Genomic DNA, 44462 nt, shown 5'->3' with positions numbered 1-44462 from the left:
ACCAGTGGGAGCTTGAGAAGTTTAAGAAAAGGATGGATGCTGAACAGAAGCATGATAAAGCCCCAAGGTTATAATGGCTGATTATAACCTTGCAGGGTTATTACTACAAAAGCTCCGGACTGGTACCGGGGCTTTTTTTATTGCACCACCACATGTGGCACCGCTTGCACCTTGAGGTATTGCTTGGCAGCGTAGGCATCATAGATGGCAGTGGTGTAGGTCATATTAAAAACCCGCAGGCCATCGGCGCGGCGTTCGGTGTTGAAGGCCGTGCGCATGAGCTTGCCAAAATGCACGTCCAGATACCCACCGTTACCATCCTCCAGCACGTGGCCGCCAAAGGTATGCAGGGCGGCGTGTACCTGGTTTAGCAGCTTTAGCTGTTGTGCGGCATCGGCCAGGGTAGGGCTGCCGGCGTGGAAGTCGGCATAAATGTCGAGAGCCAGGCGTATGCCTATTGTTATTTCGCCCTGCTGGTGTCCCTGCCCCAGGTTGTTCCACTGGCAGTTGGCCAGGTCGATGAAGATGGCAGGGAACTGCACGGGGTAGTTCTCGTCCAGGCTGTCTATCTGCCCTGCTTCGAGGTCTATCCACAGGGGTTCTGCAATTTTGCTTTGCAGGCGCGTTACGATTGATTGATACAGGATGTCCATTGTATTGATATTGTTATGTTGAGACGCACGGCCGTGCGTCTTTACGTTCCTGGTTGAGGCGCACGGCCGTGCGTCTTTACGTTCCGAGAATGCGGTTGATGTCTTTGATGAGTTCGTGTTTTATTTTTGCTTTGAGCTTTATGCTGTCGCCGATGAACTGGCGACGTGGCATGGTGGTGTTTTTGCGGCCAAACACTTTGGCTTGTCCACCACTGTTATGGATGTCGGCATAGGGCTGGTCGCTGAATATGATGGCGCGCCCCGGTTCGAGCCGGTACTGTATGCTGTCTTTCAGGTCTCCGGTGCGTCCGTTAAGGGCTTTGCGTTTGGTGGCAGCGGGGCTGTAGTTGGTTACAGGGTTGGCCTTGCGGGGCTTGTACTTGCCTTTAGCCTTCCAGCGGCGCGGGTGGTTATCGGGTGTGGCCACGCGCGAACCGTACTCGAAGCCATACCAGTAGCTGTTGCTCACGGTTCGCTTTGCGGGTTTCCAGGGCACCAGGCTGCTGTCGGTGAAACCGCCATCCAAAAAACTTTTTTTGAAGTGGTTCACCGCCTCAATGCCCATGATACGCGGGGCATCGCGCTCGATGTAATGTTTGACCTGCGCGGCATGTTGTGTTAATTTTTGCGAAAATTGTTGCGGTGTCATGTTTTGTATTATCTTTGTGCGTGAAACGACATCCAGACCGGCCACAGTTACGGTAAGTGGTACCGCACCCTGGATGTCTTTTTTATTTTATCACTTTAATATTGTAAAGTGTTATCTGTCCATCCCATCTCTCTTCAATATCAAACTGATAACCTCCGTCTATTTCAAAAAAATGATAATTCTTTATTTTCCTTTTTTTCACCCATTGAGCATTTGTGTAATCACTTTTGATTACTTTTTTTGAACCAATATAATTACATTTATTTATTAGTTCAGGCAGGTTTATCAATGATTGGCATCTTGTATCAAACCATTTATCCCACCGCAAGTTTTTTTCAACTGAATTTTTAGTTATCCTCACATCTAATGTTGATGTTTTTGTTTCAAGTTTAAACACATTACCAATAAAATCCGTAGCAATATCAAGAACACTTCTGGTTTCGTGTTTGAATTTCAAAAAACTGGTTTCATTTTCAATAAGTACAGATGTTGCTTTACTTACCTTACTAATCATCGGATGTTTATCGGTAAATATCTGCCCATCCTTACCTGGATTGTTGCGCATTGCCTGGGGCGGCTGTTTTATCTCCTCCGGTGGTTGGGTAGTACCTTTATCGCTGCGGCGTTGCTGCACGCTGCACTTGCATCCCCAGTCTGCAGGCGGCAGCCAGGTATCCCAAAATGGGTCATCCAAAGCCTTTATTACGCCATACAATTTCATATGCTCGCTGCGGGGAGTTCCGGCGGTGCTGGGCATGTACTCCAGGTAGGGGTAAAGGTCGGCATCGGCGGCAAAGTTTTGCCAGTTTTTGGCGGCACGGGTACTGCGCACGGTATGTTCGTACTCGCTTCGCATGTAGTTCGTGTTGTATTTTTTATTGATGCTGTTTATGGCATCTGTATCATCTACATCCATAAGCTCGGCGGTTTGCCAGGCAGTTTTGTATCCGGCAAAGCGGCTGGCATTGTTGCGTAGTTTCATGGCCATATCAAAATCGGGGTGGTCGTACTTTAAGCCCGGATACACCTTGTCGATGGCCGCCGTGAGATTGTCGCGGGTGTATCGGTAGAGGTCGGGGTTGATGTGCAGGGACGCACGTCCGTGCGTCTTTACATGCCCCTGTACATCCACATATATTTCGAGCATTGTTTTTTCGTCGATGCCGGTGGCGGGCGGTTGCGGCAGTTCCACGTTAACAAAGGCCGTGGAGCCATGCACAGGGCAGCCGCTTTGGTTTTGGTATAGGGCTGCTATTTCAGCCCCGGTAAAGTTAAGGCGCACGTTTGTGCGACCCCTACCGCCGGGGCTTATGCGAAAAAATTGAAAAAGCGTTTGAAAAGATTTTCGGTTTCGTTCTTGTCATCTTTAGAGACGGACGTCCGTCCGTCTTTACTTGCCGCACTTGCCGCCGTGAGTGCTTTGCGCTGCTCATCCTGTTCGGCTTTTAGCTTTTTGTAATTTTTTGGCTTGGGTACGTCATAAGTTTCATACCAGTAGTCGTCATCAATTGGTACACGGCTGGCCAGTTGCATGTCGATGATTACGCGCTGCGAGAGGTCAACCTGTGTTTTTTCTTCAAAGACAAACTCGCCATTTGTGGTATTGATGCCCAGGCTGGATAAGATGTCGGTCAGTTCATAGTTGAGCGTGTCGAGCACAAATCGGCGGTCGCTGTGGGCAATCTTATCTTCCACATCCTGGTGCACGGTTCCCAGTGCCTGGGTACCCTTGTCGCCCTGGTCGGTGGTGAGGGTGTTGCCAAGGATGAGTTTGCTCACCTCGGCATTGCACAGGTCTATCAGGTCGGTGTATAAATCGCTGTTTCCGGATTTATCCGGGGCGTCGATAAGATTGATCTGTGTATTTTCCGGATGAATAAAAATACCACTCGATCCCATGTTTTCGAGGTCTTCGCGCAGTTTTTGGCGTGCCACTTCATCGTAGCCATCGTATATACCTTCGCGCATGGGCTGTCCAAATATTTCGGCAAACTGTGCAAAGTCGCCCATGCCGTTGCGCTTGTAGATGATGTGCGGGGCCGCCTTGCAGAGCAAACCCAGGTCGCGGGGATTGCCTACCTCCAATAGGTTTTGGTAAGCTCCATCGCGGTATGGCAGGCCGGTGGTATCGGTTTGCGTGCGTAGCAGGGTGCCATGCACAGGGTTGATATGCTTGCGCGGAATCAGGTCGTAGGCGATCCAATTACCCAGTCGGTAAAACTGAAACACGCTGTGTCCCCAGAGTATGGTGTCGATCAGATCGGCAATGAAGGAGCGAAACCAGGGACTGTCGATTTGCATCGTTACATTTTCGTCCGCCGTGCCGTTTTTAACAAATTGTATGTTGCCGGTAAGTACTGCTGTTTTGCGTTTTTGTATCACCGCCGAGAGGTGTGCATCTATCAGCACATCGTTGTAGATGTCGTAGAGGTCGTGCCGGCGTGGCAGGTTGATGCTCTCTGCGCTTTTGATTGCGTTGCGCCATTTAGCAATGTCGAGGTTGTCGCGCTTAGGCTGCGAAAATATGACCTGCTGTATGACCAGGTTTTTGGATTCTGCTTTTTTTACTGCCATGATTATTAGTAATGGTTATTTCGTTTTGGGTTTGATGCAATAGCATAGTTGATAGCTCCGCCCTGGTCGCCGCCTGTTCCGGTAGCCAGTGGCAGGCCGGTCGGGTTTATCTGGCCATCCTGCACTTGCTTTAGCCAGTCGATAGCGCGTTCGTACCTGTCCTTGCGCACCATAGGGAACTTTACGGGGTTGTGTATGGCATGCAGGTGGTACAGCGTTATGTCGATGGCAAACATAAGCAGCAGGCTGTGGCGGTCGGAGCCTGTTTTATTGAATATTTTCGTAGTGTCGTATCGTGATGCCAGGTATCCGGCTATCTCCTCCACGGCCTGGGCTTCTATTATCTCGAGCAGCCCACTCTCGGTTCGTGTGATGGCGTTGAGTATCTCGGTATGGATGGCGGCATCGTAGTCGGTTTCGGTGATGAATGTGTTCATGTGGTCTGTTTTGTATATGTTGACGAAACGCACGTCCGTGCGTCTTTACATTCCTAAAATCTTTTTGGGTTGGTGAATGGATTACGGCGGATGTGTACCGGCGGCGTTGATTCGCGGAGCTTGTTGTTTATAATCCACACGGCACCTTCTACGGCATCGGGTCCGTCGTCGTGTGCGCGGCTTCCTTTTTCAAAGCTCAAGAGCTGGTCGATAAGGCGCTCGGTGTCGGGGCAGGTTTTAAGGCGTTCATCGAAGAGCACCAGGTTGCGTTCAAACAGGGGGCTGATGGCTTCGATGCGGGCAAACTTATCTGGTTTTTTGCGTGCATCGGCTCTTACAGGGAACTGCCAGCCCCGGGTAATGCCTTCTTTCTGAAACTCGTCGAGGATTAAATCCTGCAAAAAGTTGGCCTCCATGTAGTAGCCCACCAGTGCTGTTTGTGGCAGGTTCTGGTGGAAGTCGAGCCAGTAGCGCACCATTTCACCTATACTGCATTTGCGCACAAAGCTGTTGATGATGTAGTAGTTCTTATCCTTTCTGCCTATGGTGATGATGGCTTTGTAGTCGCTGGTGCGGCTGTTTTTAAAGCTTGGGTCGCAGTAGCTGACAATCGTATTATAGGTGTTGATGCGTGGAGCCGGCGCATAGATGATCCAGTCGCGCTTAAACACGGCACCCTCGGTAATAGGGTTGTTAAAGAGTTCCTGCTGCGAGGCACGGTAGCCCAGCTTATCGGCCACAGCTTGTATCTCCTCTTTGCTGTATTTTTCGGGCCACGCCGGATCGCCTTTATCGTCGAGTGCATTCACACGGTCGTGATAAACCCCGTGCATATCGGCCAGTCGAGCCACCAGGCTGTTGTGGCTTATGCGGTTTCCTACCACGATAAATCTGCCCCTGCCCATGTCCATGGCAAAGTATAGGGCTTTTAAAGCCCAGTCGGTAATCTGTGTCACGCGGTCGGGGTTGCGGCACAGCTCGTCATCGTCCACATCGTCAAGCACGATGTAATCGGGGCGGTGCTGGCGGTAGCGCAATCCCCTGGGGCTTTGGCCACGTCCCAGGGCAAAAAAGCCACAGCCGTCCTGGGTAGCAAAGCGGCCCTCCTCCCAGTTGCCCCACAGCAGTTGTTCGCCAAAGTCGGCAATGTAGCGGCGGTTGTTTTGCAATTCGGCTTGCAGGTCGCTAAGCAGGGTCTGGGCGTTCTTTTCATTTTTGCCTACCAGTACCATTACATGCAGCATTTTTTTTGCTTTCAGCCACAGGGGTATCATAATATCAAAATGGGTGGATTTGGCATGGCCTCGCGCCCACTCAAAGACAGCCATCAGTTTGCCTTCGCGGGCGGTTCGGTTTGCGGCAGCTACATGAAATTTGCCACTACCCGAGGTAGCCCATGCCGGGAAGTAATACGAAACAAAAGCAGCATAGTCTTTTAAAAGCAAGGCTATGCGTTTCTGTTTGTCCTCTTCTGATTCCTGCAGGAAGTTTTGCCAGGTACTTTCGTAAATTTCCTGCGAACGGGCGGCGAAGCGGCTGCGTATTTCTTTAACGCTATCCATCCAGCACCTCCTTATTTACTTTGTCCATCACCTTGTCCATGTGTCGGCGCACGCTTTTCAGTTCCTCATAAAGCCGCTGCTTGCCCTTTTCGCTTTTGGTGCGCTGCACCTCGGCCAGGTAGCTGTCGGCCAACTGGTCGAAACCCTCTGCCACCCAGGCCAGGGATTTATTGACCGGCGAGAGTTTTTCGAGCGAAGAGGTGAGCTTAACGATCTGGTCTGGCGAGAAGGTGGGTTTTTCGCCGCGCGACATCTGGTCGTAAGTGTTCAGGATGGCGTTGCGAATTTCGGCCAGGCTAATGAGCGATGCGCGCCGTGCTGTTTCAAAATCGCGCTCTTGCGACCACCGGCTTACCGTTAGCTCCGACACACCAAGCATGTCGGCGATGGTGTGGTAGTCGAAGCCTTTTACATAGAGCTTTTTGGCATAGCTGATTTTGTTTTCGCGTTCTGCCTTGCTAAATTGTGCCATTTTGTTTTTTAAATTTTCCACAAACATAGACACACGCGGGTTTGCGCACAAATAGTTAGTTTGTCATTTCGGGATTTAACTAAACCATTTCGGGATTTAACTAAATGGAAAACTAAGGATTTGCAATTAAAGCTCAATGTATATCATATTTGCAGCAGAAAATGGAGGCGAAATAAGACGATTTGCCGCAATAATTAAAAAAGGTTGACACATGCACGTAAACAAAAAGATAATCAATTGCGAAGGTTGCGAAGCCGCTTGCGAAGGAAATTAAACGATGGCAAGATACTATAACATACATGCTACCTCGGCAGACACCTGCAAGATATTGCTTTACGGCATAATAAGCTCGTACAGCGAGGACGTGAATAGCAGGGGCTTTGCCAACGATTTTGCCGATGCCGAGAATCGTTACAAAAACATTAACGTACACATCAACTCCAACGGGGGCGAGGTGTTCGAGGGTATTGCCATTTTTAACATCATCCGCAACAGCGCAGCCAACATCACTATTTACATCGACGGAGTAGCTGCGAGCATGGCCGCAATAATCGCACTCTGTGGCAAACCGGTAAAGATGAACCGCTATGCAATGCTGATGCTTCACCGGGCATCGGGAGGCGGTTATGGCAATGCTACAGATATGGCACGCGCTGCTGCCGATATGGAAAAGGTAGAAAACATCCTTGTAGATATACTTGCCGAGGGCATGGCTATTGAGCCTGATGAGGTGAAAGCACTGTACATGGACGGGCAGGATCATTGGATCACCGCTGATGAGGCATTAAAAGCCGGAATAATTACAGAGATATTCGACGGCGTAAAGGTAAAGCTGCCAGCGCAACTTGACGGGCAAAATAAAGCAGCCGTAATTTTTAATCAATTCAATAATTTACTAAGTAAACCGAACATGAAAAACCTATTTCAAAAACTGGGTTTGAAAAACGAAGCCAACGAGGACGAGGCTGTGAAGGTGGTAGAAAGCATGCAGGATGCTGCCGATACCGAAAAAAGCCGTGCCGATGCCCTGGAAGCCGAAAACAAAGCCCTGAAAGCTAAGGTGGCCGACTACGAGAACAAAGAAAAAGAGGCGCACACAGTAGCTATCGAGAGTATGCTTACCAGCGCCATAGGCACCGGACGCATCAAAGCGGAGCATAAAGACACCTACAAAGCCATTTTGGAAAAAGACTTCGACAATGGCAAGACCATCATCGAGAGCCTACCGGCCATGCGCCGCATGGTGAACGAGTTTGGCGAACCTTCCAATGATCAACGCAAAGATTGGACATTTAACGACTACCAGCGCAAGGCGCCAAAAGAGCTTGTTGCTATGAAAGCTAACGACCCGGAGCGCTTTAAGGCGCTGTACAAAAACGAGTATGGAAACGAAATAAAACTTTAAAGAAATGGGACTGAATCAAGAAATCTGGAGGAAATACATCCTCGACCAACTGGCCAGCAGCAGCGAGTTCCTTGCACACGCCTATCGCGTGGACGAAGACAACATTGTGAACGGCAAAATAGTACACATGCCCAACGCCGGCACGGATCCGGTGGTAACCAAAAACCGCTCAGTACTTCCAGCAACGGTAGTTACCCGCACCGACATTGACGTGATCTATCTGCTGGATGAGTTCACCACCGCACCGATAAATATTACCGACGTGGAAAAGGTGGAGTTGAGTTACGATAAAATCGAAAGCGTACTGGGCGCCCACGTGCGTTCACTGCGCGAGGCTATCAGCGACTGGACGATATTCGACTGGCTGAGTAAAAACGTTAACGCCTCTGCCAACACAGCAGTAGCGTGGGGGGGTGGTAAGTTTATAAGCACCAGTGGCGTTGCCGGCACCGGCAACGGGCCCAACAGTCAGGCGTTGAAGAAATTCTCATCCGCCGATCTGGCCGCAGCCCGGCTGATGATGAACAAACTGAACGTGCCTAAAGAGAACCGCTTCTGCTTGTTGCCGTCGATAATGTATGACGAGCTGATGGCCGAGATGGCCGGCAGCACTGTGGCTAACCTGGAGCTGCTCAAGAGCGCCAACCTGCCCGACGGTGTGCTGACACGCCTTTATGGTTTCAACATAATGGAGCGCAGCAGCGTGGCACTGATGACCAAAGCTACCCCCACGGTAGTAGCTCCCGCAACTGCCGAGGCCAACACGCATGGCTATGCCGCAATATGCTGGCAAAAAGACATGGTAGAATCGGCCATTGGTGAGATAAAGATGTTTGAAAACGTGAACGACCCCACCTACTACGGCGACATCTACAGCGCCCTGGTGCGTGCCGGTGGCCGTGCCCGATGGGCTGATGCCAAAGGGGTGATCCCCATTGTGCAAACAGCATAAACGTAAAAACCCATAACTGAAAGGGTGAAAGCGCAGTTGAAAGCGTGCGAGTAGCCCGAGAATAAGAAGACCCACAGCCACAAGGGCTGTGGAGACAAAATCCCCGCCCCGGTGGGCGGGGGTTTATTAACAACAAAAAAATGTGCTGAAACGGATGAAGGAAATGATAATAACAGCAGTGTTTAGCGCTATAACCGGACTGGCAGGATGGATTGCCGGGAGGCGGAAAAGCATGGCACAAACGCGCACTATCGAGATTGAGAACGTAGAGCGTGCGGTTAAAATCTGGCAGGAGCTGGCAGAGAACTACGCCAAAAAGCTGATGGACGTGCAGAACGACATCGACCGCGTGAGTGCCGACAACCGGCTGCTGCGTGCAGAAGTTGACGAGTTGCGCAAAAAAGTCGCAACGCTTACATGCAACAACAAGAAACTGAATAAGAAGATAGAAGTATTAACAAAAACAGAAAACGACAATGAAACAGTTTAAATTGCTAATTTTATTTGCATTTATTGCACTCTTCTCCTGTGCGCTAACAGCGCAGGAGCTTCCAATGCGTCCACAAGGCGTAGAGCACGTAACCGGGCTAATTTTGAGACAAACACAGGGTTTACAAACCGGTGACTGGGTGTTTACCTATTATGAGCAAGGGAAAACAAAATACATGACAGGAAAACAAGAGGTTTCAGAAATTCACAAGGACAACGGCATGGTGATTTCTGCTCTTAACAGCAATCAACCGGAACACCCAAACGGGAATCCAATTGGTGTTGTCGTCAAAGCAGGGCTTTGGCGAGATGGAGATATGTTTGAACTCAACCCCCTTGCTATTTATCAATATACCGGCAAACCTAATATGCAGGACGAGCGACAGGTAAAACAGGCAACCGCAGGGGCGTTAACTATTTATTATTTCTATCAAAGTCAAATTGGCAACGCTATTTCAGACTTAAAAGAAGTGCCTTATTTTACGTGGTATTACAGTCAATGCCCGGCACTTAAACAGTCAACTATTGACGCCGGCGAGGTCATAATTACAGATAAGGTATCAATTAGCGCTTTTAATCCATCTTTTTGTAAGTCGTTTACAAGACAAATTATCAAAGGCACCGGCAAAATAGTGATGGTGAATACTTATATCCCTTATTATGTAATCGGCACTGGTGATCAGGAGGAGGTGATCATCCGGATTAAAACAATTCCTTTTGACAACTGCAATGAAGATCAGGTTATCTTCGACTGCAAAATAAAGCTGAAAAAGCCTGCTGTTGTTGTCACTGATTTATCTAAGCGTAAGTTTAACCTATTGATGAAATATTGTTTTGATGTTTCAAAAGAAAATGGCAAAATAAAAGCCTGCTGGACGGACAAAAGGTGGGACGAGGAGCTGCCAAAATTCAAAATAGAGGTATGGACACACAGACCAGGGTTCTGGAAGTCTGAAATAGTAGAAACACGCTACACCAACGATCCGCGACCATGCGAAACCTTCACGATTCCGCCTAACTTTACGTATTTAAAAGTCACCGCTGTAGATTACGGCTATACAAAAATATACCGGTAAAAATGCGCCTTAAGGACAACTCAGTTATAATACAAGGCATCCGGCCTGAATTGTTATTTGCAATGCAGGTAGTAGATGGGGTGTACGATACTCACGGACAGGAGCTTGTGATAACAAGCGTTGTAGATGGCGGGCATGATTTTACCTCTTTACACTATTCCGGCGGCGCTTTCGACGCACGCACATTTTACTTTACAGTCAAGGTGCTTCATAGTGTGCATCGCGAAATCAAAAAAAGGCTGGGCGTCGATTTCGACGTAGTGCTCGAGAGCAATCACATGCATATCGAATACCAGCCAAAGAGGAGGAGCTAATTAATGAAATACAAAAAGAGATTATGAAACCATACGATGTTCTTGACGACTTAGCCGCTAACCTGGACGAAAAAATAGTTGCGCGCGGCATAGTAGAAATGCTCGACGGTCCGGTGCTAAAGCTTGCGCTTCGGCGTGGCTACGATTCGTTGCACAGATTGAAGCCAGAGCTTGCAGATGAGGCAATAGAGCTTGCCAAGGCATATCTCGATGCAGATGCAAATGCAATGATCGACGAAGCCGCCGACCTGGGTGCAGCAGTTTTAAAACTCATCATCTTTAAAAGGAAGTAGCAATGAGCAAAAAAATAAAACCAGCAAAGCAAGCAGCTCCTGAATTTATCAACGAAGCAGCCAGAGAACTCTTTGCAACACATACGTGCGACGCTTTCTACTTCACCGCCGATGGTACCGCATTCAGCAAGTTGCATCATGCAGAGCTGCATGCACATTCGCTTAAGCAAACAGAGATACAAACCATAACCCGTAAGGAGGTAAACGATGCTCCCGAAGATAAAAATTAACTATCAAAATGGCGCTCTTGGAAGAGTGATCCCCTCGCCCGATGGCGTGTATGGCCTGATGACCACAGGTGTGGCAGTGCCCGACACCTTTGCGCTAAAAACCACCTACACGGTGCGAAGCATAGACGATGTACAGGATGTGCTTGGAATTACATTCGAGAATAACCCGGGTCTGCACAAGGTGCTGCGTGAGTTTTATGAAACCGCCGGCGACGGAACGGAGCTATGGCTGCGTGCTTACGCCGATACGGTAACGATGACACAAATGCTCGACCTCGCCATAGCCGACAACGTAAAGTCGTTGCTGCACGAAGCCAATGGCCGCTTGCGTGGATTGTTTGTGCACCGCACACCCGATGTCAGCTACGAATCTGTGACCACTGGCGGCATGGATGCTGATGTGTTTACAGCACTCAGTGCAGCCATGCTGGTGCGCAACTATACCGACGACACCATGAAGGCACCGGTGTTTGTGGTTGTAGCAGGCCTTGCCTATACAGGCGCCTCACTTACCGACCTTACTGAACGCACCGATAACGCTGCTGCCGTATTTGTCGGCGATACCGAATCGGGCACCGGTTGCGCTATTGGCTTGTTGGCCGGCAGGCTGGCAATGATGCCTGTGCAACGCAATGCCGGGCGTGTAAAAAATGGGGCAATTTATTCAGCAGGTTACGCTTACATAGGCGACAAGAAAGTAGAGAATGCCGACATTGAGATGCTGCACGACAAAGGCTACATCACCCTGCGGCAGCACGTAGGCCGTGCCGGGTACTTCATTACCGACGACCCACTTGCCACTTTACCTACCGACGACTACAACGGTATAGCCGTGCGCCGGGTTATCGATAAGGCTTACCGCCTGGCTTACGAAACTATGACTACCGAGCTGCTCGACGAGGTGAGCGTAAACGACCAGGGGCAGGTTAGTGTGTCGTATGCCAAAAGCATCGAGAACAAGGTGGAGAATGCCATCATCAATGCCATGACGGTGAATGGTGAGCTGGGCAACGACCCCGCCGACCAAAACGACACCGGAGTGGTGTGCCTGGTTGACCCTACCCTGAACGTACTTGCTACGGGCAAGATAGTAGTAAGTCTGCGCGTAAAGCCCTTTGGGTATGCAAAATACATCGAGGTAAACCTCGGATTTAAAATCATAACACAATAAATATCATGTTCGACAGCAGACAATATGAATATGCCGACATCACCCTCGAACTGGGTGGGCGGATAGTAACCGGAGCGCGTGGCGTAAAGTACAGCAGCAAGCAGGAAAAAGAAGCCGTGTATGGCAAAGGCAATGAGCCGCAGCACATACAGCGAGGCAACCTTAGCTACGAAGGAGAGTTTTCGATGTTGCAAAGCGAGCTTGAAACCCTGCGAGCCCTGGGCAAAGGCAGTGTGCTAAACCTGCGCATGGATGCCGTAGTAGTGTATGGCAACCCCAGCAACGGCGATGTGGCCGTTACCGACAAAATCCGTGGTATCGAATTTACCGAGGATGCCAAAGAGATGAAGCAGGGCGATAAATTTATGGAGGTAAGCCTGCCCTGGATAGCCTTGCGCGTACAGAATCAGAAACCGTAAAAACAAACAAGAGCATGGACGAACAAAAATTGACAGGCCAGGTAGGCCAGGAGCAAATAGACGCCTGGAAAAAGCAGTACGGCAAGGTGTCGGCAATAAAAGTGGACGGGCATATCGGGTATTTGAAAAAGCCTGACAGGCAATCGCTGGCCTATTCTGCTACCGTAGCGCAAACCAACCCCATGAAAAGTAATGAGCTGCTGCTAAATGCGTGTTGGCTTGGTGGTAGCGAGGCGATAAAAACGGATGATGAATTGTTTTTTGGCGCGTCGGCAAAACTGGCCGACCTGATTGCGGTAAAGGAGGCTGAGCTGGTAAATTTATAGAAGGCGTTTCCGGTAGTTTAGAAAAAAACTGGATCGGTTACCTCAACACCATGATGCGCTATTATTTGCACATCAACCCGGAAACGCTCAACGATTACCAGTGGTCAGAGACATACGCACAACTGGCCGACATACGGGAAAAGGAGCGCCGGAGCAACAGCTAAAGATTGTTACGCTTTCTGTACGCATCAATCCATGATTGGCTGTCGTTTTTGGTTCTTGCGTCTCCTCCTTTGAGCCAGGTAATGAATGAGATTACAGCAGCCTCGATAAGTGCGTAGGCGATGTAAAAAAAACAGGCGCCTACAGCCAAAACAAGTATTACAGCAAGAATATTCATAGCCCCAAAGATAGAAAATAAATGGACAGCAGTGTAAATTATATTATTTCTGTTTCAGGTAACGCCGCTACCGGCATTACCGCAGTAGCTGCTGCGAGCAATACTGCCACGCAAAAGGTGACGCGGCTGGGGTCTGTATTAAGACGTTTAGGCGATCAGGCATTCGCGCTCAATAATATCAGCCAGGCGCTTACATCAGTAAAGCAAAGTATTGATGCTGCTATCCAGCCTGGCATCGAATACGACAGTCAGTTGAGCGAGCTTTCAGCTATTGCCGGTATTACCGGGAAAAACCTGAAAGAGATAGGGGGATATGCACGTCAGAATGCTAAGGAGTTTGGTGGCGGAGCAGCTAAGAGCGTAGAAAGCTATAAGCTAATACTGTCGCAACTGGGGCCAGAAATAGCCAAAACACCGGCAGCATTGAAAGCGATGGGCAAATCGGTAAGCATACTGAGTAAAACGCTTGGTAACGATCCTGCTGCTGCAACAGAGGTACTCACCTCGGCTATGAATCAGTATCAGGTATCGCTTGACGATCCTATTGAGGCAAGCAAAAGGATGGCTGATATGATGAATGTGATGGCTGCTGCTGCCCGTGAAGGATCGGCAGAGCTCCCACAGATAAAAGCAGCCCTCGACACCTCCGGCATGGCCGCAAAGATGGCAGGCGTATCCTTTGAGGAATTAAATGCAACCATTCAGGTACTCGACAAGGCTGGTAAACGTGGTGCAGAGGGTGGCACCGCAATCCGCAATACGCTATCTATCCTGTCGCAGGGCAGGTTTATGAAGTCGGTGGTAGGTGATGAGATGGACGCTTATGGAATAAGCATAGATGCCCTGGGCGATAAGAGCCTTTCGCTTGCCGAACGGTTAAAATTGCTGAAGCCTGCCATCAATGACACAGCGTTGATCACTAAGATGTTTGGGCGCGAAAACCAAAATGCCGCCCTGGCACTCATTAGTGGCACAGAAGAGATAGAGCGCTATACCACTGCAGTTGCAGGCACCAATGCAGCACAGGAGCAGGCGGGCATCATCATGGGCAGCTTTGCCGAAAAAATGAGCCGTATCAAATCCCGCTTTGACGATTTTAAAATTAGCTTATTCAGCATCGTACAAGGTGCTTTACCGGCAGTAACAGCCGGAGTTACCGTTTTACAAGGGGCAGTATCCACACTTACGCTTGTAAATGCAATGGCAAGCATTGGCGAGACTGCACTTGGAGCCGCAATTAGCCGTCGTGCTAAGAAGATGCGAAGTGCCGTTGCAGATACCTGGGCGCTGGTATATGCCGATGGCACCTGGATGGGAATGTCGTTTCTGGCTGCCGGTGCTACCTATGTGCTTACCGCTGCTGTCAAAGCTTTGAGTACAGCAATCTACAACATCCCTATAATCGGCTGGGTTGTACTTGGAATATCGCTATTGATAGGAATGTTCAAATTATTATGGGAAAAATCCGAGAAATTCAGGCAAATACTTTTTGGCGTATGGGAGGCTGTGAAGGCAGTGTTTAGCAATATTGGTGTGGTAATTTCTACAATTTGGAATAATATCATAAAACCCGTTTTCATGGCTTACATTAATGTTTGGAAGTGGGTAATTGGTGGAATATGGCAAGGCATTCAATGGCTATGGAACATTATCACATCGGCAGCATCTGCTGTTGCAGATTTCTTTACATCGATATGGACGTGGATAACCGGTACATTTTCTGGCATAGCTAACTGGCTCAACGATAATCTGCTGCAACCAATCAAAGATGTTTTTAGCAAGCTCTGGGGATTCGTCGGGGCTATTCTCAACAAGATAATAAACGCTTTGGCTAAGCCAATTGCGTGGATTAAAGGATTGTGGAATAAAATCTTCCCGGAAGATAAGTTCAAAGATGTTGGCGAGGCTTACGGTGAGGGTGTGGTGAAAGGAACTAAGAGCTGGGCTGATTCGCAGAAAAAGAAAAAGGGTGAAGCAATACCAGGTATTGATTCAGCAATATCCGGACAGCCTGCCGGCGTTGCACCAGGCAATCAGTTAGCTGGCAGCGATGCTGCGGGCAAAGGTACCGAAACGATTGTGCAAGGCGGCACCCGCAACACCGAGATCAATATCAACTTCCGCAACATGGTAGAAACCATAACCTTTAGCGGCACCCTGAAAGAAAATGCAAACAACCTGCGCCGCGAGGTGGAGGTAATAATGCAACAGGTACTTAACCAGGCGAGGGCAACAGCATGACAAGCGTAAGAGCCACCGGTTTTAATGTACCACCTTATTGGCTTAACAATAAGGTGGTGGTGATAAACCCCGACCGCATCGATGACCAGGCGATGGATGTGTCGGTGATAAACTATGACCGTAACTCGGGCAATGTTGCTATCGCCGATGACTTTTCGGCTATCAGGCACCAGTACCCGCTTGTGTTTGACAGCCCGCTGCTCAATCAGTTTCAATTTCCTATTGACCCTTTTATCTCATTATCGTTCAAAAACAGCATTACACGGCGTCAGGTAGCAAAAGGAACCACGCGCGGCACAGTAAAGGAGCGATGGACAGAGGACGATGTGGAGATTACTATCACAGGTATTTTTATGAGCGATACACTTGACGAGCCAGAGGAGGTGGGGCGGTTGCACGATTATTTTGAGCTGCACGAATCTATCAAGGTAATTTGCCCGCTATTGAATAACCGCAGCATAAACATGATAGTAATAGAAACTCTCGATCTTCCACATACCAAAGGGGCGGGCAATCAAGCTTATCAAATCAAAGCTTATTCTGACGATGTATTTGAACTCTTAAAACAAACCAACAATGTTGCATAATCTAAGCTGGCATATTACCCTGGGTACCTGGCAACTGCTGATGATCGACAGCGTGGAGATAACGCGCTCTGTGGAGCAGTTGAGTGATACGGCCACCATCACCCTGCCGGGGAGCGTATTTAATAAGGCTTTGGAGATTGAAAGCAAGATAAAGCGCGGCGACACGGTAAAGATAATGTTAGGCTACAACGAGGTGCTGGTAAAAGAGTTTGAAGGCTTTATTGAAGCCATCGAAACCAACGACGGCAGCATCAGCATCAAGTGCGAGGATGCCATCTACAATCTGCGAAAGCCGGTGGGCAACATCGAATTTACAAACCCTGATGTGGCCGATGTGCTGGCTTATGTGCTAAAACAGGCCGGAGATTTCGCCCTGGTGTGCGATTACCAGTTTAAGTACGACAAGTTCACCTGTATCAATACCACCGCCTATAAGGTGGTAAAGCAAATACAGGAGGAGACCAAGGCCAATATTTACATGAAAGGCGATGTGCTGCACGTGCATCCGCAATACAAAGAGATATTCGGGGAAGCAGCCTACAGCTTCCAGCAAAACATCGAAAGCAGCGAGCTGGAGTACCGCAATGCCGAAGACCGCAAAACAGAGGTGGTGGTAGAAGGTAAGAGTAAGGATGGTAAGGTAATACGTGAAACCGCCGGAGAAAAGGGCGGCGACACCATCACGATAAAAATGGATGGTGTTAGCGACCCGGCAAGCCTCAAAAGCATGGCCGGGGAGCAGCTCAAAACCAAAAGCTATACTGGCTACTCAGGCAGTTTTACGGGTTGGCTCGTGCCCTGGTGCGATGCTGGCTACAAGGTGAGTATTACCGACCGCGACTACGAAATAAAAGATGGCACCTACTACGTGCTGGAGGTGGTAACCACATTCAGCAAGTCTGGTGGTGTAAGAGAGGTGAAAATAGGAATGAAGCTATGAGCACAACACTGAACGACATAAAAGATTCGCTACAGCATATAGCCGGCAACTCGCAAAGGCAGGTTGTCTTTGTGGGACAGGTGGTAAAAGCTACCGATGCCACAGCCGACGTGCGCTATAACGACATGACTTTCACAGGCGTGAAGCTCTTTAGTATTGAAGCAGCAGGCGGCCTGTTGGTAAAACCTGCTATTGGCAGCATGGTAACGCTGATGGATATGAGCCGTGGCCAGCTTCGCGACCTGGCTATAATAAAGGTGGATACGCCGGAATTGGTGAAGATGGAATTTAACACCCTGAAAATTGAAGCCGACGGCAAAACCGGTAAGGTGGCCATCAGTGCATCCGGAGTGAGCCTGCTGGATTTGTTTAACAGCCTGGTATCCATCATCAAAACTTTAACGGTAAGCACACCGGCGGGGCCATCAGGAACGCCATTACCGCCCACCATGCAGGCAGTGGCTAAGTTAGAAACGGATTTGAAACAGGTTTTAAAATAGATTGAAATGCTGGTTAAAGAAACATTAAAGACTGAAATTGGAGCAATGCTCCTGGCTATGACCAAGGAAACCGACCAGGCTGCGGCTATGGATAAGTTTGCTGATAAGCTGACAACAGCTATCGACAACTACATCAAGTCGGCAACCGTAACGGTAGCCGCCGCAATACCGGTATCGGTTGATCCGGTAACGCATATTGGAGGAACCACGGCACCAGGCACAGGAACTATATCATAGGAAAATAAAGATGCACGGCCCGCGCGTCTCAACATGCCACGGCCACGCGTCATCAGAAATATGGCAACACACAACGACATACTATTGGATGATAATGCCGACCTGCTGATCGAAAAAGGAGACTTGGTGGTTGCCGACAGTCTCAATCAGCAGGTAGGCTTTCTGCTCCTCTTTAACAAAGGCGAGGTGAAGCAACACCCGCTTACAGGGGTAGGTCTTGCCGGGATGATAAACGACGAAAGCATGAATGAGGTAACCCGCGAGGTACGCAAGCAGCTTAAAGACGATGGCATAAAGCTGGAAAAAATAAAAATGGAAAACGGCAAATTATACCTTAAAGCAAATTATGAATAGGGTAAAAGTACAGGTGGGGCAGTGCCTGCTCGATGTGGTGATACAATGCACAGGTAGTATTGAAGGGGCTTTTGATATGCTTGCAGCCAATCCTGTGCTCACCGACATCACTGACCAGCCAGAAGCCGGAACTGTACTCAATACCTCCGCAATCATCAATAAATATGTGGCCGACGAATATCGCAATAACGCCATCACCCCGGCTACAGGCCTGGCAGAAGCGGTAACCGCCGGCGATGGCATAGGATACTGGATTATTAACCAAGACTTTATTGTACAATAAAATGGCACAACGCACACGACAAATATTAAAAGGCTACTTCGAGACCGGCGACAAGCCTAACCAGGATGAGTTTGCCGACCTGATCGACAGCCTCTTTAACCTCGCTGATGATGGCGGGGCAAAGGTGAAGCTATTGCTCGAAGCGCTCAACGGGCTTGCAAAGCTCAAGAAGTCGGCAGTGCTCGGTGCTGAGAGCGCTCTGAACCTGCGCGCAATCGGCGACGTGATGAGCGGAAACTTCGTTAGCGGTATGACCAACATACTCAAGGGCGACTTTTGGATTCACAATCCGGAAGACCCCAACACACCTGCAGAGGGTGGGGTTGCCGTTGGCGACTGGGTGATAGCCAGGCGCGACAATGTAACAGATTATAATTATGAAAACGATGCAAACTGGCGCATTCAGCATTTTGGCGATACTACCGTAAACCAGCAGGTGTACGACCTGAAGCAGCTGCGTATGTCGCCAACCGTAGGCGGCGACACAATAACGATGACCGGCATAGATGCCAGGGTGATTAATATTGTGATTAACAAACTCACCTACATGGGTAAGCCCGACGACGGCGAGTTTGGCAACTATGATTATGTTTATCGTACATCGATGCTCAATGGCAGCACAGATATTCAACTTAATGAAGACATGCTGGGCTTCAGGTTTATGCCCGGCATGGTGGTAGATATAACTTATCAACTTAACAATTAACAAATGGCAAAACCAAGAAAAATTCAGATTCACAGCACTAACCTACAAGCCTGGAATGTGCGTGAGGTAAGCGATTTTGCTGCTTTCGATCCAACCGATGTGCTTGCCGGCGATGCCTGGCATTGCAATGCGGGCGGGAACGTATCAGTAAACGATCTTATTATTCGTCCGCAGGATACTGTGCTGGCCTTGATCGACAACCCGGGTTTGCTCAACAGAGCGAATATTGCAGCCGGAAAGTGGAAAGTGCTGCGCAATCTTAGCGACGAAATCCTCGCGTGGATAGAGCAGCAACTCTATACTGCCCCTTCGGCAAGCCTCAACGGTGGCATCACGCTCGAGAAGAATTATGCATTATTACCGTACGCTGCAACCTTTACCTGGAGCGTAACGGCAGGAACCAACCCCATAATCGCACGCGAGCTGTGGAAGCGCGAAGGTGCAGGAGCGTGGGCGAAGGTGAAAGACCTTACCGGCAATTCCGGTTCAGAAACCATCAACGTAGCTATTAATAGCGACACACAGCTGCGTGTGCAGGTATCGAGTAAAGCGGGTGAAAACATTTACTCGCCAACGCGGGAGGTAAAGTTTCAGTACAAAACAGGGTTTCGTACTGCAGCAGGAAATGCGCCGCTCAACGATGCATTTCTCAAAGCCGGCAATATGGTTTTCGACACAGATGCTTACCGCAGCTTTACGGCTAATGCAGCCGCAGGCGAACACATCTACTACTATGTGCCAAAGGCCATGGTGTCAGGTGGATATATCAATCCTCCTTACTTCTACGTAGGCGGTTTTGAGGGCGGTTTTAATATCGCTTCGCAAACAGCAGAATACGAATTGGGCGACGGAACCACAGCCGACTATGTGGTTTACAAATCAGCAAATAGCGGCCTGGGCTCGACGAATGTAACTGTTCAATCTAATTAAAAGGAGGAAAAATGGCTATTTCATTAATAGATAAAATAAAACAAAAGAACGGGCTGACATTCCCTCTCGTCGATTATATCGACATATATGGCCGCATAACAGGCTGGCAGAATCCGGTAAAACAGATATTTGCCGACATAGCCGCTATCGCCGGTTTGGCACCTGGCGACAGCTTCATTGTTCGCAACACAGCAGCCGAATGGCCGCAATTTACCGGCAAAGACATCTATGCGCGCGATGTAACTGCCGCTGCAAACGGTATCTACATACTTGGTGAGGCTACCGACAGCGAAGCCGAACCCATCTATTTGGTTACTGCCCCCGAACCGGGCATGATACTACTTGCCGGCACCGAACTTAAGCGGTATGGCGGCCTGCCTGCGCAGTGGAACGATTTGACCACCGGTGGTGGTTCGGTAGAGGGTAAAACACTGAGGCATGAGGCTGTAATTCTGATCGACACAAGCGAAACGGTAAGCCAGAACTATGACACAATCACGAAACAACTCGCCATAAGCTTTGAGATACAACCTGGCGAACTGGTGAAGGTATATGTTAACGGGCTTAAATATACCGATGCCGGAACTAATCCGGTGTACAGCTACACTGCAGGAAACGATTACCTGACGTGGAGCAACGATAATGCAGGCTTCGACCTGGAGAGTAATGACGAAGTGATCATCGAGACATTTAAATAATCGACACTAAAAATCAAAACCTAAGATGTTAAATTTAAAGCAAATAAAGAATTACATAGCCGAGCTGGCTGCGGACTTCTTAAAGAAATCGAACAACCTGTCGGATGTTAATGCCAATGCGGCAAAAACAAATCTGGGCCTTGGCAATGTGGACAATACGGCTGACAGCACAAAATCTGTTGCAAGTGCTGCTAAGCTCAGTACTGCCCGCAAAATCAACGGAGTAGCCTTTGATGGTACGGCTAATATTACCGTAGCTGATGCTACCAAGGAACCTGCCTTTACAAAAAATACAGCCTTCAACAAAAACTTTGGCACAACCTCCAGTTCGGTTTGCCAGGGCAACGATGCACGGCTGAGTGATGCACGAACTCCTACAGCGCACACGCACCCTTATGAACCTGAATTCACTACCCTCGCTGTTAACAAGGGGGGTACCGGAAAATCAACCCTGGGCAGCGGCAAATACCTATTGGGAAATGGTACTGGCGGAGTGTCGGAATTGAGTTCTGCTGAAGTTAAATCCGATCTGGGAGTATCTGCCGTTACTGATGCCGCCCTGGCTGCCAAAGCCGCTAAAGTGGGTGCAGGCAAAACAGGACAAATATTCGTTGCAGATGCTGCCGGCGATCTGGTAGCGAGCGGAAAATCATTCGACAACAACAATGCAACTGCTAACGATGTATGGGATGCCGCTAAGATAACCGCAGCCATTGCTGCAGGAATATCAGGAGTGGCCGTTACGGGATTCCAGGTCATCAAGCCGGGGCCAACCAAACCATCGGCTGCTAATGCAATTACCGTTATTGCCGATGTTTTTGCCCCCGGAAAATTGCCCCATCCTGCCGTGAAGCCCATCGTGGCAGTGAACGGGCTTATGATTCCGGAAGATAACAACGAAACAGTAGGTGCCCTGGACTCAAACCGGTGGGAACGCGATGGCAACGACCTGAAGATAAAGGTGGGCTATCCGCTCAATGATGATGACGAGATTGTTGTAACCTATTCTTATTAAACTTTGAAACCAAAGAGCCTCCAAAGAGGAGGTTCTTTGGTTAAATACCCGATATGAAACACAAGCAAATAACAGAGGTAAGCATCGATGACGAAGACCTGGATGTTGAATTTTATAGACGTATAGTTATAAAACCTGTTAACGTAATAGAATGGGATGCCGGGGCTATCTTTACAAAAACACTTACAGCCAATACAACATTATCTTTCAGCAATCTTACGCATGCACAGAATAAGGTTGTAACGCTGCTAATCACAGGCGACTATGCGCTTGCCCTGCCTGACGGTGTCAGAATCATATCAGGCGAATACAAAGGCTCTGTGATGAATTACATACAGATACATTGCGTGAATAATACTATGCACAGCGAAGAATATTGGGCAACATTTAGCCAGGATACTTTAACAGATCAAAGAGTATAATGCTATTAGCAAAAATGCAAATACCAGCAGATGTAGTTCCGCCACCAGTTTCAAAATTACCGGTGATGTACCTGAATTATTTTTACCACGACACACTTTACTATTCGCAAGACCTCGGGAACTCATGGAAAGGTAAAATTTTGCCTGGAGATTACCGTTGGGGACCCATGGATGCTAAAGGTGATGGGAAGTACCTTGCGTTGGGCACTTATAGCGATAATCAGCAGTCGTATTATTCGCTTAACGCAGGAACTACTATCCACGCAGATGGCCAGGTTGCCAATTATGGCACAGGAGCTAAAGTATCAGCTGATGGTAATGTATTTGCATTCGTCAACGGATTGTCTACATCAGGGTTGCGGGTGTCGACCAATCAGGGTGCCAGCTGGATAACCCGCAACACACAATACAATACCAACGACGTATGTTTGTCGCAGGACGGGCGCCTGATGTATGTTTCTGACTATGTGCAAGGGCTTTACAAGTCGGATGACTATGGGGCCACATTGACAAAAATACTTGCTAATGCATCACTTGCGGCTGCTACATCTGCCGATGGCAGATGTGTGTATTCTAAATCGCATGTTAATAAAAACCGAATTTATATTTCCGCTGATGCGGGAGCAGCCTTTAGCTACACAGCACTGAGTAGGAATGTAAATAGTGCAATTTTGTGCACCGACACCACTGGCAGATATGTTTTGTTAGCAGGAGGTGCCGATGTATTTTATAGCGACGACTTTGGTGCATCATTCACAGATATTGCTTACCGGCTTACGGCCGGTATAAAGATGACCGCAATCTCCAACAGCTATATTAGTCCCACGGGGCAACACATTGCATTTGCAAGCTTCTCGCCAGGCAGTTACGTCGTTTATGTTTCTACAGATTACGGAGCAACATTTAGTGCTAAACCGTTGCCACTGACAAATGGAACTCCTGCAGGTTTTGCCATTAATTAAAAATAAAAGCATGTACGCAAAAAACGAAAACGGAATAATTACAGTTTACAGCGCATTACCGAGCAGGTATGTAAGCGAAAACATGAATGTAGCAGGCGGCTTCCACTTGCTTGATGCAGCTACGCACCAGGTAGAGGGATTTTATCCGGTAGTAATGGTGGAGTACGACCCCGATACCGAGCGCCTCGGGCCAATGTATTTCGACGAGCAGAATGGGGTTTTTACTTACAATATCGAAGACATTCCCGATCTGGAGATAGCGCTGCGCGGGTGGCACCATCCCGAATATTGCAAACGTATTATTGCCCCCTCATCGCTCATCGACGACTATCCCAATATTGCCATCTGGATGCAGTTAAACCAGCTGCCGATTGTGTTGAGCGACGACACATCAGTATGTTATCTCTATATGAACACCGTGCGGGCGCAACACCAGGCACTGGCAGACAGCCTGCAAGGGATGCTTACTATTGAAAATATTCCAACTTAAAAACAAATAACATGGCCAGAAAGATAACAGAGATATATGATGAGATGATTGCCGGCAAGGCGGCCATGGTCGCGCTGCACAACCTGCAGCCTGACATCGACAGCGCCCAGACGCTGCTTACCGAGCTATCAAGCAAAAGCCGCGTAGCCGTGTGGCGCCTGATGTTATTTGTAACCGCCGTTGCAATCTGGACGCACGAAAAACTATGGGATGTCTTCCGCGCCGAGGTAGATGCCATAGTGGCCGCAGCAGTGCCGGGTACGGCGCAGTGGTATCGCAACCAGAGCCTGCAGTTTCAGCTTGGCGATGAGATGAAGTATGCTGACTATAAGTACAGCTACGACCCGGTGGATACAACCAAGCAAATCATAAAGCGTGCGTCGGCCACCGAACGTGGTGGCGATGTGGTGCTTAAAGTTGCCAGGGAGGCTGGCGGAGTGCCGGCCAAGCTCGCACCTGATGAGTTGTTAGCGTTCACAGCATATATCGCTAAGATAAAGTTTGCAGGCACCTTTTGCAGCATCATCAGCGACGACGCCGACCTGATCAACGTGTCGATGCGCGTTTATACCGACGCATCAATCATCAACGCCGACGGGGAGGCACTGAATCAGACATCGTCCAAGCCCGTTGAAGATGCCATTAATAACTATCTCGCTACACTGCCATGGGATGGTGTAGTGATAAACAGCGCGTTGACGGATGCCGTGCAGGCTGTGCCGGGCGTGTCGGACGTAGTGCTTTTGGCAACAGCAGCAAAAGCCGCACAGGCTGCCAACTACCAGTCGATAAGCCGTACATACCGCACCGTGGCGGGTTACATAGTTGCTAACGAACTAAATATATTGTACACCAGTGTTTAACGTCGATTTCCATAAACTCCTGCAGCTTCTGCTGCCCGTAGCGCTCCGCCAGCCGCGACTGATAGCCTATTTAAAGGTGCTTGCAAAGCCGCTGATTACACTATTCAACAGCTTCACTACACACCGGCTGTACGTGCTCGACGCCATCACGCACACAGGGCAGGTGATCTATCTTGAGCATCTGCTCAACAAGCTCTACGATCCTTTTAATCACATAAAGATCATCGACAGCACCGACCCACGACCCGACGTGTTTATCTTTAACGAGGCAGAGGGGCAGCAGGCTATTTTTCTTTTTAATAAAATAGAAAACGCGCCGATATTGATATATAATCGTCACGAATTCGACAATAACAACGACTTTATCGTGAAAGTGCCCAACGGCTTATTTTTGCTCGTGGAACAGATAACAGCCACGGTGCACAGATACCGGCAGGCAGGCAAACGATTTATCATTCAAACCTACAATGTAATTCCTTAGAATATGAAAAAGCTAATAATGACCCATGAGGGCGGCATGCCCCTCAACCTCGACCAACTGCGCTGGCTGGACAACGGCATCAACGAAGCGCTGCACGCTATCTGCCGCTCGCTGTTGCCTCCTGGAGCCACGAGCCTGGTGCTTGAAGGTTGCGATATAACGCCTGTGCAGAACACCGATCAGTTCAACGTATCAGATGGCTGGCTTTATCGACACGAGGGCGGCGGCAATATATGTCGCGTGCAGGCACATACGTTCAGCTACCAGGGCGCCTACCCATTTCCTGACACCGGATTGACGCCGCGATGGATGGACACCACGAGCTTCGACGCGTCAGGCAGCGTCACGTTTCATGACGGCAGCAACAAGCAGGTGCATGCCGTGCAGGAGGCTACTGTAGTAGTCGACGATGATCCCAGCAGCCCGGCGGTGGTGAGTGTGCCTGGGCGGGAGGGAAATTGGGTGCCAGGGACATCAATAAGTACAAGAAGACAAGGAGATTTACTTCAAATTAAAGGAGGGTATTATGGCATAAACGGCCTGTTCAATGAGACAATCCCGGCAGGTCATCGGCCAACAAATGACATTAGAGTTCCGATTGCAGCATTCTATCAGGACAACGGCGATAATTACACGCCATTATTATGGATTAAGGCGTCCGGTCAAGTTACGATTATAGACACAACTCATCCAAGTCAGTCAGACGTCGGCTACTTTATTAACCTATCAATACCAATATAAAATTAAAGCCAGGCGAGATGCAAGTTACAAAAAAACTACGTAGGTTACTCGCCTGGCGAATATCGTACTACGTGGCATAATGAAGTGTGACGGAGCAAAAGTACTTTTAAGATAACCGCAGCCATTGCTGCAGGAATATCAGGAGTGGCCGTTACGGGATTCCAGGTCATCAAGCCGGGGGCAACATTTTCTCACATTTCGTTTTGAAATAAATTACATTTCGATTTTGCGATTATACAACAAAAAAGTAGCGGTAGTCCGAATAGAAAAACAAATAGCCGTTCTTAAAAAAACCTTCGGCATCGAAACTCATTATCTGGAAACGCTGCTTGCGGAAGAAAAAGCCGAGGAAGTTAATTGATCCTGCAAGAATAATCCATACTGCATTGATTTTTCCTGGCATCTGGATGCTGTGAAATATCCAAATCTTGATCTTGAATTATCAACATTTTGTTAATAGCGCTTTCGCTAAATATTTGCTCTGTGATCGACTGTGAAAAGCCTATCGGCGTTATCAACGATTGTTGAAAAACCTGGTTGAAAACCGGTGAATTAAAAAGAAAGAAAAAGCTTGGCTGGTATTGGTTTCCCGCTGTATATTTGTCGCATCAGGCCAGAGATAAAAAGTTAGCTTGGCGTGAATGGGGACAAAGGACGAAAGCCCTGAAATCCCTGGGAAAACGAAACGCAGGCATTCATTTGCCGGTTCTGTCAATCACCAGTTCTTTAAAAATCCTATAGCCCGACTAACCCACAGCCATCTTCTGATGGCGGTGCCGGCTTGCAAAAGCCGGGATGCTTTCACAAGCATTGTTGCTACGGACATCAATACTACAAAGCACCCCGTGTGCCGCGCACTACTGATGAGGAAATGGAACTAGGACACCATACGCGGAGGATTCCGTAACAGGAACTTACTTCAGATGGTGTCAGATCGCAGCCTCGTTCTACGGAACACCAGGGCAGCGGTCTTCACAAAATGCTCAGGTTGGCACCACTTCTTGTCTTCACCGACAGCAAGCCGCCAGCCAGGCTCACCAAGAGGCACCCTCACTGAATGCCTCGCGAGGAGCAACTATAATAACAGTAACCTGACGCGAAACATACTGCTACGGCAGCATGCGTAGCGAACGGGAATCCATTCGACCAGAATAGATTCCCGTTTTGTTTTTTTAGCCAGGATCATCAATGATTTCCTTCCACCTTCTTTATCTCATTTCAATCCTTTCTAAATTTTATCTTCATCGGCTTTCGCCAAAAGAATGCGTGTACTTTTGTGGCACTGATTACAAAAAAGATGCTACTATGATATTAAAAAAGGTTTGGCGTTTCGATCGAAGAAAATCTGCTCGCAGACCTGGATCAGCTTGTATAAAATCGGAAATTCCCCAACCGCTCCCAGGCCATCCGATTTTTGATATCACAATCCAAAACCGAAAATTTATGGCTCGACGATCAACTGATTGCTCTCAAAGGAATAGAGCATAGCAAGCTGGTGATGATCAGCACTTAAAATAAAGCTCCAAAAGTCAAAAAAAAACAAATTCCAAACAAATTTCAAAATAGAAAGACATCGATAATATTCATTTGTCATTCTGAATTTGGTTTTGGTTTTTTTATTATAAAAACATCCAAGATTACAGACAAAACTAATGAATGCTTAAACAAAAAATATTGTTATGAGCCTACAAACACCCTACATCGGGAAAGTAAAAAGCCATTATGCCGAGCCTACCAATCCCGGCATTATGCGTGAAGCGCAAAGTGAAATTGAGATTTTTGAAAAGTACACCGACGGGTTATTCAAAATAGAGTTGTCGGATTATCTGGAGGTCTATTTTCATTTTGATAAAGCCGACCCCTGCGTTCTTCAAACCTACACCTACACCGGCGATTACAAAGGCGTTTTTGCCACGCGCAGTCCGCGGCGTCCGTCAAAAATAGGAAGTACGCTTGTAAAATTGCTCGAACGTCGCGGCAATACTTTGCTGGTGCAAGGCCTCGACGCGCTCGATGGAACGCCGGTGCTCGACATTAAACCAATGCATATCCCGCTCACCGAGGAGCAGGTGGATGAGGCCGAAATCCACAGCCGGAAAAATAATCCGCGTAAGCAGGTCTTTTCGAATATCTGGGCCAACCGCACTGATCGACTAATGCTGGATGCCGCCCGTATGCACGGCCACTTCTGCCCCGGACTGGCCATGGGCGTAATGATGGCCGCCCGCGCCATGCAACTGATGCGCGCCAACTCCGACGGCCTCGAAGATTTGCTTGCCATTGTGGAAACCAACAATTGCATCAGCGATGGCATCCAATACGTGACGGGTTGCAGCTTTGGCAACAATGGATTGATTTTTATGGATATTGGTAAAACCGCTTTTACACTTGCGCGCCGCGATGGAAAAGGCTACCGCATTGCCTCTCGCGCCAACGTCAAAGAATACATGCGACAGACTTCTCCCCTATTTAGCGAAAGCTACCAAAAAGTGGTGACCGAGAATGACCGCAGCGAAGAGGAGGTGGTGAAATTTAAAACCACCGGCATCGAAAAAGCCTTTGCCACACTCGCGCTCGATTTTGATAAACTTTTCACCACAGAAGAAGTCACCGTCGAAATTCCAGCCTATGCCCCTGTGCACGAAAGCATCATTTGCGACCTTTGCGGCGAACCGATAATGGCTTCGCGCATCATTCATCAGCATAATAAAAACTTGTGTATGCCCTGTGCCGGCCATCGGGCTGCCGGGCTTACCGGTCATGGAATTTCTATCAAAACCAGTCCTGGTCCCGCCAAATAATAATTGAACAGGCAAAGGCTGTGGAAGGAAATAGACTTCGGTCAGAAGTTGATTTTTAGAAAGCTTTCGTAACGGGTCTTAAGATCGTTCAGATCATTTTTTACGGTGATGCCCGCCTCGCCGGCTTCCAAAACCATAGCAGCATGGCGCTGTATAGCCTCCAGCTGTTCGTCGGTGCGGGCAAAAGTCAGAAGCGTATCCAGCGCCTCCATCAGCCGGATGAGCACCGCCGGACTTTCCTGTCCGTATTGTCGAATCTGATTAAAAGCTGCATCCATGATTCCGGCAAAATTTAAAGGATGTATCTCCACCCGCGGCGTATCTTCGTGGTCGCAGCGGTATTTTTCAGGAAAATGTGCCCGCGTGAGATGTGAAACGGTAGCGGTAAGTTTATCGATACAGGTTATGGCTGTGAAAGGATCGTTGATGCCGGGAGAAAGCGCCCGCGCCGCTACCTCCACCATCTGATGGATAGCAAATTCCACATCCTGCAGCGGCGTTCGTTGGCCACCAATAATCATGGCTCCGCGGAGATGCTCCAGCAAATCTTCTTCCGTTTGCTTTCGCGCATGTACTTTGGCCATTGGCTGCTCCTTCACCACAAAATTGCCTGGCCGTTTGAGAAGCGTAATAAGCAAATCATGCTTTTGCGCCAGCACCAACAAACTGTCATAATCGATCATTTGCAAATAACCATCCTCATGCGCTTTTACCACATCCATTACTATCATTGCGTTAAGCATCTCCTGCACACGCCCGGCAAGCTGCTGCGAATCGACTTCCATGTCGTCATCTGGAAAAAGTTTGTCGATGCTTTTATTCAAATTATTATGGCTATCCGACAACACATTATCGGCCTGGATACCAATGGAGATATGATGAATAAAAATGATCAGCAGGAAGATATTGGCCACAGCTACCGCAATGGCAAACAAGATGGAGAAGTTGGGAATAAAGTCCAGATCGTTGTCAGATTTGACGGTACGCAACACCAACAAACAGTATATGAAAGTGGCTATGTAGGCACCCAGCACCGTTTGGTTGAGACGGTCGTGCATAAAGTTGCGCATGAGGCGCGGCCCAAACTGCGACGAAGCGAGCGTGAGCGCCACCAGTGTAATCGAAAACACAGTTCCCGCCACCGAAAGCATTGCGCCGGCAATGGTCGAAAGGATGCTTCGGGCTGCTTCGGCTCCACCCGAAAACAGATATCCCATAGCTCCCGAAGGCTTGTATTCGGTGGTGCTGTCGAGAAAAATCAGCCCGATGGCCGAACCGATGGCGGCGAGCACCAGGAGCAGTGGCACAAACCAAAAGCTCGTTTGGATTCTCTCCCACAAATAAATAAGTTTTGCTTTCATAATGCTGAAGAATTATTGATGAGGCTAAAATAGTTTTTTCTGTGCAAAAAAGCGGGGATTTCAACATCCTGCTTCTTCGTAAGAGAAGAAGAGACGAATAGACGAAGAGAGGAAGGGACGAAGGGACGAAGGACGATTAACAATTAACGAACAACGATTAACACCTGCCCTGAGCGTAGTCGAAGGGAACAATTTTCTCAACAATCCTAAAACAGTATTTTTGCGCCAGCATTTTAAAAACTTATTTCTATGAACTGGTTGTTGCCGGCAATTCTTACGGCCATATTTTATGGCACTTACAACGTCTTTATCAAACTCTCCTCCGGGCACATTCATCAGATTGCCGGAGCGCTGATCCTGCAAATTGTGGCCGCACTTCTGGGAACGGGCGTCTTATTATTTTTGAAAATAAGACAAGTTCCCCTCGAAATCTCATCGCGCGGAATCTGGTATGCTGTGCTGGCTGGGGTTTTCGTAGGCCTGGCCGAGATTTTTTCGTTTGTGGTTTTTTCCAAAGGTGTGGGCGTCTCCACCGGCATTTCCATCATCATTGGAGGCTCAGTGGTGGTGGGTGCTGCAATAGGGTTTCTGTTTCTTAAAGAATCGATGCCCCCGTTGCAACTGCTGGGATTATTATTCATTGTGGCTGGAATAGCATTGGTGTCGCGCTAAAAACTGAAAACTGATGCAGCACGTCCTAAACCAATAGCACATCTTTTTGTTACATGCAAATATTTACGCTTAATTTCTGCTTTTTAAAAATATTTTTGCCGACGAATTTCAAAACTCATAAAACGAAGTCCAAATAAACCGCATACCAATAACCTGACAATTTGTTTTTTAAAAACTCCATCACGATAATGCCATTCATTCCTATAAAAATTAAAACTTTGACAAATAGAAAATCAGGATTTATCCTCCTCATCATCTTCGGGGTACTTCTGTTTACCTCTTGCCGCAATTCTGAAAATCAGAATCCAGGACGAGGTGGCAGCAACCAACCCCAGCCGTATCCGGTGATTGAAATTCCGCGCATGACGCTTACCAACTGGCGCGCCTATCCGGCCAACATCGAAGGCACCAACACCAGTGAAGTACGCGCGAAAGTGCCCGGGTACATCAATAGGGTTTTGGTAGAAGAAGGCCAACAGGTGCGAAAAGGACAAGTGCTCTTTGAGCTGGAGACCCAGTCGCTATCGGCGGAAGCTGATGCACTGCAAGCCAATGTGGACGCAGCACAACTCGAGGTTGACAAGCTCGGCCCGCTGGTAGAACAAAACATCGTAAGTGCCGTGCAGCTCCGCACCGCTGAAGCGCGGCTGGCACAAGCGCGCAGCAGCTATCAGAGCGCCGTGGCGAGCATCGGCTATGCCAGCATCAAAAGCCCGGTGGACGGCGTGATGGGTACCATCAATTACCGCAAAGGTGCGCTTGTAAATGCCCAGGACCGTTTGCCGCTCACCCGTGTCTCCTCCATCGGAAAAGTGTATGCACGCTTTGCCATGAACGAGAAAGATTTTATCCATTTTATGAATTCTGTCGAGGGCAGGACGCTCGACGAAAAAATTAAAAACAACCCCGGCGTAAAACTGCTGCTCGCCAATGGCCAATCCTACAGCCACGAAGGCGTCATCGAATCAGTATCGGGCGACGTAGACCCGCGTACGGGAACAGTTTCTTTCCGCGCCACCTTCGACAATCCGGAAGGCCTGCTGCGCGATGGAAGCAGCGGCACTGTGATGCTGCCGGAGTCGTTTGAGAATGCTCCTGTAGTGCCGGCGCTCTCTACTTTCGAACAACAAAACAAAACGCTGGTCTATATAGTGCAGGGCGACACGCTGGTGGCTGCCTCCATTGATATTCTTGCTGAGGTAGATAAACTTTATGTGATCGGCAAAGGCAGAGTGGATGCCGGCACTACCATCCTGGCCAAAGGTGCCAACAAGCTGCGTCCAGGCACCCGCATCATCCCGCAGCAAGTGCCAATCGACAGCATTACCCAATCTTTTAAAATCGTTTTTTAAAATATTTCTATGTTAAAATTTTTTATCGACAGGCCGGTTTTCTCTAGCGTCATCAGCATTCTGCTGGTCATTTTAGGATTTTTGGGTCTGGAGCGGCTGCCGGTTACACAATATCCTGACATTGCTCCGCCAACCGTGCAGGTTTCGGCAAGTTATCCAGGAGCCAATGCTGAAACCATCCTCGAAAGTGTAATCGTTCCCATCGAAGAACAGATCAATGGCGTGGAAGGCATGACCTACATAACCTCCAGCGCCAGCAACACCGGACGCGCCAACATACAGGTCTTTTTCGAACAGGGATATGATGCCGACATCGCTGCCGTCAACGTTCAAAACCGCGTAGCAGCGGCCAACTCAGTACTGCCCGCCGAAGTGATCCGCGCAGGAATCAACACCTCTAAACGCCTTAATACTTCTTTGCTCTATGCCGCTTTTTATTCGACCAATCCTGATTACGACGATACGTTTATCCAGAATTATCTGAATATCCATATTAAGCCGGAGCTGCAGCGTATCAATGGCGTGGGTGAAGTAGGCGCCTTTGGTGGTAAAGATTACGCCATGCGGGTGTGGCTCGACCCGACAAAAATGGCCAACTACGGGCTTGTCCCCACCGACGTAATCAACGCCATCGGCGAGCAAAGCCTCGAGGCTGCTGCGGGCGCGCTGGGTCAAAATGCCGGCGAGTCGTTCGAGTATGTCATCAAATACAAAGGGCGTTACAAAACTTCAGAGGAATACGAAGATATCATCATTCGCGCTTTGGGCGATGGCCGTTATCTGCACGTAAAAGATGTTGCCACCGTACAACTCGATGCCTTTAGCTACAGCACCCTATCCCAGACGCTTGGTTATCCGTCGATCAGCTTTGGCGTGAACCAGACACCCGGCTCCAACGCTCAGGAAATCATCGAAAACATTCATGAAAAACTGCTGGAGCTACGCAAAGATTTCCCGGAAGGGATAGATTATGTTATCAATTACGACACCAACCGCTTTTTGACGGCTTCCATCGACAAAGTTCGCAACACACTCATCGAAGCCTTTTTGTTGGTGTTTCTGGTGGTATTTCTGTTTCTGCAGGATTTCCGTTCCACGCTCATTCCCGCCATTGCCGTTCCCGTGTCCATCATCGGGACGTTCTTTTTCCTGGGGCTTTTTGGTTATTCAATCAATCTACTCACCCTTTTTGCTTTGGTGTTGGCAATTGGCATTGTGGTAGATGATGCCATTGTGGTGGTGGAAGCTGTGCACGCCAAGCTCGAAGGCGGTGCCACAAATTCCCGCGACGCTAGCGTTACCGCCATGAATGAAATCGCAGGCGCCATCGTCTCCATCACTTTGGTAATGGCCGCAGTGTTTATTCCCATCACTTTTATAAAGGGACCTACCGGGGTTTTTTACGAGCAGTTTGGCGTCACACTCATCATTGCAATTCTAATTTCGGCTGTCAACGCGCTTACTTTGAGTCCGGCGCTTAGCGCAATATTTCTAAAGCCACAGCATGAGTTACGACAGAAGAAAAAGTTCCTTCGCCGTTTTTATGAAGGTTTTAATGCGGGTTTTAATGCAGGGAAAGATAAATATGCACGCACACTTGGTTTTATTACGCGCCACCGATGGATTGTGCCTGCCGTGCTGATTATCGCAATCGGTTCCGTGGTACTATTCGACCGCGCGCTTCCCAAAGGATTTGTCCCTACGGAAGATCGGGGCATCATTTTTATGAATGGTGAACTTCCCCTGGCAGCGTCGCTCGATCGTTCTTATGAGGCAACACAACAACTTTATGATCAAATCAAAGATATCGAAGGCATCAACACCCTCTCACTTATTGCCGGACGTAATTTCTTTTCGGGTGCCGGTAGCTCCTACATCATGGGTTTTATTAACCTGAAAAATTGGGATGAACGTGGAACAAAAGCAACCTCCGCAGAAGCTATCCAGGGGCAACTGTTTCGTGCCGCCTCCTCAATTAGCGACGCCAAAATCATCTTCTTTACCCCTTCCAGCATTCCGGGCTTTGGCAGTGTGGATGGCTTTGAAATGCAGCTCCTCGACCGCACTTCGGGCAGCCTGAAGAATCTCGACGCCACCGCCACCGCGTTCACACAAGAGCTGATGCAACAACCCGAAATTGGTTTTGCATCCGATCCTTTCAGCACCGACTATCCACAACTACAAATGGAGATAGATGTGGCACGCGCCAAAGAATCAGGCGTGTCGGTGAGCGATATCCTGCGTACGCTGCAAGGCTATGTTGGCGGGTATTACACCACCAACTTCAGCCGGTTTGGGAAACAATACCGTGTGCAGGTGCAAGCACTGCCCGAAAACAGAATGAACACCGAAAGCCTCAGCAGTATGTTTGTAAAAACCCGCGACGGAAGCATGACGCCGGTTTCAGCATTTGTGACGCTACAGCGCATTTATGGACCACAAACCGTAACACGTTTCAACCTTTTCAATTCGGTAGCTATTAATGGAACCTCCGCCCCGGGTTACAGCTCCGGCGACGCCATCAATGCCATCCGGCGCGTAGCGAAGCAATCGCTTCCCAACGATTATCAGGTGGCCTTTTCAGGACTTACCCGCGAAGAGATCGCTGCCCAGGGGCAGGCCATCCTCATCTTTTTCCTGAGCATCGTGTTCGTGTATTTCCTGTTGGCGGCACAGTATGAAAGCTATCTCCTACCGTTTTCGGTAATCCTCTCGCTTCCCATTGGTGTGGCCGGCGCCTACGCAAGTACATGGGTTGCCGGACTCGAAAACAATATTTATTTTCAAATAGGATTGATCATGCTGGTGGGCTTATTAGCTAAAAACGCAATCCTTATTGTGGAATTTGCGCTTCAGCGACGGCGCCATGGCATGGGTATCGTTGAAGCAGCCATCGAAGGCGCCACCGTACGACTGCGCCCGATCCTAATGACTTCATTTGCTTTTATTTTTGGAATGCTTCCGTTGGTATTGGCCAGTGGTGTAGGCGCCCAGGGTAACCGTTCCATTGGAACCGGCGCTGCAGGCGGATTACTTGTAGGAACGGTGATTGGAATTTTGGTGGTGCCAACGCTATTTGTAGCCTTCCAATGGCTGCACGAGAAACTGGCGAAGAAACCTGTAGTAGAATCTGTAAAAAATAGTGCTAACTAATGAAACGACGGATAATTTTTGGAATAGCAATTTTGATATTAATAACGCAGCAGGCTTGTTTTGTGGCACGGGATTATACACGCCCCGCAATGTTCGACGAAATCGGTTTTCGCAACGACACCGCCAGCATGGATACGCTCACGATGGCCACCATTGCCTGGCGCGACTTCTTTACCGATCCGCTCTTACAATCTTACATAGATGAAGGTTTGCAAAACAATCTGGATATACGCATTGCGCTTACGCGAATAGATGCTGCCGAAGCCTGGCTAAAGCAAGGAAAAGCTGGCCAACTGCCCACGCTCAACACACATCTTTCGGCCTCACATTTTGAACTTTCGAAAAATGGACAATCGCGCGGCGTCGGATCGGGAAATATTTTTGAATTAGGCGCAGGACTTTCGTGGGAAGCCGACATCTGGGGCAAGATCCGCAGCACCCGCCGCGCTTATCAGGCGAGTTATCTGCAAAGTCAGGCTGCCCATCAGGCCGTAAAAACCCGCCTTATCGCCGGTATCGCCACTCTTTATTATAATCTGCTCTCCATCGACGAACAGATGGAGATCACCAGGGAAACCATTGAAAACCGGAAAAGAAGCCTTCAGACAGCCATCGCACTTAAAAATGCCGGCAACGGAACAGAAGCCGACGTAAAGCAAACCGAAGCTCAGCTTTACACCGCTCAAGCCATCCTCATCGATCTGCAAACGCTGGCACGTCTTTATGAAAATGCATTGTCACTGCTGCTGGGAAGCCCGCCACGCCCGCTGGCACGCAATACATTCGACGACCAAATTGTAGATACTGTTTTGCTCACGGGTGTGCCGCTGCAACTGCTTGGCAACCGCCCTGATATCCTCGCCGCCGAATATAACCTTATCAATGCTTTTGAGCTTACCAATGTGGCGCGCAGCAATTTCTACCCTTCGCTTACCTTGTCAGCATCAGCAGGGTTGCAAAGTCTGGAACTTCAAAACCTCTTCAGCCTCAACTCGCTATTTGCAACTGTTGTGGGCGGATTGACGCAGCCCCTCCTAAACGGGCGTCGCATACGCACGCAATATGAAGTGTCGCAGGCCGAACAGGAACAGGCGCGACTGCAATATCTGCAAACGTTCCTTACCGCTACCGCCGAGGTGTCGGATGCACTTTATTCGTTTGAAGCAACCACAGAAAAGATAGCGGTAAAGCAGAAGGAATATGAAGCTTATAATGATGCCGTGCGATATTCGGAAGCGCTCGTCAACAATGGCCTGGCCAATTATCTGCAGGTACTCATTGCGCGCGAACGTTCACTGGCCAGCAGCCTTACACTGGCCGAGAACAAAGCCACCCGCCTGAAATATCTGGTGCAGCTTTACGAAGCCCTGGGCGGAGGATGGAAATAGAGCCGATAAATCTCAATTCTGTTAAATATCCCGTCGGGATGCAATATGGGTAGAAATAATGTTACAACCAGGCATTCCGTCCCATACGGGACGGCATTCTATCATCATCCACTTTTCTACCCATATCTTGTACCTAAAGGCACAGGTGATATTCTGAGCTTCATTTATGTAGCCAAAAAGTTACATTAAATTTCAATTTTAAAAACCTGAAAATAATCTACATCTAAACCCGCTGCCCAATCATCACGGGGTCGTCGCTATCTTCTATAGACATTAATTGCACATCCACGAAAGTGTTGGGCTGCGCCTGATGCGCGGGAAACCGCACCGGAACGTATAGTTCGCCATATCCCTGCGCCATTCCATCTTCAACTTTTTCTATCAACACCCGTTGTTGTTTCCCAATGAGTGATTCGCGAAAGCGCCGCTTTTCTATTTCAGAAACTTGCCGCAATAGCTCGCTGCGATGGGTTTTTTCTTTTTCACTCACATGATCGGGCATCCGCTCGGCGCGGGTATTTTTACGTATGGAATATTTAAAAGTATGGACGTGACCAATGTTTAGCTCTTTTATTAGTTGGGTTGTCTCCTCAAACTCCTGCTCCGTTTCGCCCGGAAACCCTACGATGATGTCGGTGGTAAAATTAAAAAGCGGATAACGCGCACGCACCTTCTCAACTATTTGGCGAAAGCCTGCAACGGAATACATGCGGCGCATGGCAAGCAAAATTTTGTCGGAACCACTTTGCAGACATAGGTGCATGTGAGGCGTAAGTTTGGGATGATCGAAAAGATCGAACAACTTGTCGCCAAAGCCGTCGGGCTCAATGGAGCCAATGCGCAAGCGGAAATCGCCCGGAAGCGCCAGTATCCCAACCACAAGATCTTCAAAACGTAAACCTTCGGAATCATACCTCCCGATATTGACGCCGGTGAGCACGATTTCTTTATACCCAAATTCCACCACCTGGCGGATGTTGTCGTAGATTTCCTGCGGCTTACGGCTGATGGCCCGACCGCGCACATGTGGGATGATACAAAAAGTGCAGAAGTTGTCGCAGCCGTCCTGAATTTTTATCCAGCTTCGTGTATGGAAAGTTTCGCGCGCCGGTTCATAACTGAATAGCGCCGGATCGAAGCTATCGGGATGCACCACTTCGCCTTTGTAATGACCGTCGATAAGCTCGAAGATGGAACTTTTGTGTTCATTATCCACAAACCAGGTAACGTTGGGTTGCTGCTGTTCGAGCTGTTCGCGGTGGTTGTTTACCATGCAGCCCGTCACCACGAGCATGGCATTTGCGTGTTTTTTGGCCGCCTGCCTGATCACCTGGTTTGATTTGCTGTCGCTTTGGTTGGTAACGGTGCAGGTGTTGACCACCACTACGTCCGCGGTATCTTCAAAATCGACCACCTGATAGCCGTTGCTGCTAAAGCGTGAAGCCAGCGAATCGGTTTCAAACTGATTGAGGCGGCAGCCAAGTGTTTTGAATGCTATCTTTTTCATGAGACTTTATTGTTATCCACAATCGTGTCCAACCAATCAATCAAATCATCTAAATAGCTCTCAATAATTTCCCAAACTATTTCATAATCTACCCCAAAATATTCATGAATTATTCTATTACGAAATCCACGAATCCTATTCCATTCAATCTCCGGGTTTTTATCTCTGAAATCCTCGTCAATTCGATTTGCTGCTTCTCCAATTATTTCAAAATTGCGAACAACCGCATCCATCGTTTTGTCATCGAGCAAAAACCTATGAAAATCAAGGTCTTTTGTGTATCGTTTTATTTTTTGTGCAGATTGAAACATATCGTCCAATAGCAGGAGGGTATCACGTTTAGACATAAATTAAGTCTGAATTGATGGCCTTTAAGTATTTTTCTTTAATTCCGTTTTTAGAAACTAAATCAACTTTAAGACCTGTAATTTTTTCTAAATCATCAGCCAAATCAACAAATCTTATTCCTATCCTGTCTGAAAACTCTACCAAAATATCCAAATCACTGGAGTCTTTTTGTGCTTTTTGTGAATATGAACCGAAAATTGCCATTGATTTTATCGGATAGTCACTAAACAATCTGGTTTTATGGCTACTCAAAGTGTTTTTTATTTCTTGCAATGTTTTCATTGTCCAAAAATATCAAATTTTGATCAACCAAATAAATGACTGATAGACATTAAAGCAGCGCCTATTTCCCTGTTGCTAATTCGGCCACGGCCACGCGCTCGCCCTCTACCGAGAAGTCGGTGGCGCTGGTGATTTTAATGTCGGTGAAGTTACCAATGAGTGTTTCATCCAGAGCGGCAAAGCGACACACGATTTTTCCTTCGGTCAGCGCCGAAAGGAATCCTGGTTTGCGGTCGTGACCAACCACCAGCACACGGTAACTTTTCCCGACCATATTTTTGTTGTGCACCAATGCATGCTTTCGCAAATCGCTGCTCAGCTCGTGGTAGCGACGGCGTTTGATGTCTGGCTCGATATCGTCGGCCCAACGGGAGCTTGCCGCACCCGGCCGGGGCGAATATTGCGCAATGTAAGCCATGTTGTATTTGAACTCCTCCATGATGCGGCGTGTGCTTTCATGCTGCTCTTCCGTTTCGCCGGAAAAGCCGGTGATGATGTCGGTGAAAATGGTGGCTTCGGGAATTATCCGATGGATCGAATGAATGATCTGGCGGTATTTTTCAACGGTATGCTTGCGGTTCATGTGGATGAGCACTTTGTCGTCGCCACTCTGTACCGGAAGGTGAAACTGCTTTGCCAGACAGCGGTAGCGCGAAACCATCTCCACCACTTCGTCGCTCATGTCGCGCGGATGCGGTGAAGTGAAATAGACCCAGAACTCGCGGCCCGACTCCGCCCCCATTTTGCCCACCGCTTCGAGCAGTTGTGGAAACGAAAGCTCTTCACCTTTTTTATCCAAGCCATACGAATTTACATTTTGCCCCAGCAAAGTAATGGATTTATAACCCTGCTCCACCAGTTGCTGCACCTCCTGGATTATCTCGTCGGAAGGGCGCGACACCTCACGTCCACGGGTGTAGGGCACCGCGCAAAATGTGCAAAACTTATCGCATCCGTTTTGTATGGGAACAAAAGCTTCGAAGTCGGAGCTATAGTGTGGCGTGATGCGCCAAAACTCGTCGATGCTATCGTTGGAAGGCATTCGTTTCAGGTCGCCAAAAAGGGAGGCGGGCGTCACTACGCCATAGTGACGAATCATCTCGGGCAATTTTTCCAGTTCACTCATCCTGAAAACGATGTCGAAAAGTTTCAGGAATTTCTCCATATCGGCGGGCAGGATACACCCAGATATAAAAGTGATCAGGTTGCGATGGCTCTTCCATTTGTTCCAACGTGTGATGCGCGAGTACACCTTGTCGATGGCCTTCTGGCGCACTGAGCAAGCTAAAATTCCCACCAGATTGGCTTCTTCTTCGTTGTCGGTCCACTGATAGCCGGTTTGCGTTTCGATGATGGTGCGCACCCGTTCGCTGTCCGACATATTCATTTGGCATCCGAGGGTGATCAGATGATATTTCATCTTACAAAAGTTTTAAATTTTAAAAGGATTTCAATGAAATCCGTAAGCATGATCTAAAAAATTATCACAACGAATTTCGTCATCCTGTTGCTGCTTATTTATTTATTAAAAAAGAAATCGATAGCGCACAGGCCATTAAAAATAGACCTCGGCGTGCATGTTTTCGGTAGCCACACCTTTTTGCGCAAGAATCTCAAAAGCTTCATGGATCATCTTTACGTTGCCACAAAGGTAATAATGTGTGGAAGTATCGATGGTGGCATGGCGCAGGTAATCCGTCACACGTCCGTGGAATTTTCCCGTGGTATCGCCTGTAGTGCACAGAATATAGCGATCGGGATTGTATTGCTCTCGTTCGTACGCTTCATTACTAAATCTAACGCCATGCAGAAGCGTGTAGTCGAGCTGCGGATAGCTGCGCACAAAGCTGCGGAAGGGTGCAATGCCCGTTCCGCTGGCGATAAACATAAAGCGTGTTGTATCGATTTCTTCGGGTTTTAATGTAAAAAAACCGAGAGGTCCATCCATCTGCAATTGCGAGCCGGGCTTGAGTTTTTTCAGGCGGCGGCTCACATCACCTTCCAGGACCTCCTTGACGAGTACTTCAAAATATGGGTCGTTCTCGCCGCTGTAAACGGAATATTCGCGGGCGTTGTTTTCGTCTTTAATGCCAAGAATTACATGCTGACCGGCAAGGAAGTCTCGCTGATGCCGGTCGAACCGCAGCACGTAGGCGGCGGGCGTAAGGTTTCTGATTTCCTGAAGGGTAATGGCTTTGGTGGCTGTTGGTATTTTGGTTGTCAGTTGTGTCATGTCTAAAATTAAGTTCACAAAATTATCACTCCGGAAAGACGGAGCTTTTTATTAAAAAGCAATAACAGACGCCTGGCGGGGATGTTCAACCCGGCTTTTGGAGATGAGGCAAAAGGATGAGGTTAATAAAAAGTGGCTATTTGAAGCATTTGATAACATCTAAATCATCCACCACCAACTCCTGCTGTGACCATAATATCTAAAATTTAGAATTCCAAATGAAATAGTGAGATTGTCACGCACCTTGCTCAATTGCGCCATGCGCCACGCAGTTTATGAGAGATTATCATGCACCTTGCTCCATTGCTCCTTGCGCCATGCGCCACGCAATTTATAATCATTCCAGATGAAATAGTAGTACATTTACCGCGCAATTAAATTAAAAAGTCAAATGAGGAATCCTGTCATCACATTGGCTAACCACACCCACCACGGCAAACCTGTGGTAAGCCTGCGTTTTGAGAAGGATTACGGCCTCATCAGCAAAGTAAAAACGCTCAAAGGAGCTGCCTGGAGCCAGAGCCAAGGGTTTTGGTACATTCCCCGTGAAGGATTTAGTTTGAATGAAGTTTTTGAGGCTCTAAAGGATGTGGCTTGGGTGGACTATTCAGCCATCGAAAATGATAAAATTCTTTCTGACAAGGGCGCAATGGAGATCACCAGTAATAGTAGCAGCAATGCATCCACAAAAAGTGATGAGGATAAGTATGTTGATGTTTTGTGTAATGAAAAGGAAAAAACATTCTATTTGGCCTTGCCCTTTGCATTAAAAGAACAATTTAAAAAACTGGAGGGAGCCTGGTGGCATCCTAAACTAAAGCAATGGTCGGCAATCGACACAGAAGAAAATCGTGAGCAACTTAGGGCATTATTGCAGGAATCAGGGTTAAAGCTCGAATTTAAAATTGCAGAGGGGAAGAAACGGACACAAGTTAAAACGCCAAAACTTGTAAATCCTGTAATGCCAAATAAAAAATTTATCAGGCACATGCAGCTCGAAAACAAGGCTGCGAGCACCATGAAACAATATGCTTGGTACGTAAAATGGTTTTTAACTGTAAACCGCGGTGCAGAGATCGATAATAATCCTGGCGAAATGGTAAAGCGTTTTTTACACGAAGAAGTGTTGAACAGAGGATACGGAAAAACTTCACAGAATCTGGCATTATCAGCATTACAAAATTATTATCGCATTGTTTACAACATCGATTTACATGCTGAGGCCATTCCACGACCTAAGCAAAAACGGCCATTACCCAAAGTACTATCCGAAGAAGAATTTATCAAAATCTACAAGCAGTGCCACAATCAAAAACATCAAATCGTTTTGAAACTCATGTATGGCTGTGGCCTGCGCAGAAATGAGGTATGTACTTTAAAAACCGAAGATGTGAACATCGACCGGGAGTTGATTTTCGTAAAAGGCAAGGGAGGTAAATACCGACCCATTAATCCCGGCAAAAGATTGATTGAAGACATGAAAGAGTACCAGAAAAATTATTCACCGGGCGAATATCTTATTGAGGGACAAGGCGGGGGAACATATTCCGGAACCAGCATTGCCAAAATTATAGAACGACTATCTGAAAAAGCAGGCCTCAAGCGCAAAGTTACGCCCCACATGTTAAGGCACACTTTTGCCACCCATCACATGGAAAAGGGAACCGAGCTACGTCTGATACAGGAAGCTCTGGGTCACGCCTCCAGCAAAACTACTGAGATTTACACCCGGGTAAGCCGTAATAGTATAAAAAAAATGCGTAATCTTTTGGACGATTTGGAAATTTAATTAATTTTGACGAATGAAACAAAAACAAATAATAAAGGGCACCTTCAGTAAAAAGACAAAATGTCTTCATACTGTACCAATTAAGCAACAGTTAAAAGACAGGAAGGGGTCATAAAAACAAGTTGTGCCTAATTAAAAAAAACTAAATGATAACATCAATATTTCTAAGACATTTCAAAATTTATAAGGGAATTACCTTTATTCCAATTTCAGAAGGAGTTGGATTTTCTAGTTTAATAGGAGAAAATGGTGTTGGAAAAAGTTCTGTTTTAGAAGCAATTGATTGTATCTTAAACAAAAAGAATAACGATTGGCCTATTAACAATGAAGCTAAGAATGAAGGCGTTGGTGGCGATAACTTCCCTTATATCGCACCAGTATTTTTGATTAAAAAAAGCAAATTAAAAAACACAAAAACAGCAGACCAAGAACTTTATGAGAAAGCTGAAAAGCTTTCAAATTTTATTTGGAATAATAACTTAAAAACCAAGTCTAAAAGTTCCTCTGAATTTAATAGCCATAAGTCAGAGTTAAAAAAATCTTACAATAAAGAAGATTACTTTTTACTAATTGTAGGTAAAAAACATAACGACAACTCAATATACTTTGGTGGTTATCAAAATTATATAGATTTTGTTGGGGAAAGCCCCGCTATTAAATCTAGTGACGAAGAAATTCAGAATTACTTCAAAGGATTTTATGACTACTTAATTTCTCATTATTCTTATTTATATATACCTGTTGAAACGGATGTCTTTACTTATACCAAATTAGAAACTGTAGAAATGCAGAAACTAATGGATAAAAACATACAAGATGAAATTGTAAAAGCTATTAGACCTGGCACCCTAAGACAGATTAATAAGGATTTAAATAGTTTTGTTAAAGATGTGGAAAGTATTTTGGAAGAGTATGAATATAAAGGTTATCATAAAAATAGCCTTACAATGCCCGACCTAGTCTCTAAAATAATAGAAGCTTATTTTTCTATAAAAGTTCTAAATAAAAAGCCGAAAACTGGGACAAAATTAATTCCTGTAAGTGAATTGAGCTCAGGCGAAAAAAGAAAAGCTCTTATAGATGTTGCATATTCTTTTCTTTTCAATAATCAAAACACTGATTCTAATATAATTTTGGCAGTAGACGAGCCCGAAGCTTCTTTACATATTTCAGCTTGTTATGACCAATTTGAGAAATTATTTAGTTTAAGCAAGAACAAACATCAAATTATTGTATCAACACATTGGTATGGATTCTTACCTATTGTTTTAAATGGAAGTGCTACTTCGATCAGAAAAAACACTTCAAATGAAACGTCAGCAGATTTTTTCAATCTATACAATTACAGAGAAACAATTACTCAAGATAAGAAAAAATCTAAAGGACCTTTACCTATTGATTATAATATAAAGAGTTACAACGACCTAGTCCAATCAATCTTATTTTCCATTCTAAAAGAAGAGCCATATAATTGGTTAGTATGTGAAGGTCTTTCAGAAAAAATATATTTTGAGATAATTTTTAAAAATGAGATTGAAAACAACAAGCTTAGAATACTTCCTTTAGGTTCTTTTAAAGAAGTTCGAAAATTATACAACAATCTTTTATCACCAATAAAAGACCCTGATTATTAAATTTATTTTTTACCTTTGTCGTACTATGCGGCAGTAAATAATATAATTAGAAATACAAATTCAAGTTCTTGTGGTAAATCTTACTATCAAGGATGTATTTTTTATGCGATGCATTTCTACAAAGCATCCA

Annotated in this window: 48 protein-coding genes; 34 read left to right on the top strand and 14 right to left on the bottom strand. The window is 47.4% G+C overall.

Annotated elements, in window-relative coordinates:
• Nucleotides 1–137 precede the first annotated feature (137 nt).
• The 7 genes from VFC92_06650 to VFC92_06620 all read right to left on the bottom strand — a co-directional run bounded on the left by VFC92_06650 (nt 138) and on the right by VFC92_06620 (nt 6347).
• Nucleotides 138–653 (bottom strand): hypothetical protein, encoded by a 516-nt coding sequence (locus tag VFC92_06650; protein HZK07864.1) that lies wholly within the window; start codon nt 651–653, stop codon nt 138–140.
• Nucleotides 654–729: 76 nt separating this feature from the next.
• Complete coding sequence (locus tag VFC92_06645; GenBank protein HZK07863.1) at nt 730–1302, bottom strand: phage virion morphogenesis protein; 573 nt, start codon at nt 1300–1302, stop codon at nt 730–732.
• An 82-nt stretch (nt 1303–1384) separates the two neighbouring features.
• The gene (locus VFC92_06640) at nt 1385–2584 is read right to left on the bottom strand and encodes a phage minor head protein (protein HZK07862.1); all 1200 of its coding nucleotides are present in this window, start codon (nt 2582–2584) and stop codon (nt 1385–1387) included.
• A 26-nt stretch (nt 2585–2610) separates the two neighbouring features.
• Nucleotides 2611–3876, bottom strand: coding sequence for a DUF935 family protein (locus tag VFC92_06635; GenBank protein HZK07861.1), 1266 nt, complete (start codon nt 3874–3876; stop codon nt 2611–2613).
• A gap of 5 nt (nt 3877–3881) precedes the next feature.
• Nucleotides 3882–4313 carry a phage protein Gp36 family protein gene (locus tag VFC92_06630; GenBank protein ID HZK07860.1) on the bottom strand — a complete coding sequence of 144 codons (432 nt, stop codon included), beginning with the start codon at nt 4311–4313 and terminating at the stop codon, nt 3882–3884.
• Between the two features lie 53 nt (nt 4314–4366).
• A complete protein-coding gene (terL, locus tag VFC92_06625; protein ID HZK07859.1) occupies nt 4367–5875 on the bottom strand; it encodes a phage terminase large subunit in 1509 nt (502 codons plus the stop codon).
• Nucleotides 5868–6347 (bottom strand): hypothetical protein, encoded by a 480-nt coding sequence (locus VFC92_06620; protein HZK07858.1) that lies wholly within the window; start codon nt 6345–6347, stop codon nt 5868–5870. The genes terL and VFC92_06620 overlap by 8 nt, the downstream gene beginning before the upstream one ends.
• Nucleotides 6348–6624: 277 nt before the next feature.
• Between VFC92_06620 and VFC92_06615 the strand changes: the two genes are divergently transcribed.
• The 10 genes from VFC92_06615 to VFC92_06570 all read left to right on the top strand — a co-directional run bounded on the left by VFC92_06615 (nt 6625) and on the right by VFC92_06570 (nt 13022).
• Nucleotides 6625–7752 carry a head maturation protease, ClpP-related gene (locus VFC92_06615; GenBank protein HZK07857.1) on the top strand — a complete coding sequence of 376 codons (1128 nt, stop codon included), beginning with the start codon at nt 6625–6627 and terminating at the stop codon, nt 7750–7752.
• Between the two features lie 4 nt (nt 7753–7756).
• A complete protein-coding gene (locus tag VFC92_06610; protein ID HZK07856.1) occupies nt 7757–8704 on the top strand; it encodes a hypothetical protein in 948 nt (315 codons plus the stop codon).
• Nucleotides 8705–8858: 154 nt separating this feature from the next.
• Entirely contained in the window at nt 8859–9194 is a 336-nt protein-coding gene (locus VFC92_06605) for a hypothetical protein (GenBank protein ID HZK07855.1), read from the top strand.
• On the top strand, nt 9181–10269 hold the full coding sequence (locus VFC92_06600; GenBank protein HZK07854.1) for a hypothetical protein: 1089 nt from the start codon (nt 9181–9183) through the stop codon (nt 10267–10269). Before VFC92_06605 ends, VFC92_06600 begins: the two co-directional genes overlap by 14 nt.
• Nucleotides 10270–10271: 2 nt before the next feature.
• Nucleotides 10272–10583: a hypothetical protein gene (locus VFC92_06595; protein HZK07853.1), complete on the top strand. Its 312-nt coding sequence runs from the start codon at nt 10272–10274 to the stop codon at nt 10581–10583.
• Between the two features lie 23 nt (nt 10584–10606).
• Nucleotides 10607–10876, top strand: a complete 270-nt coding sequence (locus VFC92_06590) for a hypothetical protein (GenBank protein ID HZK07852.1) — start codon at nt 10607–10609, stop codon at nt 10874–10876.
• Nucleotides 10877–10878: 2 nt separating this feature from the next.
• Nucleotides 10879–11106: a hypothetical protein gene (locus VFC92_06585; protein ID HZK07851.1), complete on the top strand. Its 228-nt coding sequence runs from the start codon at nt 10879–10881 to the stop codon at nt 11104–11106.
• The gene (locus VFC92_06580) at nt 11084–12277 is read left to right on the top strand and encodes a DUF2586 family protein (GenBank protein HZK07850.1); all 1194 of its coding nucleotides are present in this window, start codon (nt 11084–11086) and stop codon (nt 12275–12277) included. The genes VFC92_06585 and VFC92_06580 overlap by 23 nt, the downstream gene beginning before the upstream one ends.
• Before the next feature lie 5 nt (nt 12278–12282).
• Entirely contained in the window at nt 12283–12696 is a 414-nt protein-coding gene (locus VFC92_06575; protein ID HZK07849.1) for a hypothetical protein, read from the top strand.
• A gap of 14 nt (nt 12697–12710) precedes the next feature.
• Complete coding sequence (locus VFC92_06570; GenBank protein ID HZK07848.1) at nt 12711–13022, top strand: hypothetical protein; 312 nt, start codon at nt 12711–12713, stop codon at nt 13020–13022.
• 160 nt (nt 13023–13182) lie between these two features.
• On the opposite strand, the gene VFC92_06565 is transcribed toward VFC92_06570, so the two are convergent.
• Complete coding sequence (locus VFC92_06565) at nt 13183–13362, bottom strand: hypothetical protein (GenBank protein ID HZK07847.1); 180 nt, start codon at nt 13360–13362, stop codon at nt 13183–13185.
• Nucleotides 13363–13383: 21 nt separating this feature from the next.
• Between VFC92_06565 and VFC92_06560 the strand changes: the two genes are divergently transcribed.
• The 18 genes from VFC92_06560 (at nt 13384) to VFC92_06475 (ending at nt 28613) form a co-directional block, all read left to right on the top strand.
• Entirely contained in the window at nt 13384–15603 is a 2220-nt protein-coding gene (locus VFC92_06560) for a phage tail tape measure protein (protein HZK07846.1), read from the top strand.
• On the top strand, nt 15600–16190 hold the full coding sequence (locus VFC92_06555) for a DUF6046 domain-containing protein (protein ID HZK07845.1): 591 nt from the start codon (nt 15600–15602) through the stop codon (nt 16188–16190). The genes VFC92_06560 and VFC92_06555 overlap by 4 nt, the downstream gene beginning before the upstream one ends.
• Nucleotides 16180–17130, top strand: a complete 951-nt coding sequence (locus tag VFC92_06550) for a hypothetical protein (GenBank protein HZK07844.1) — start codon at nt 16180–16182, stop codon at nt 17128–17130. Before VFC92_06555 ends, VFC92_06550 begins: the two co-directional genes overlap by 11 nt.
• Nucleotides 17127–17630, top strand: coding sequence for a hypothetical protein (locus VFC92_06545; protein ID HZK07843.1), 504 nt, complete (start codon nt 17127–17129; stop codon nt 17628–17630). Before VFC92_06550 ends, VFC92_06545 begins: the two co-directional genes overlap by 4 nt.
• 6 nt (nt 17631–17636) lie before the next feature.
• Nucleotides 17637–17867 (top strand): hypothetical protein, encoded by a 231-nt coding sequence (locus VFC92_06540; protein ID HZK07842.1) that lies wholly within the window; start codon nt 17637–17639, stop codon nt 17865–17867.
• A 60-nt stretch (nt 17868–17927) separates the two neighbouring features.
• Complete coding sequence (locus VFC92_06535; GenBank protein ID HZK07841.1) at nt 17928–18221, top strand: hypothetical protein; 294 nt, start codon at nt 17928–17930, stop codon at nt 18219–18221.
• Nucleotides 18214–18504, top strand: a complete 291-nt coding sequence (locus VFC92_06530; protein HZK07840.1) for a hypothetical protein — start codon at nt 18214–18216, stop codon at nt 18502–18504. Before VFC92_06535 ends, VFC92_06530 begins: the two co-directional genes overlap by 8 nt.
• Nucleotide 18505: 1 nt before the next feature.
• Complete coding sequence (locus VFC92_06525; GenBank protein ID HZK07839.1) at nt 18506–19210, top strand: hypothetical protein; 705 nt, start codon at nt 18506–18508, stop codon at nt 19208–19210.
• 3 nt (nt 19211–19213) lie between these two features.
• Nucleotides 19214–20140 (top strand): hypothetical protein, encoded by a 927-nt coding sequence (locus VFC92_06520; protein ID HZK07838.1) that lies wholly within the window; start codon nt 19214–19216, stop codon nt 20138–20140.
• Nucleotides 20141–20151: 11 nt separating this feature from the next.
• Nucleotides 20152–20838 carry a hypothetical protein gene (locus VFC92_06515; protein ID HZK07837.1) on the top strand — a complete coding sequence of 229 codons (687 nt, stop codon included), beginning with the start codon at nt 20152–20154 and terminating at the stop codon, nt 20836–20838.
• Between the two features lie 25 nt (nt 20839–20863).
• A complete protein-coding gene (locus VFC92_06510; protein HZK07836.1) occupies nt 20864–21853 on the top strand; it encodes a hypothetical protein in 990 nt (329 codons plus the stop codon).
• Nucleotides 21854–21906: 53 nt separating this feature from the next.
• Nucleotides 21907–22275 (top strand): hypothetical protein, encoded by a 369-nt coding sequence (locus VFC92_06505; protein ID HZK07835.1) that lies wholly within the window; start codon nt 21907–21909, stop codon nt 22273–22275.
• Entirely contained in the window at nt 22275–23237 is a 963-nt protein-coding gene (locus VFC92_06500; protein ID HZK07834.1) for a hypothetical protein, read from the top strand. The genes VFC92_06505 and VFC92_06500 overlap by 1 nt, the downstream gene beginning before the upstream one ends.
• 10 nt (nt 23238–23247) lie before the next feature.
• The gene (locus tag VFC92_06495; GenBank protein ID HZK07833.1) at nt 23248–23727 is read left to right on the top strand and encodes a hypothetical protein; all 480 of its coding nucleotides are present in this window, start codon (nt 23248–23250) and stop codon (nt 23725–23727) included.
• A gap of 11 nt (nt 23728–23738) precedes the next feature.
• Nucleotides 23739–24590 carry a hypothetical protein gene (locus tag VFC92_06490; protein ID HZK07832.1) on the top strand — a complete coding sequence of 284 codons (852 nt, stop codon included), beginning with the start codon at nt 23739–23741 and terminating at the stop codon, nt 24588–24590.
• A complete protein-coding gene (locus VFC92_06485; GenBank protein HZK07831.1) occupies nt 24583–25071 on the top strand; it encodes a hypothetical protein in 489 nt (162 codons plus the stop codon). The genes VFC92_06490 and VFC92_06485 overlap by 8 nt, the downstream gene beginning before the upstream one ends.
• 3 nt (nt 25072–25074) lie before the next feature.
• Complete coding sequence (locus VFC92_06480; protein ID HZK07830.1) at nt 25075–25812, top strand: hypothetical protein; 738 nt, start codon at nt 25075–25077, stop codon at nt 25810–25812.
• A gap of 1679 nt (nt 25813–27491) precedes the next feature.
• Nucleotides 27492–28613 (top strand): TrmO family methyltransferase, encoded by a 1122-nt coding sequence (locus VFC92_06475; protein HZK07829.1) that lies wholly within the window; start codon nt 27492–27494, stop codon nt 28611–28613.
• Between the two features lie 41 nt (nt 28614–28654).
• On the opposite strand, the gene VFC92_06470 is transcribed toward VFC92_06475, so the two are convergent.
• The gene (locus VFC92_06470; GenBank protein ID HZK07828.1) at nt 28655–29974 is read right to left on the bottom strand and encodes a DUF2254 domain-containing protein; all 1320 of its coding nucleotides are present in this window, start codon (nt 29972–29974) and stop codon (nt 28655–28657) included.
• 249 nt (nt 29975–30223) lie between these two features.
• Here VFC92_06470 and VFC92_06465 point away from each other — a divergent pair, with 249 nt between their 5' ends.
• The 4 genes from VFC92_06465 (at nt 30224) to VFC92_06450 (ending at nt 36539) form a co-directional block, all read left to right on the top strand.
• Nucleotides 30224–30646 carry an EamA family transporter gene (locus VFC92_06465; protein HZK07827.1) on the top strand — a complete coding sequence of 141 codons (423 nt, stop codon included), beginning with the start codon at nt 30224–30226 and terminating at the stop codon, nt 30644–30646.
• Nucleotides 30647–30864: 218 nt separating this feature from the next.
• Nucleotides 30865–31998, top strand: coding sequence for an efflux RND transporter periplasmic adaptor subunit (locus VFC92_06460; GenBank protein HZK07826.1), 1134 nt, complete (start codon nt 30865–30867; stop codon nt 31996–31998).
• Between the two features lie 9 nt (nt 31999–32007).
• Nucleotides 32008–35151, top strand: coding sequence for an efflux RND transporter permease subunit (locus tag VFC92_06455; GenBank protein ID HZK07825.1), 3144 nt, complete (start codon nt 32008–32010; stop codon nt 35149–35151).
• Entirely contained in the window at nt 35151–36539 is a 1389-nt protein-coding gene (locus tag VFC92_06450; protein HZK07824.1) for an efflux transporter outer membrane subunit, read from the top strand. Before VFC92_06455 ends, VFC92_06450 begins: the two co-directional genes overlap by 1 nt.
• Before the next feature lie 223 nt (nt 36540–36762).
• Here VFC92_06450 and mtaB read toward each other — a convergent pair whose 3' ends face one another.
• The 5 genes from mtaB to VFC92_06425 form a co-directional block, all read right to left on the bottom strand.
• On the bottom strand, nt 36763–38046 hold the full coding sequence (gene mtaB / locus VFC92_06445) for a tRNA (N(6)-L-threonylcarbamoyladenosine(37)-C(2))-methylthiotransferase MtaB (GenBank protein ID HZK07823.1): 1284 nt from the start codon (nt 38044–38046) through the stop codon (nt 36763–36765).
• Nucleotides 38043–38393: a DUF86 domain-containing protein gene (locus VFC92_06440; GenBank protein HZK07822.1), complete on the bottom strand. Its 351-nt coding sequence runs from the start codon at nt 38391–38393 to the stop codon at nt 38043–38045. The genes mtaB and VFC92_06440 overlap by 4 nt, the downstream gene beginning before the upstream one ends.
• Entirely contained in the window at nt 38386–38676 is a 291-nt protein-coding gene (locus tag VFC92_06435; protein ID HZK07821.1) for a nucleotidyltransferase family protein, read from the bottom strand. Before VFC92_06435 ends, VFC92_06440 begins: the two co-directional genes overlap by 8 nt.
• Nucleotides 38677–38737: 61 nt before the next feature.
• Entirely contained in the window at nt 38738–40096 is a 1359-nt protein-coding gene (gene miaB / locus VFC92_06430; protein HZK07820.1) for a tRNA (N6-isopentenyl adenosine(37)-C2)-methylthiotransferase MiaB, read from the bottom strand.
• A gap of 135 nt (nt 40097–40231) precedes the next feature.
• Nucleotides 40232–40909 carry an FAD-binding oxidoreductase gene (locus tag VFC92_06425; GenBank protein ID HZK07819.1) on the bottom strand — a complete coding sequence of 226 codons (678 nt, stop codon included), beginning with the start codon at nt 40907–40909 and terminating at the stop codon, nt 40232–40234.
• Nucleotides 40910–41300: 391 nt separating this feature from the next.
• On the opposite strand from VFC92_06425, the gene VFC92_06420 reads away from it, so the two are divergent.
• Nucleotides 41301–42698, top strand: coding sequence for a tyrosine-type recombinase/integrase (locus VFC92_06420; GenBank protein ID HZK07818.1), 1398 nt, complete (start codon nt 41301–41303; stop codon nt 42696–42698).
• Between the two features lie 146 nt (nt 42699–42844).
• The gene (locus tag VFC92_06415; GenBank protein ID HZK07817.1) at nt 42845–44332 is read left to right on the top strand and encodes an AAA family ATPase; all 1488 of its coding nucleotides are present in this window, start codon (nt 42845–42847) and stop codon (nt 44330–44332) included.
• Nucleotides 44333–44462: the final 130 nt, after the last annotated feature.

This window comes from Bacteroidales bacterium, from assembly GCA_035647615.1.
GTDB lineage: Bacteria > Bacteroidota > Bacteroidia > Bacteroidales > 4484-276 > SABY01.
Note: the sequence above shows the minus strand (reverse complement) of the source record. Positions and strands in the feature narration are given on the sequence as shown.

Excerpts from the sequence above, each read along its gene's own strand:
- VFC92_06455 (HZK07825.1), top strand. The coding sequence starts at position 32,008 with ATGTTAAAATTTTTTATCGACAGGCCGGTTTTCTCTAGCGTCATCAGC.
- VFC92_06550 (HZK07844.1), top strand. The coding sequence starts at position 16,180 with ATGTTGCATAATCTAAGCTGGCATATTACCCTGGGTACCTGGCAACTG.
- terL (HZK07859.1), bottom strand. The coding sequence starts at position 5,875 with ATGGATAGCGTTAAAGAAATACGCAGCCGCTTCGCCGCCCGTTCGCAG.
- VFC92_06425 (HZK07819.1), bottom strand. The coding sequence starts at position 40,909 with ATGACACAACTGACAACCAAAATACCAACAGCCACCAAAGCCATTACC.
- VFC92_06575 (HZK07849.1), top strand. The coding sequence starts at position 12,283 with ATGTTCGACAGCAGACAATATGAATATGCCGACATCACCCTCGAACTG.
- VFC92_06650 (HZK07864.1), bottom strand. The coding sequence starts at position 653 with ATGGACATCCTGTATCAATCAATCGTAACGCGCCTGCAAAGCAAAATT.
- miaB (HZK07820.1), bottom strand. The coding sequence starts at position 40,096 with ATGAAATATCATCTGATCACCCTCGGATGCCAAATGAATATGTCGGAC.
- VFC92_06590 (HZK07852.1), top strand. The coding sequence starts at position 10,607 with ATGAAACCATACGATGTTCTTGACGACTTAGCCGCTAACCTGGACGAA.
- VFC92_06435 (HZK07821.1), bottom strand. The coding sequence starts at position 38,676 with ATGAAAACATTGCAAGAAATAAAAAACACTTTGAGTAGCCATAAAACC.
- VFC92_06585 (HZK07851.1), top strand. The coding sequence starts at position 10,879 with ATGAGCAAAAAAATAAAACCAGCAAAGCAAGCAGCTCCTGAATTTATC.
- VFC92_06620 (HZK07858.1), bottom strand. The coding sequence starts at position 6,347 with ATGGCACAATTTAGCAAGGCAGAACGCGAAAACAAAATCAGCTATGCC.
- VFC92_06415 (HZK07817.1), top strand. The coding sequence starts at position 42,845 with ATGATAACATCAATATTTCTAAGACATTTCAAAATTTATAAGGGAATT.
- VFC92_06560 (HZK07846.1), top strand. The coding sequence starts at position 13,384 with ATGGACAGCAGTGTAAATTATATTATTTCTGTTTCAGGTAACGCCGCT.
- VFC92_06525 (HZK07839.1), top strand. The coding sequence starts at position 18,506 with ATGGCACAACGCACACGACAAATATTAAAAGGCTACTTCGAGACCGGC.
- VFC92_06480 (HZK07830.1), top strand. The coding sequence starts at position 25,075 with ATGAAAAAGCTAATAATGACCCATGAGGGCGGCATGCCCCTCAACCTC.
- VFC92_06535 (HZK07841.1), top strand. The coding sequence starts at position 17,928 with ATGGCAACACACAACGACATACTATTGGATGATAATGCCGACCTGCTG.
- VFC92_06420 (HZK07818.1), top strand. The coding sequence starts at position 41,301 with ATGAGGAATCCTGTCATCACATTGGCTAACCACACCCACCACGGCAAA.
- mtaB (HZK07823.1), bottom strand. The coding sequence starts at position 38,046 with ATGAAAAAGATAGCATTCAAAACACTTGGCTGCCGCCTCAATCAGTTT.
- VFC92_06545 (HZK07843.1), top strand. The coding sequence starts at position 17,127 with ATGAGCACAACACTGAACGACATAAAAGATTCGCTACAGCATATAGCC.
- VFC92_06645 (HZK07863.1), bottom strand. The coding sequence starts at position 1,302 with ATGACACCGCAACAATTTTCGCAAAAATTAACACAACATGCCGCGCAG.
- VFC92_06615 (HZK07857.1), top strand. The coding sequence starts at position 6,625 with ATGGCAAGATACTATAACATACATGCTACCTCGGCAGACACCTGCAAG.
- VFC92_06470 (HZK07828.1), bottom strand. The coding sequence starts at position 29,974 with ATGAAAGCAAAACTTATTTATTTGTGGGAGAGAATCCAAACGAGCTTT.
- VFC92_06635 (HZK07861.1), bottom strand. The coding sequence starts at position 3,876 with ATGGCAGTAAAAAAAGCAGAATCCAAAAACCTGGTCATACAGCAGGTC.
- VFC92_06490 (HZK07832.1), top strand. The coding sequence starts at position 23,739 with ATGGCCAGAAAGATAACAGAGATATATGATGAGATGATTGCCGGCAAG.
- VFC92_06450 (HZK07824.1), top strand. The coding sequence starts at position 35,151 with ATGAAACGACGGATAATTTTTGGAATAGCAATTTTGATATTAATAACG.
- VFC92_06440 (HZK07822.1), bottom strand. The coding sequence starts at position 38,393 with ATGTCTAAACGTGATACCCTCCTGCTATTGGACGATATGTTTCAATCT.
- VFC92_06465 (HZK07827.1), top strand. The coding sequence starts at position 30,224 with ATGAACTGGTTGTTGCCGGCAATTCTTACGGCCATATTTTATGGCACT.
- VFC92_06515 (HZK07837.1), top strand. The coding sequence starts at position 20,152 with ATGGCTATTTCATTAATAGATAAAATAAAACAAAAGAACGGGCTGACA.
- VFC92_06630 (HZK07860.1), bottom strand. The coding sequence starts at position 4,313 with ATGAACACATTCATCACCGAAACCGACTACGATGCCGCCATCCATACC.
- VFC92_06605 (HZK07855.1), top strand. The coding sequence starts at position 8,859 with ATGAAGGAAATGATAATAACAGCAGTGTTTAGCGCTATAACCGGACTG.
- VFC92_06530 (HZK07840.1), top strand. The coding sequence starts at position 18,214 with ATGAATAGGGTAAAAGTACAGGTGGGGCAGTGCCTGCTCGATGTGGTG.
- VFC92_06600 (HZK07854.1), top strand. The coding sequence starts at position 9,181 with ATGAAACAGTTTAAATTGCTAATTTTATTTGCATTTATTGCACTCTTC.
- VFC92_06505 (HZK07835.1), top strand. The coding sequence starts at position 21,907 with ATGAAACACAAGCAAATAACAGAGGTAAGCATCGATGACGAAGACCTG.
- VFC92_06565 (HZK07847.1), bottom strand. The coding sequence starts at position 13,362 with ATGAATATTCTTGCTGTAATACTTGTTTTGGCTGTAGGCGCCTGTTTT.
- VFC92_06570 (HZK07848.1), top strand. The coding sequence starts at position 12,711 with ATGGACGAACAAAAATTGACAGGCCAGGTAGGCCAGGAGCAAATAGAC.
- VFC92_06510 (HZK07836.1), top strand. The coding sequence starts at position 20,864 with ATGTTAAATTTAAAGCAAATAAAGAATTACATAGCCGAGCTGGCTGCG.
- VFC92_06580 (HZK07850.1), top strand. The coding sequence starts at position 11,084 with ATGCTCCCGAAGATAAAAATTAACTATCAAAATGGCGCTCTTGGAAGA.
- VFC92_06610 (HZK07856.1), top strand. The coding sequence starts at position 7,757 with ATGGGACTGAATCAAGAAATCTGGAGGAAATACATCCTCGACCAACTG.
- VFC92_06555 (HZK07845.1), top strand. The coding sequence starts at position 15,600 with ATGACAAGCGTAAGAGCCACCGGTTTTAATGTACCACCTTATTGGCTT.
- VFC92_06540 (HZK07842.1), top strand. The coding sequence starts at position 17,637 with ATGCTGGTTAAAGAAACATTAAAGACTGAAATTGGAGCAATGCTCCTG.
- VFC92_06500 (HZK07834.1), top strand. The coding sequence starts at position 22,275 with ATGCTATTAGCAAAAATGCAAATACCAGCAGATGTAGTTCCGCCACCA.
- VFC92_06595 (HZK07853.1), top strand. The coding sequence starts at position 10,272 with ATGCGCCTTAAGGACAACTCAGTTATAATACAAGGCATCCGGCCTGAA.
- VFC92_06520 (HZK07838.1), top strand. The coding sequence starts at position 19,214 with ATGGCAAAACCAAGAAAAATTCAGATTCACAGCACTAACCTACAAGCC.
- VFC92_06495 (HZK07833.1), top strand. The coding sequence starts at position 23,248 with ATGTACGCAAAAAACGAAAACGGAATAATTACAGTTTACAGCGCATTA.
- VFC92_06475 (HZK07829.1), top strand. The coding sequence starts at position 27,492 with ATGAGCCTACAAACACCCTACATCGGGAAAGTAAAAAGCCATTATGCC.